The sequence below is a fragment of the Kineosporia mesophila genome, from assembly GCF_021129235.1.
Lineage (GTDB): Bacteria > Actinomycetota > Actinomycetes > Actinomycetales > Kineosporiaceae > Kineosporia > Kineosporia mesophila.
The window spans coordinates 1-50,216 of the sequence record NZ_JAJOMA010000037.1 but is presented as its reverse complement, the minus strand read 5'-3'; the positions used below and the strand labels follow the sequence as shown (position 1 = coordinate 50,216).

Here is a 50,216-nt window from a genome sequence, read left to right as displayed (position 1 = left end):
CTGCGGGAGGACGACGCGCGCACCCTGCGCAATCAGTTGCTCGCCTCGGCCGCGGGGTTGCGGTTCGAGGGGCCGGACGCGCCGGAGGCGCCCGAGCGCGGCAACCTGGAGGTGCCGGTCGGCCGGCTGATCGTGTCGCTGCTGGTCAGTGGCCCGGCCATCAGCTTCGTGCTGGGGGTCGTGGTGCTGGGCACCGTCAGTGTCGTGATCGGGCACCCGGGGCCGCTGTTCGGCGCGTTCGCCCCGTTGCTCGGCGCCGCCGGGGTGCTCTGGACGCGCTTCACCAAGGGTTTCGGCTTCCGCGTGGCCGACTCGCCCGACGGTCTGCGCCTGCGCTACGGCCTGCTCGAGCAGCGCACCCAGACCGTGCCGCCCGGCCGGGTGCAGGCGGTCCGGATCAGTCAGGGCCTGCTCTGGCGCCGCCTGGACTGGTGGACCGTGCACGTGAACATCGCCGGGTACGGCGGTGAGGACAAGGACTCCACCTCCGGCAGCACCCTGCTGCCGGTCGGTCCCAAGGTCGAGGCGGTCGGCGTCCTGGCCCTGGTGCTGCCCGATCTCGGCGTCGGGCCGGGCGAGAATCCGTGGGACGTGGTGGACGCCGGCCTGCGCGGCACCGGCCCGGCGGCGGGGTTCATGACCGCGCCGCGCCGTTCGCGCTGGGTCGACCCGATCTCCTGGGGCCGGTCGGGTGTTCGCGTCACCGACCAGGCCCTGCTGATCCGCAGTGGCCGGATCCACCGCCACCTCGACATCGTGCCCCACGCCCGCACCCAGAGCCTGGGCCTGAGTCAGGGCCCGCTGCAACGCAAACTGCGGGTGGCCTCGTTCACCGTGCACTCCACCGCCGGCCCGGTCGAGGCGGTCGCCTCGCACCTGGACGAGACCGAGGCGTCCGGGTTGATCGCGGTGCAGTCGCTGCGGGCCCAGCAGGCGCGCAGGGACTCGGGCCCGGAGCGCTGGATGGAGACGGGTCCGTCAGAATTCGTGCAGGAGCCAGGCGAACCCGCCTAGCCCACCGGGATCCAGCAGCTCGTCGTTCTTCACCCCGAGCTCTTTCAGAGCCTGGGCCTGGCTGGTCAGTGTGCAAGAACCCCCAGTTGCCGACAGCACCGAGTCGATCGCGACATGGGCGGTGAGATCCATGGTGCCGTCCGGGCGGGGCGGCACGGCCCGTCCCCGGTAGAACCCGGTCAGGCTGCCGCCGGCCGGTCGGTCGGCCCTCCGATGGGCGTAGTCCACGCACAGGGCGGCCACCGCCCCGGCTCGTCGTGCCCGGTCGATCAGCCTGTGCCAGAACAGGTCACGGGCCCGTCCGACTTCGACCCGGTCGCCCTCGCCCAGGTGGTCGAGCGGCCACCAGTACCTGGCCCAGTCCAGATCGGCGGACGACGCCCGCCCGCCCAGGCGCTCACGCCCGGTTCGCGGGTCGACGAGAACCAGTCTCGGCCTGCCGTTCTCGTCCATCTCCAGCACCGTCACGGGGATGACGTCGAGCAGTTCCCAGGCGATCACCAGGGCGCCTTCGAAAACGTCGTCGGGCAGGGCGTCCACCCCGGGTGACCAGCCGATCGACGGCGACAGGCCCGCGGGCCTGACCACCACGTCCGTACCCCAGAGCTCGTGGGGTGAGCCGACGAGCGAGGTGAGCAACTCACCCCGGCCGGCACCGACGTCCACAATCCGGCGGGCCCCGAGCGTCGAGGCGAGCCGGGAGACCGCGCCGGCCAGCTCGTCCGGTGCCGCGTGCGACGCCGTGCGGAAGTGACCCGCCGGGCCCTCCGGACGCCGGTAGAAGCCCTCGGGTCCGTAAAGTGCCTCGGCCCAGGCACTCTGCCAGGGAAGCATCACTCCGGGCGGCGTAGCACCACGGCGACGTCGGTGACCGCGAACATGAACTTGCCCTCGGCCGCGAGCCGCGACAGCTCCTCGACCCAGGACACGGCGCGGGCGGCCAGCTCCGGGTCGTCCTTGGTCGCGGCCAGCACGCCCATCGCGATCTTCCAGCTGACCGAGCCCTGGTCGAACCGGCGGTGGGCATCGGCCCAGGTCTCCGCGCTGACCATCTCGAAGTCCGACTTCGAGGCCAGGGCGAGCAGCTTGCGGCCCATGAAACCGTCGGCGCGTTCGGCGAAGCGCGGCACGGTGGAGACGAAACGGTTGACCAGCAGCCGCGTCAGCGCGTCGTCGGTGCTGGCGAACAGGGCCGTGTCCCAGTCGCTGTGGGCCAGCACGAGCCGGCCGCCGGGCCGCAGCACCCGGTAGCACTCGGCCAGGTGCGCGAGCGGATCGGCCAGGTGCTCGGCCACGTTCAGCGAGATCACCCGGTCGAGCGAGGCGTCGGCGAAGGGCAGTGGCTCGTTCAGGTCGGAGAGCACCGAGCGCACCCGGGCGTCGTTGAGCACGTCGTCGTCGAGGCTGGAGGCCGAGTCGACCGCGTGCACGCGCCGGGGTTCCACGTCGTTCGCGGCGGCGGCCTTCAGCAGTGCCCGCACGATGCGACCCGGGCCGGTGCCCAGGTCGGCCACCTCCAGACCGGCGCGGTCGAGGTGGATCAGCTCGGCGATGCGTTCGTGACGTCCCACCCTGCAACCCTACGGCGCTCTCTTCGTGATCACGCAAAACCTCCCCGGCGATGACCGGATCACCAACGGCGACGTCCTACGCTGCCGGTGTGTCTGAAACTCAGCGACCTGCCGACCGTCCGGGCCGTCTCGGGGTCGGGGTGATCGGTGCCGGCCGGGTCGGCGCCGTGCTCGGCTCGGCCCTGCGGGCGGCCGGGCACGCGGTGGTCGGCGTCAGCGCGGTGTCCGAGGCCAGCGTCGAGCGGGCCTCGGTGCTGCTGCCGGGGGTGCCGGTGCTGGAGGTACCCGACGTGGTCGAGCGCGCCGAGCTGGTGCTGGTGGCGATCCCCGACGACGCCCTGCCCGGCCTGGTCTCCGGCCTCACCGAGACCGGTGCCTGGCAGCCGGGGCAGCTGATCGTGCACACCAGCGGGCGGTTCGGCTGGAAGGTGCTGGAGCCCGCGGTCAGCCGGGGCGCGATCCCGCTGGCCCTGCACCCGGCGATGACCTTCACCGGTACCAGCCTCGACCTGAGCCGCCTGGTCGACTGCTGCTTCGGGGTCACCGCGCCCGGCCCGGTGCTGCCGATCGCCCAGGCCCTGGTGGTGGAGATGGGCGCCGAGCCGGTGGTGATCGACGAGAAGATGCGGGGGCTCTATCACGCAGCCCTCGCCCACGGCTCGAACCACCTGGTCACGCTGGTGGCCCAGGCTCTCGACCTGCTGCGGGCCGCCGGGGTGGAAGACGCCTCCCGGCTGCTCGCCCCGCTGCTCTCGGCCTCGCTGGACAACTCGCTGCGGGGCGGCGACAACGCCCTGACCGGCCCGGTCGCCCGCGGTGACGCGGGCACGCTGGCCGACCACCTCCGGGCGATCCGCGCGACCGGCGAGCGCGGCGAGGGCACCCTGGAGACCTACCGGGCGATGGCCCGGGCCACGGCCGACCGGGCGCTCGCCTCGGGGCGTCTGCAGGTCGCGAGCGCGGAGGCACTTCTCGCGGCGCTCAACACGGAACCCCCCGAGTAGTAGTTGTTCGTCACGCCAGGGGCCGGTGGGCCTGGTGAAGATGACGAGTAGGTTAAGAACCATGTCCACAGTTGTGGCCCGAACCCGGGACGAGCTGGCCGTGGCTCGCGAGAAGCTGCACGGCACGGTCGCCGTCGTGATGACGATGGGCGCTCTGCACGAGGGGCACGCCGAGCTGGTGCGGCGGGCCCGCGAGCGGGCCGACAGCGTGATTGTCACGATCTTCCTCAATCCGCTGCAGTTCGGCCCGAACGAGGACCTGGCCAAGTACCCGCGCACCTTCGAGGCCGATCTGGAGCTGTGCGAGCGCGAGGAGGCCGACCTGATCTTCGCGCCCTCGCCCGACGTGGTGTACCCGAACGGCGACCCGGGCATTCGGATGTCGGCGGGAGTGCTCGGGGCCAAGCTCGAGGGAGCCTCGCGGGCCGGTCATTTCGACGGCGTGCTGACGGTCGTGGCGAAGATGTTCCACCTCACCCGGCCGCAGCTGGCGTTCTTCGGGCAGAAAGACGCCCAGCAGCTGCTGCTGATCCGCCGGATGGCCCGTGACCTGGACTTCGACTGCGAGATCGTCGCGGTGCCCACCGTGCGGGAGGGCGACGGCCTGGCCCTGAGCAGCCGCAACCGGTACCTGAGCGCGCTGGACCGGGAGTCGGCGCTGGCCCTGTCGAAGGCCCTGCACGCCGGGCGCGACGCCCGCACGCGGGGTTCGGCGGCGGTGCGCCGGGCCGCCCGCGACGTGCTGGTGGCCGAGCCGCTCGTGCTGGTCGACTACCTGGTGCTGGTCGATCCGCAGACCCTCGACGACGTGCCCGAGTGGTACCAGGGCGAGGCGGTGCTGCTGGTCGCGGCCCGGGTCGGTACGACCCGGCTGATCGACAACCTGCCGCTCGACATCGGGGGATCGCTGTGAGCATCCAGCTGGCGACCTCGCTGGCCACGCCGGAGATCGGCTGGACCACCCAGGCCGACGTGATCGTGGTCGGCTCGGGCATCGCCGGGCTGACCGCGGCGCTGCGCCTGCGCCGCCGGGTGCCGCGGGTGCTGCTGGTGACCAAGACGGTGCTGGACTCCGGTTCCACCCGCTGGGCCCAGGGCGGCATCGCGGCGGCGCTGGCCCCGGAGGACTCGCCCGCCGAGCATCTCGACGACACGCTGGTGGCCGGGGTCGGGCTGTGCGACACCTCGGCCGTGCGGGCACTGGTCACCGAGGGCCCGGCCCGGGTGCGTGAGCTGGTGGCCCTGGGCGCGAATTTCGACCGCACGCCCGACGGTGAGATCGCCCTGACCCGCGAGGGCGGGCACCATCGCGACCGCATCGCGCACGCCGGCGGTGACGCCACCGGCGCCGAGATCTCCCGGGCGCTGATCGCTGCGCTGGAGGCTGTGCGCGACGACCCGGGCATCGAGGTGCTGGAGCACGCGCTCGTTCTCGACGTCTTGACCTCTGGTGGAAAGGCCTGCGGGGTAACCCTTCACGTCATCGGCGAGGGTAGCCGCGACGGTGTGGGAGCCGCCCTGGGCCGGGCCGTGGTGCTGGCCACCGGCGGTATCGGCCAGGTTTTCCAGTCGTCGACCAACCCGCGCGAGGCGACCGGTGACGGCATCGCGGCCGCGCTGCGGGCCGGTGCCGAGGTGGCCGACCTGGAGTTCGTGCAGTTCCACCCCACGGTGCTCTGGCTCGGCCAGAACGCGCGCGGTCAGCAGCCCCTGATCTCCGAGGCGGTGCGCGGCGAGGGCGCTCTGCTCGTCGACACCAACGGCGTGCGGTTCATGCCTGGAGTGCACGAGATGGCCGAGCTGGCGCCGCGTGACGTGGTGGCCAAGGCGATCGTGCGGCAGATGGCGGCGACCGGGGCCTCGCACGTCTACCTCGACGCCCGGCACCTGGGCCGCGACTTCTTCCGCCGGCGCTTCCCGACCATCGTGAACGCCCTGGCCGGGCACCGTTTCGACCCGGCCGAAGACCTCATCCCGGTGGCGCCCGCCCAGCACTACCACTCCGGCGGCATCCGGGTCGACGCCGTCGGCCGCTCCAGCCTGCCCGGGCTCTACGCGGCGGGGGAGTGCTCCTGCACGGGGGTGCACGGGGCCAACCGCCTGGCCAGCAACTCGTTGCTGGAGGGGCTGGTGTTCGCCCATCGAATTGCGGACGACGTGAGCACCCGGGTTGCCTCAGGGGAGCTCACGCAGGTGGAACCTGCGGTGAGGCCGGGCCCGGTCGGCCTGCTGCCGGCCACCGCCCGCACGAGGATCCAGCGGGCCGCGTCCTGGGGCCCCGGCGTGATCCGGACCGCCGCCGGTCTGGAGAAGGCCACACAGGATCTCGCCCGATTGTCTTCCGGTGCGCCCGTGGATATTCCGGAGGGTGCGCACAAGCTCGACGTCACCCACGGCACGGCCGAGTGGGAGACCATGAACCTGCACACGGTCGCCACCGCCCTGACCCGGTCGGCCTCGCTGCGCGAGGAGACCCGGGGCGGGCACTACCGGGAGGACTTCCCCTCGGCGTCGGAGAACTGGCTCGGGCGGCTGGTCTCCCGGGTGAATCCCGACGGTGAGCTGGAGACCCGGTTCGAACCTTTGGGGAGCACGTCGTGAGTGACTGGGAATCGATCTGGCCCGCAGGGGTTTCGCAGAAGCTCGCAGCGGCCGGGCTGGACCCGGAGCGGGTCCGCTCGGTGGTGCGCGACGCCCTGGCGGAAGACCTGGGAATCGGCGGCGCGGTGGTCTCCGTGCCCGGCGCGGCCCCCGGTCACGACGTGACCAGTGAGTCGACGATCGGCGCGGACGTGGTCGGGCAGGCCCACGTGGTTGCCCGCACCGGTGGGGTGATCAGCGGAATGCCGCTGATCCCGGTGGTTCTCGCCGAGGTGGCGGGCTGGACCGGACTGGGTGGGGTTTCCGCCGAGGTGCTGCGCGCCGACGGTGACGTGGTCGTGCGCGACGACGTGCTGGCCGTGCTGCGGGGCCCGGTTCAGGTGCTGCTGATCGCCGAGCGCACGCTGCTCAACCTGGTCTGCCGCACCAGCGGTATCTCGACGCACACACGTCTGTGGGCCCAGGAGCTGTCCGGCACCGGCGCCCAGGTACTCGACACCCGCAAGACCACGCCCGGCCTGCGGATGCTCGAGAAGTACGCGGTGCGCTGCGGCGGCGGCACGAACAAGCGCATGGGCCTGTACGACGTGGCGATGGTAAAGGACAACCACAAGATCGCGGCCGGCTCGGTGGCCGGGGCCTACCGGTCCGTGCGGGAGCGCTTTCCCGCGGTGGCCGTGCAGGTCGAGGTCACCACCCCGGGCGAGGCCGTCGAGGCGGTCGTCGCCGGGGCCCGGTTCCTGCTGTGCGACAACATGTCTCCCGCCGTGTTGGCCGAGAGCGTGAAGGTGGCCCGGGCCGCGACCGACGAGACGGTCGAGATCGAGGCCACCGGTGGCCTGACGCTCGAGGTGGCGAACGAGTACGCGCGCACCGGGGTGGACTACTTGTCCGTCGGTGGGCTGACGCACTCGTCGCCGATCCTCGATCTGGCGATCGACCTGATCGGTGAGAAGGACTAGGCCTTTTCGTCGAGTAGGCGCTCGTAGGTGTTGCGCAGCCACTCGGCGATCGCGACCCGCTCGTTGAACCGGGCGGTCGGGTCGGCGTGCTCGACCTGCGGCGCGCGCACGGCCTCGGCGAAAGCCTTGGCCAGCGACGCCACGTCGGGGATGCCGTTGCGGTCACAGGTGTAGGTCAGCGCCGGGCGCTGCGACGAGGAGTGGCTGTTCGCCGGCATGATCGCCTGCGTGCCCAGGTCGTAGCAGGCTTCCGGCCACAGCGAGTGCGAGCCGAAAAAGGGCGGTACGAGTGCGGCGTCGAGGCCGAAGATGTTGTCCCAGAGCTGGGAGTCGGTCATCGGCCGGTGGGCCCGCAGCGTGCCGCCGGCATCGGTGACGATCCGGTCGATCTCCCGGATCGTGGCCGGGTCGTACCGGGTGGAGTCGGCGTCCAGCAGGTGGTCGTGGACGTACAGCACGAGTCGCACGTCGGGCGTGCGCTTCGCCGCCTCGGCCAGCGCCGACACCACCTTGACCGGGTCGCTGGGCAGCCGCAGGCTGCCCAGGTGCACACCGACGAGGTAGGGGCCGTTCTGACCGCGGGCGGGGCGCTCGCGGCGCATCGTGACGAAGTCCACGGCGTGCGGGTGCGGCTGCACCTGCGCCGTGACCTTCCAGCGCTTGGCGATCTCCTTGGCGGCGGACTCGGTGAGCGTGACGACCTGGTCGGCCGCGGGGATCAGCGCGTCGAGCTGCGCGGCGTAACCGGCCTCGTCCAGGCCGGTCGGGTCGCTCAGGTGGTAGGCGGTGACGATGAGCGGGCGTCCGGCGTCGCGGGTGGCCTGCACCGCCGCCTTCACCTGCTCGGCGCTCATCCGGGGGGCCAGGGCGTGCACGTGCACGATCTGCATCTCGCCGAGATGGGTCTGGATCCAGGCCGGGTCGAACGCCGCGGGGGGTTTGGGGGCGGAGCCGGGCATCTGAACGGTGGGACGGTGAACACCGTCGACGCCCTCGGGGTGACCGAGGTGCCGGACGTAGACGCCACGCCCGGGGAGCGCCGCGATCTTGATGATCGTGCGGCCCTCCCACTCGGGGGATGCACGACGTCGCTTACGGGATGGGGACACGGGCGCCTCTCGCGGGTTATCGCTGGTAGCGGTGGCTGTGCGACTCGCGCCGGGGCTGGACGAGATGGTCACCATAACCTGATCAACTCCCACTCAACGACCTGATGATCTGAAGACTGCGAGCGGAGGCGACTCCGCACATTTTCGCCGACTCGAGCCTGGCATCTGTGATCGCTTTCCGCGCGCTGAACCCCGATGCTGGGGGCTCGACGGCCTCGCGCCGCTTTTCGGAAAGGACCTCACTTGACCATCCGCGAGTTCGGGAACGACCTGCTGACAAGCCTTCTCGAGTTCACCCGGCACTCCGTACCGGGCGCCGTAGGTGTCGGGCTCAGCGTGGCGATGGACAGCAAGGAAAACGAGGGCACCCCCCAGACGATCGCCGCCATCGGGGTCGCCGGGGAACTCGACGTTGCTCAGTGGAAGCACGCCCAGGGCCCGATCTGGGACGCGTTCCGTCGCGACACCGTGATCATCCGGCCGACGGAGAACGACGACACCGGCCTGAACAGCCTGCCCGGGGTCGGCTCGGACGTGACCGACGCCGTCCGCGGCGCGATCTTCGTGCCCGGCGAGTTCGGCTCGGATCTGCCCACCGTGTTCTCGGTGTATCTCGACCGGGTCCCGGACGACCGGGTGCTGCGCGACATCGACCGCTACGAGCCGCTGGTGACCCAGGCCCTGGCCGTGGTCGAGTACTGCGCCGGTGAGGAGCAGGTGGCCCAGCAGATGCTCCAGATGACCCAGTACCGCCGGGTGATCGAGCAGGCGAAGGGTCTGGTCATGGGCGCGATCGGGGCCGACGCGCCCTCCGCCTTCGCCGCCCTGGCCCGGGCCAGCCAGCACTTCAACATCCGGCTGCGCACCCTGGCCGTGGCGCTGGTCGAGCACGTCGGCCGGCAGGACGCCGAGCACCCGGCCGACCCGGAACTGGTGGTCCGCCCGACCCCGGCCGAGCGGGAGACCGCGGCCCGGATCTGGGCCGCGCTGACGACCAGCGCGATCCTGGAACAGAAGTGACCCGGCCTCTCGTGATCATGCCCGGACGCCGTCGCATGATCACGAGAGGGGCGGTCCGAGGGTTGACGGCGGGGCGGTAAAGGTTTAGACGGGGCCGACTAGGATTGCTCGTCGTGACCGACCAGCAGGCTGATGCCACCCGCGAACTGCCCGACCCGAACGGCGAGGACCTTCCCGAGCAGATGCGTATCCGCTCGGAGAAGCGGGCGCGCATCCTGGCCGAGGGAAAGGCCCCCTATCCGATCGAGGTCGAGCGTACGCACACGCTCGCCCAGGTCCGGGCCGATCACGCCGAGCTGGAGACCGGCGCCTCCAGCGGCGAGATCATCTCGGTGGCCGGCCGCGTGGTGCGCTTCCGCGACGCCGGCAAGCTCTGCTTCGCCGTGCTGCAGGACGGCGACGGCACCCAGCTCCAGGTGATGGTGTCCAAGAACGGGGTCGGCGACGAGGCATTGGCGGCCTTCAAGGCCGATGTTGACCTCGGCGACTTCGTCTCGGCTCATGGCGAGGTCATCTCGTCACGGCGCGGGGAGCTTTCGGTGATGGCCGACAGCTGGGCGATGGCCTCCAAGGCCCTGCGCCCGCTGCCGGTGCTGCACAAGGAGATGTCCGAGGAGGCGCGGGTGCGCCAGCGGTACGTCGACCTGATCGTGCGCCCGGCCGCCCGCGAGGTGGTCAAGACCCGGGCCTCGGTGGTGCGCTCGCTGCGCGACACCTTCCACTCGCACGACTTCACCGAGGTCGAGACCCCGATGCTGCAGTCGCTGCACGGAGGTGCGGCGGCCCGCCCGTTCCAGACCCACATGAACGCGTTCGACATCGACCTGTTCCTGCGGATCGCCCCCGAGCTGTTCCTCAAGCGCGCGGTGGTCGGCGGTATCGACCGGGTCTTCGAGATCAACCGTAATTTCCGGAACGAGGGCGCGGACTCCACGCACTCCCCGGAATTCGCGATGATCGAGGCTTATCAGGCCTACGGGAACTACAACACGATCGGCGACCTGACCCGGGAACTGGTCCAGAACGCGGCCCTGGCCGTGGCCGGCAGCACCACCGTGGTCCTGGCCGACGGCACCGAGTACGACCTCGGCGGCGAATGGCGTCAGATCACCATGTTCGGCTCCCTGTCGGAGGCCGCCGGGCGTGAGGTCACCGCACTGACCGAGCGCGCCGAGCTGGTCGAGCTGGCCGCCGAGCACCATGTGCCGGTGCAGGACTGGTACAGCCCGGGCAAGCTCGCCGAGGAGCTGTTCGAGGAGCTCGTGGTGCCGGACCTGTACGCGCCGACCTTCGTGCGCGACTACCCGGAAGACACCTCGCCGCTGGTGTCGGCGCACCGCACCACGCCCGGCGTGACCGAGAAGTGGGACCTCTACGTGCGGTCCTTCGAGCTCGGCACCGGCTACTCCGAGCTGGTCGACCCGGTGGTGCAGCGCGAGCGCTTCGTGGCCCAGGCCCGGGTGGCTGCAGCGGGTGACGACGAGGCCATGCGGCTGGACGAGGATTTCCTGCGGGCCATGGAGTACGGCATGCCGCCGACCGGGGGCATGGGAATGGGCCTGGACCGGTTGCTGATGGCAATCACCGGCCTGGGCATCCGGGAGACGATTCTCTTCCCCTTGGTCAAGCCCGAATAAGCCCGTAGCACCAGGACAGTTGTAGGACAGGAGTCGACATGGACTACGTGGCAGCGATCTTTCCCTCGATCGGTGTTCTCGCCATCTTCGTGGTCGCCATCCGCGCCATCTTTCAAGCGGACCGGCGTGAGCGTCTGGCCCAGGCCGCGGAGGACCGCAGGCTGACTGCGGACGAGAAAACCCGGGCCGGGAACCCTGGGCAAACGCATACCTCGCAATCTGTGAAGCCTGCGGATTCGTAGAGACGTGCCGGGCGGCCGGTCGTTCTTTAGCGTCACCCGTTCGGCCGAACGGGTGACGCCGATCATCGCAGATGCCGGTGAAAGTTTGAATGTCACCGGTCGTGGAGACACCACGAATCCGCTCGCTATTGTGAGCCGTCAGTGGTGTTGGCTTGACATGTTTGAATGTCGACTCCATGATTCCGATGAATGGGTTCATCTGCCCGGGGTGGACTCCGGTGGCGTTTCTAGGAGTAATTGATGGCGCAGAAGGTGCAGGTCATTCTTGTTGACGACCTGGACGGCGGCGAGGCCGAGGAGTCGGTCTCGTTCTCGCTGGACGGGGTCAGCTATGAAATTGACCTCTCCGCAGCGAATGCGGAGGCATTGCGGGAAGCGATCGCACCGTGGGTGGAGCACGCCCGCCGGATCAGCGGCCGTTCCGGTGGCCGTGGCCGGGGTGCCGCCCGTGGCCGTTCCGCCGCCAAGGCGGATCTCGGCGACGTGCGCTCATGGGCGCGTGACAACGGTTACCAGGTGAGTGATCGGGGCCGGGTCTCGGCCGAGGTCATGGCCGCCTACGAAGGCGCGCACTAGTCCCTACGCACAACCCACCTTTGCCCCGGTGAAGTTCCGCCCCGGCGGGTGGTGTAAACGAACGCCGCGCCACCGCCGTGAATCACGGTGAAATCTGTGTGCCGGGCACCGGACCACTCCTGGTCCGGTGCCCGGCACAGTTTTGTCCAGGGTCTTTGCATTTCCCCGGGCCGGCCGGGAATCGAAAGTGCAGTATCCGGATTTCGGCTTAATCCCGAACCGGCAGGTCGGCCTGAATGAAACCGCAGAAAGTCGCTCTCCCGGCTTCCTGGGTTGTACCACTTCCGGGTATCGGTGATGGCGTCGGGGTGGATTCCGGGTGACCCGGGGACGTCCTCCCGGGGTCTCTCGGAGCCTCCCGGGGTCTCGCCGGGTCTCGCTGGGGAGGTGCAATCTCCGGGCAATGTCCGGTGTTCGTGTGCGGCCCGGCCGGCCGAATTCTCCGGGTGAATATCCCAACCGGTGGCGGCCCGGAACCGGGGGCGGGCCGGCGGGCGCCCACCCATGGGCTCCGGGGGGCGGGCCGAAAGGGTGACCCGCCGTCACTATTGCCGGGAAGGGATGCGACCCTGGAGACCGGGTTCGGCGGTTCCGCCCCGTCCGGCCGGTGCGAACCGGGACTTCGGTCCCGAGGTGGGGCCAAGCGCGCAAACCTCGCGAAAAGCGCTGGATCTGTCCGCCAACAGCGAACATCGAACAGCTGTGCCCGGGCCCTGGAACACGTAAGGTTCCAGCTCCGTTGGCCGATGCACGGGTGTCGGAACAGTCTCACCGTCAGATTGCCGGGTGTTTCTTTCCGTAGCCCCAGATAGCATCGATAAGGTCAGCGAGACCGGGGTCTCACCGAGTCTCACCCCCACTGACCGCACGAGGAGCGCAGATGTTCGAGAGGTTCACCGACCGCGCCCGCCGTGTTGTTGTCCTGGCCCAGGAGGAGGCCAGGATGCTCAACCACAACTACATCGGTACCGAGCACATCCTGCTGGGGCTGATTCATGAGGGCGAGGGAGTCGCAGCCAAGGCGCTGGAGTCCCTCGGCATCTCGCTCGACGCTGTCCGCGAGCAGGTGCAAGAGATCATCGGTCAAGGACAGCAGGCCCCCTCCGGCCACATCCCGTTCACGCCCCGCGCCAAGAAGGTGCTGGAACTGTCGTTGCGGGAAGCGCTCCAACTGGGGCACAACTACATCGGCACCGAGCACATCCTGCTCGGCCTCATCCGCGAGGGTGAGGGCGTCGCCGCCCAGGTGCTGGTCAAGCTGGGCGCCGACCTCAACCGCGTGCGCCAGCAGGTCATCCAGCTGCTGTCCGGCTACCAGGGCAAGGAGCCGGCCGCGGCCGGCGGTCCGGCCGAGGGCACGCCGTCCGGTTCGCTGGTCCTCGACCAGTTCGGCCGCAACCTCACGCAGGCCGCCCGCGAGGGCAAGCTCGACCCGGTCATCGGCCGGGAGAAGGAAATCGAGCGGGTCATGCAGGTGCTGTCGCGACGCACCAAGAACAACCCCGTTCTGATCGGTGAGCCCGGGGTCGGCAAGACGGCGGTCGTCGAGGGCCTGTCCCAGGCGATCATCAAGGGCGAGGTGCCCGAGACGCTGAAGGACAAGCAGCTCTACACGCTTGACCTCGGCGCCCTGGTCGCCGGTTCTCGCTACCGCGGTGACTTCGAGGAGCGCCTGAAGAAGGTCCTCAAGGAGATCCGCACCCGCGGCGACATCATCCTGTTCATCGACGAGATCCACACCCTCGTCGGGGCCGGTGCCGCCGAGGGCGCGATCGACGCCGCCAGCATCCTGAAGCCGATGCTGGCCCGCGGTGAGCTCCAGACCATCGGTGCCACCACGCTCGACGAGTACCGCAAGCACATCGAGAAGGACGCCGCCCTGGAGCGCCGGTTCCAGCCGGTCCAGGTCCAGGAGCCCTCGCTGGCCCACGCCATCGAGATCCTCAAGGGCCTGCGCGACCGGTACGAGGCGCACCACCGGGTCTCCATCACCGACGCGGCCCTGGTCGCGGCGGCGACGCTGGCCGACCGGTACGTCAACGACCGGTTCCTGCCGGACAAGGCGATCGACCTGATCGACGAGGCCGGGGCGAGACTGCGCATCCGTCGCATGACCGCTCCGCCGGACCTGCGCGAGTTCGACGAGAAGATCGCGCAGACCCGCCGCGACAAGGAGTCTGCGATCGACGCGCAGGACTTCGAGAAGGCGGCCTCGCTGCGAGACGGCGAGAAGAAGCTGCTGGCGGCCAAGGCCGAGCGCGAGAAGCAGTGGAAGGCCGGCGACATGGACGTGGTCGCCGAGGTCGACGAGGAACTGATCGCCGAGGTTCTGGCCACGGCGACCGGCATCCCGGTGTTCAAGCTCACCGAGGAGGAGACCACGCGTCTGCTCCGGATGGAAGACGAGCTGCACAAGCGGATCATCGGCCAGGTCGACGCGGTCAAGGCCATGTCGCAGGCGATCCGCCGTACCCGGGCCGGTCTGAAAGACCCGAAGCGTCCCGGTGGCTCGTTCATCTTCGCCGGTCCGACCGGTGTCGGTAAGACCGAGCTCGCCAAGGCGCTCGCCGAGTTCCTGTTCGGCGACGAGGACTCGCTGATCCAGCTCGACATGTCCGAGTTCTCGGAGAAGCACACGGTCTCGCGGCTGTTCGGTTCTCCTCCCGGCTACGTCGGCTACGAAGAGGGCGGCCAGCTCACCGAGAAGGTGCGCCGCAAGCCGTTCTCCGTGGTGCTGTTCGACGAGGTCGAGAAGGCCCACCCGGACATCTTCAACTCGCTGCTGCAGATTCTGGAAGACGGTCGCCTGACCGACTCCCAGGGCCGCATGGTGGACTTCAAGAACACCGTGATCATCATGACGACGAACCTGGGTACCCGGGACATCGCCAAGGGTGTGCAACTCGGTTTCCAGTCCGGCAGCGACACGAAGACCAGCTACGAGCGCATGAAGGCGAAGGTCGCGGAGGAGCTCAAGCAGCACTTCCGCCCGGAGTTCCTCAACCGGGTCGACGACACCATCGTGTTCCCGCAGCTGTCGCAGGACGAGATCATCGAGATCGTCGACCTGATGATCGCCAAGCTCGACGAGCGTCTGAAAGACCGGGACATGGGCATCGAGCTCACCCCGGCCGCGAAGATCGCCCTGGCGCACAAGGGTTACGACCCCGTGCTCGGTGCCCGGCCGCTGCGCCGTGCCATCCAGCGCGAGATCGAAGACACCCTGTCCGAGAAGATCCTCTACAACGAGCTCAAGCCCGGTCAGATCGTTCTGATCGACGCGGAGGGTGAGCCGGCGACGGCGCACTTCAGCTTCCGCGGAGCCTCGAAGGGCGGATCGATCCCGGAGCTGGCGCCCGCGGGCGAGAAGGGGGCACCGCCGGTCACCGGCGAGGCCACTCCCTCCGCCTGATCCACCAGCCGCACGACCGGAGGCCGGAATCCCCCAGGGGGTTCCGGCCTCCGGCCTTTTCGTGACGAGGCTGCGCTTTCGGGCACGGGCATGAGAACATCGATGGGTGGCTGACTTCCGTGTCCGGCGTGCCCGCACCACCGATGTCTCCACCATCGGCCGACTGGTGTCCGGATATGCCGACCAGCGCATCCTCCTGCACAAGGAGACGGTCACCTACTACGAAGACGTGCAGGAGTTCCGGGTCGCGGTCGACGCTGACGACACGGTGATCGGCTGCGGCGCCGTGCATGTGCTGTGGGAAGACCTGGCCGAGGTGCGCACGCTGGCCGTCTCGTCCGACTGGCGCGGTGCCGGCGTCGGGCACGCCCTCCTCGACACGCTGGTCGAGCAGGCCACCGAACTGGGTGTGAGCCGGTTGTTCTGCCTCACGTTCGAGGTGAAGTTCTTCGAGCGTCACGGTTTTCGCGAGATCGAGGGCACCCCGGTCGAGCCCGGCGTCTACACCGAGATGCTGCGCTCGCGGGACGAGGGGGTGGCCGAGTTCCTCGACCTGGCCCGGGTGAAGCCGAACACCCTGGGCAACAGCAGGATGATCCTCGATCTCTAAACGGCCAGTCTCCGCACCAGTTCCGTCACGTCGGGCTCTTCCAGCGTGAGGCTCCGCACCGGGGCCCGCGACACCACGTCGGCCAGCACCTTCGAGATCTTCACCTGGCCCGGGACCAGGCCGAGCCGCTGGCGCAGGCCACCCGCCTCGACCGCGATCAGGTCCGCTCCGGGCAGGTCGTCCAGCGGCGCCACCGGCCGGAGCAGATCGACGACGAGCACGCGTTCGGTGCCGAGGAGCTCGTTCAGGGCCGACACGTTGCCGTCGAACCCGATGCGTCCCTCCACGCCCACCAGCAGCCGGGGGCACAGCGACTCGATGTCGGCCAGGTCGCTCGTGACCAGCAGCAGAGCCCGCCCGTGCATCCGGTTCTCCTGGCGCAGCACCGATCTCAGCCGTTCCTTGCTGGGTGCGTCCATCCCGCGCATCGGCTCGTCGAGGATCAGCACCTCCGGCTCGGGCAGCAGGGCGGCGACGAGCTCGGCCCGCCGGCGCTGCGCCGGGGTGAGGTCTTCCACGGGTGTCTTGAGGACGCGGCTCAGCTCCAGCCGCTCGGAGAGTTCCCTCGCGCGGTGGTCGGGTACGTCGTAGAACCGGCACAGTCGGGTGAGGGAATCGCCGAGCAGGTCGTCCAGCCACAGCTGTGAGTGCTCGTTGACGATGGTGCCGACCCGGCCGGTGAGTTCACGCTGCGCGGTGCCGGGGTTCAGGCCCAGGACGGAGATCGAGCCGAAGGACGGCGCGCAGTGGCCGGTGGCCAGCCTGGCCAGGCTGGTCTTGCCCGCGCCGGGCGGCAGCAGCACGCCGACCGCCTCACCGGCCGCGACCGTGAACGACACGCCGTCGAAGAGCCGGTGGCGGCGGCGGAGCGGGCCCCGGCGCGGCTCTAGTCCCACGTGCCCGAAGGCGATCGCGGGACGCGTCGATGCCGGCTGGGTGGGCGGCTGACCCCCGTCACTGTGCGCCACGCGTTGAGATTATCGAAGATTTAAGGCATTCAGACGACACCCGTAACGTATGGGTTCTGTACTCCCGTACGGGTCTTATGCCGGGAGCTGGTAGTGATCACCGGGCAGCGGCTCGACCAGGCCGTCCTCGATCAGCCCGGACAGGCAGCGGGACCGCTGGCCGGGCTCGCGCAGGGCACTGTCGGGCACCTGGATCACCAGCTGCGGGTGCGAGAGCGGTTCCCGGCTGCCGCGCAGGGCCGCCATCAGGGCGCCGCGGATCTGCCGGTCGGTGCCGGCCCAGGCCTGGCCCTTACGGGCGGGGCCGGAGTGCGGCGGGGAACCGGCCAGGCGCCAGGCGCACTGGGCGGACACCGGGCAGTCCACGCACTTGGGCGACCGGGCGGTGCAGATCAGGGCGCCCAGTTCCATCACGGCCACGGCCCAGCGAGCGGCCCGGGCGTCTTCCTCCGGCAGCAGCTCGGTGGCCAGCCGGGTCTCGGCGGCGGTGACGGCCGGCGGCGGGTACTCGGTCCCGGTGACGGTACGGGCGAACACCCGGCGCACGTTGGTGTCGAGCACGGCGTGGCGCTGGCCGAACGCGAAACTGGCCACGGCGGCGGCTGTGTACGACCCGATGCCCGGCAGCGCGAGCAGCTCGGCGTGGTCGCCGGGCACCTCACCGCCGTGCTGGTCGACGATCGCCTGGGCGCACGCGTGCAGGCGCAGGGCGCGGCGCGGGTACCCGAGCCGGCCCCAGGCGCGAATCACTTCGCCGGGTGGCTCTTTCGCCATGTCGGCCGGTGTGGGCCAGCGTTCGACCCACTCCTTCCAGATCGGCAGCACCCGGCTCACCGGGGTCTGCTGCAGCATGATCTCGCTGATCAGGATGTGCCAGGCCGGGCAGCCGGGCTCGCGCCAGGGGAGATCCCGGTTGTGCATGTCGTACCAGGCCAGGATCGGGCGGTGCAGCGGGTGGACGGCGGCCGGGGACGTCTTCGCGGGGGTCATGGTCTCCGTCTCATGGTTTCTGCGGGGGTTTCATCCCAGCCCCTTCGCCGGCCGAAGGACACTCGTGCCGGTTCGGTGACCACACGCGTCCATCATTCTTCGCCGGCCCTTGAGGCCAGGGGGACGCGTGTCTCTCAGATGTACCGCTCCAGGATGCTGGACTCGGCCAGGCGGGACAGGCCCTCACGCACGGCCCGGGCCCGCTGGTCGCCGACGCCCTCCACGAGCATCAGGTCGTCCAGGTTGGCGGCGAGAAGTTTCTGCAGGTCGCCGAAGTGGTCGACCAGGCGCTCGACGATCGCGCCGGGCAGGCGCGGGACCTTCGTGAGCAGGCGGTAACCCTTCGGGCTGATCGAGGCGTCGAGCGCGTCGCCGCCCTGGACGAAGCCCAGCACCCGGGCCACCAGGCCGAGGTCGACCAGGTCGTTCGAGGCGATCTCGGCCAGGGCCGCCACCACCTCGGGCATCGAGCGCTCGCGGCGCGTGGCGTCGAGGTAGTCGCGGATCACCAGGTCGCGGTCGGGGCCCACGCCACCGATCAGCTCGTCGAGCTGCAACGAGAGCAGCCGGCCGTCGGTGCCGAGTTCGACCACGTAATGCTGGATCTCGTCGGAGATGCGGCGAACCATCTCGAGGCGCTGGATGACGATCGACACGTCGCGGACCGTGACCAGGTCTTCGATCTCGAGCGCGGACAGCGTGCTGGTGACCTCGTCGAGCCGGGCCTTGTAGCGCTCCAGCGTGGCCAGGGCCTGGTTGGCCTTGCCGAGGATCGCGTCGGAGCCCTCCAGCACGTAGCGCCGGCCGGCCACGTAGAGCGCGATGATGCGCATCGACTGGCTGACCGAGACCACCGGATAGCCGGTCTGTTTGGCCACCCGCTCGGCGGTGCGGTGGCGGGTGCCGGACTCGTCGGTCTGGATCGTCGGGTCGGGCACGAGCTGCACGGCGGCCCGGAGGATGTGCGAGCCGTCCTGATCGGTGACGATCGCCCCGTCCATCTTGGCCAGCTCGCGCAGCCGGGTGGCGGAGAACTCGACGGCGAGATTGAAACCACCGGTGCAGATGCTCTCGACCAGGGGATCGTGACCGAGCACGATCAGCGCCCCGGTGCGGCCCCGCAGAATTCGCTCTAGGCCGTCACGCAGTGTCGTGCCCGGCGCCACGGCGGCAAGGGTGTACCGCAGCAGCTCTTCGGGAGTGCGCTCCACAACCACGGGGGGAAGTCTATCCGCCCCCGGAACCGGCTCGGGTACAAAGGCCCTGGCCCCCCGCTCCGGAGGCTCTCCGGCGGCCCGGGGACGCTCCCGCCCGAGACTGTCGGTGGGGCCGCGTAGGTTCTGTGGGGTGAGCACATCTGACGCCCGGCGGGGTTCGGCAGCGCGTACCAAGAAGTCCGGGCGGGACAACCCGGGATACCGGTGCGCCGAGTGCGGGTGGACGACGGCGAAGTGGGTCGGCCGGTGCGGTGAGTGCCAGGCCTGGGGCACCGTCATGGAGGCCACGCCCGCGGCGGCAGCCCCGGTGACCAAGGCCCGCACGGTGTCCGAGAGGGCCCGGCCGATCGGCGAGATCACCACCGAGAACGCGAAGACCTGGTCCACCGGGGTCGAGGAGCTCGACCGGGTGCTGGGCGGCGGCATCGTCAGCGGGGCCGTGGTGCTGCTGGCCGGTGAGCCCGGCGTCGGCAAGTCCACGCTGCTGCTCGACGTGGCCAGCCGCGCCGCCCAGAACACCCGCACGGTGCTCTACGTCACCGGTGAGGAGTCGGCGAGCCAGGTGCGGCTGCGGGCCGAGCGCATCGGCGCGCTGCGCCCCCGCCTGCTGCTCGCCGCCGAGACCGACCTGAGCACCGTGCTCGGCCACGTCGAAGACGTGCAGCCCGACCTGCTGGTGGTCGACTCGGTGCAGACCATCGCCAGCGACGCGATCGACAGCTCGGCCGGCAGCGTCTCCCAGGTGCGCGAGGTGGCCGCCTCGCTGATCCGGGTGGCCAAGGAGCGCGGCATGGCCGTCGTCCTGGTCGGCCATGTCACGAAAGACGGCTCGATCGCCGGCCCCCGCGTGCTCGAGCACCTGGTCGACGTGGTCTGCCAGTTCGAGGGCGACCGCCACTCCCGTCTGCGCCTGGTGCGGGCCGTGAAAAATCGCTACGGCCCGACCGACGAGGTGGGCTGCTTCGACCTGTCCGAGGTGGGCATCGTCGGGCTCACCGACCCCAGCGGCCTGTTCCTGTCCCAGCACGCGCACCCGGTACCGGGCACCTGCGTCTCGGTCACGCTGGAAGGCCGGCGCCCGCTGGTCAGTGAGGTACAGGCGCTGGTGGCCCCGACCAACGCGAACAATCCGCGCCGGGCCACCTCCGGTCTCGACAACAGCCGGGTCTCGATGATTCTGGCGGTGCTGGAGCGCCGGGCCGGGGCGCGGCTCTCGGGCAACGACGTCTACGTCTCCACGGTCGGTGGTGTGCGCCTGGCCGAGCCCGCCTGCGACCTGGCGGTGGCGCTCGCGGTCGCCGGTGCCGCCATCGACCGCCCCCTGGCCGCCGGCACGATCGCGATCGGCGAGGTGGGCCTGGCCGGTGAGGTGCGCCCGGTCGCCGGGGTCGGCCGCCGCCTGGCCGAGGCCGCCCGCCTGGGCTTCACCTCGGCCTTCGTCCCGGCCGGCACACGAGACGCGGCCCCTGCCCCCGAGGGCATGGAGGTCCACGAGGTCCCCGACGTCCTGACCGCCCTCAGCCGAGCCGCCTTCCCGATCGTCGGAAGCCGGGGAGAGCGAGGCGAACGAGGTTGAAGACCAGGGGAGCCGAGCCGAGCCGCGCCGAGCCGCGCCGAGCCGAGCCGCGCCGAGCCGCGCCGAGCCGCGCCGAGCCGCGCCGAGCCGCTGAAGGGGCCACGGTTCGGGCACCGAAGCGGGATCGTGTGCAGTTCTTGCGCTATAGCCGCAACGGCTGCACACGATCCTCAGCCTTCGGCCGGGAGGCGCCTCTGCTTGCTCCCCGGCGAAACGGGGACGCCTGCCCAGCCGGTGAGGATGGTGGCCAAGGCCTGGGAGACCAAGGCCTGGAAGACCGGGGCCTGGGAAGCAGGGGGCGGGGAGATCGCTTGGTTGCACGAACGGGGGCCCTTGCCCCTTCAGCCCCTCAGCGCCGGCGCCAGAGGCCTTCCGGGGCCTGGTACGAGAACAGGTTGACGGCGTAGTCGACCGAGGTACCGGGGTGTGAGGCCAGGATGCGGTCGGCGTGCTCGGCGCTGAATTCGATGCGGACCACGGCCTCGAAGTCGGCGCGGGTGGGCATGTCCCAGCGGATGTCGAGGGCATGACGGGTCCAGCCCTGCCGGGCCCAGAAGGCCTCGACGGCGGCCGGGTCGTAGTCGGGCAGCCAGTTCTGGAACCAGCGTCCGAAGGTGGAGCGGGTGGCGTCGTTGTCGATGACGAACGCGGTGCCGCCCCGGCGCAGCACCCGGCGGACCTCGGCCAGGCCGGGTTCGCAGCCCGGGCCGAAGAAGTAGGCCCAGCGGGCGTGCACCACGTCGATCGTCCCGCTGGGCACGGGCAGGGTCTGGGCGGTGCCCGCGCGCACGTCGATCCGGGCGCGCAGGGCCTCGTCGTCGAGGGCGGCCACCCGGCGCCGGGCCAGCTGCACCAGGGGCGGGTGCGGCTCGACGCCGATCACGCAGGCGGCGGCAGCGGCGAAACGGGGTAGGTGAAAGCCGCTGCCGCAGCCGATGTCCAGAACGGTGGCGCCGTCCCAGGACCGGATCGAGCGCATGGACGTCTCGAGCACACCGTCCGGATCGACGCTGCGGTTCTCCATCTCGTAGACGCCCGGATGCCGCCAGATGTTCGGGCTGGGGATGACGCCGGACACGTCAGCGGGCGCGCGTGGTGGCCGGGTGCACGGTGAGGGGGATCAGCTTGCGGGCTCCGGTGACCTGGTCGCAGTGCTGGGCCAGCACGTCGTAGGCGGCTTGGCCCATCAGCTCGACCAGCTCCGGGCGCAGGCTGCGGTAGACCGGCTCCCGGCCGACGTGAGCCTGCGGGTTGCCGGTGCAGTACCAGTCCAGATCGTGCCCGCCGGCCCCCCAGCCGCGCCGGTCGTACTCGCTGATCGTCACCTCGAGGTAGCTGGTGCCGTCCGGGCGCTCGATCGTGCGGTACGAGCGGCGGATCGGAAGCTGCCAGCAGACGTCCGGTTTCAGCTCCAGCGGTTCCCGCTCCTGCGCCCAGGCGAGCTTGTGCAGGGAGCAGCCGTCACCGGCGGCGAAGCCCGGCCGGTTCAGGAAGATGCAGGCGCCGTCGACGACCCGGGTCTTGCGCTGGCCGTCGGGGTCGACCTCGATCCAGCCGTCACGCTCGCCCTCGTCGGCGTACTGCCAGATGGTGGGGTCGAGCATCTTCACCGACTCGGTGACCCGCTGCTCGTCCTCCTCGTCGGCGAAGTGCGCGCCGAGGGTGCAGCATCCGTCGTCGGGGCGGTCGGCGTAGATACCGCCGCAGCCGCTGCCGTAGATGCAGGTCCAGTTGGACGTCAGCCAGGTCAGATCGCAACGGAAGACCTGCGCGGGCTGGTCGTCGTCCTCGATCTCCTCGTCGTCCTCAAGATCGTCCGGGTCGTCGGAGTTCCCGGAGCCCTCGTGATCGGCAGTGAAGCCGACCACGACGTCCTCGAGTTCGTCCTCAATCTCGTCGATGTTCGAGGTGTCTTCGATCGCGTCGGCGGGCTCGGGGTCGGGGAACTCGAGCCAGAGCCGGGCCGGGTCGAGTCCGATCTCCGGCGCGGGGGGATGGGGCATGGCCGACAATGTAAGCCCTGCGATGTGCGTCTTCCACGCAAGGGCACTGAATCCTTCCCGGTGGCGGCGCCGGGGTGGGGTACTTTCGCGGAATGCGGCTGGGAGTTCTCGACGTGGGTTCCAACACGGTGCATTTGCTGGTGGTCGACGCCCACCCCGGAGCCCGGCCGCTGCCGGCGTCGTCGCACAAGGCCGAGCTGCGGCTGGCCGAGCAGCTGGACGGGGACGGGCGCATCTCCCCGGCCGCCGAGAAGTCACTGCTGGCCTTCGTCGAATCGAGCCTGACGGTGGGCGAGGACCTGGGGGTCGAGGAGGTCATCGGCTTCGCCACCTCGGCCATCCGCGACGCCCCCAACGGTGAGGCCCTGCTGACCCGGGTGCGCCAGGAGACCGGCGTCGACCTGCGGGTGCTGGCCGGCGGTGACGAGGCCCGCCTGACCTTCCTGGCCGTGCGCCGCTGGTTCGGCTGGTCGGCGGGGCGCCTGCTGGTGCTGGACATCGGCGGGGGATCGCTCGAGATCGCCTCGGGTCTGGACGAACTGCCCGACGTGGCCATCTCCGTGCCGCTGGGGGCCGGGCGCCTGACCCGCGACCGGCTGGCCGGTGACCCGCCGGACGCCGATCAGGTGCGGGCGGCCCGCCGGTACGTGCGGGCCGAGATCGGCCGGGTGGTGCGCGACGTGGTGCGCGGCGGGACGCCCGACCAGACGGTGGGCAGCAGCAAGACCTTCCGGACGCTGGCGCGCATCTGCGGCCCGGCCGACGCTCAGACCCCGGTGCGCACCCTGCGTCGTGCCGACCTCACCGAGTGGGTTCCCCGCCTGGCCGCGATGACCGAGATCCAGCGGGCCGAACTGCCGGGTGTCTCGGCCGGCCGAGCCCGCCAGATCCTGGCCGGGGCACTGGTCGCCGAGGCCGCGATGGAACTGCTCGGCGTGGAGAGTATGCAGATCAGCCCGTGGGCGCTGCGCGAGGGCGTGATCCTGCGCCGGCTCGACGACGTGATGAGCGCGGCCGGGCCCGGCATCTAGGGCCAGTACGCCGCGCGGGTGAGCCCCGCACGGGCCGGGGAGGGTGTGCACAAGCGCCCACAGCGGGAGTGACTACGCTGAACGGCATGGGCCGATCGAGCAGTGGCCAGCCGGACGACCGCAACACCAGGTCGTCCAGGCTGCCGACAGCGAAGGTGGCGCTGTCGACCAGCTCCGTTTACCCGGAGTCCTGCGCCGACGCGTTCGAGATCGCAGCACGTCTGGGGTACGACGGCGTCGAGGTGATGGTGTGGACCGATCCGGTCAGCCAGGACACCGGCGCCCTCAAGAGACTCTCGCAGCACTACGGCGTGCCGGTTCTCTCGGTGCACGCCCCGACACTGCTGGTGACCCAGCGGGTCTGGGGCAAGGAGCCGTGGGCGAAGCTGGAGCGCTCGCTGCAGATGGCCGAGGACCTGGGGTCCGGGGCCGTGGTGGCGCACCCGCCGTTCCGCTGGCAGAAGGAGTACGGCGCGGCCTTCGTCGACGGCGTCGCCGCGCTCAACGATCACTTCTCGGTGCCGCTCGCGGTGGAGAACATGTACCCGTGGCGGGCCCGCAGCCGTGAGGTGATGGCCTACTCCCCGGGCTGGAACCCGCTGGAGCAGCCGTACCGCCACGTCACGCTGGACTTCTCGCACGCCGCGACCGCCGGGGGAGACTCCCTGGAGATGGCCCGCGCGCTGGGCGACCGGCTCACCCACATCCATCTGGCCGACGGGGCCGGCTCGGCCAAGGACGAGCACCTGCTGCCCGGCCGCGGCACCCAGCCCTGCGGCGAGGTGCTCGACCTGCTCTCCGAACGGAACTGGGCGGGTGTGGTCGCGGTCGAGGTGAACACCCGAAAGTGCCGCACCCGGGCCGAGCGTGAGGCCGAGCTGACCGAGTGCCTGACGTTCGCTCGCGAGCACCTGGCCTCGGCCGACCTCACGCCCACCCGATAGCGAAACCGTGGGCCCCGGTGGAGGGATTTCCGGAGCCCACGGTCGTTCTCGTCACCCCATGTGCGGGTAGCGCCAGTCCACGGCGGGCTCGAACGTCTCCTTGATCGACCGGGTCGAGGTCCACCGCTGAAGGTTCTGCGGGGCCCCGGCCTTGTCGTTCGTGCCGGAGGCGCGGGCACCGCCGAACGGCTGCTGCCCGACCACGGCGCCGGTCGGCTTGTCGTTGATGTAGAAGTTGCCCGCGGCGAACCGCAGCGTCTCCATCACCGAGGCCACGGCCTGCCGGTCCTGCGCGATGATCGCGCCGGTCAGGGCGTACTTCGAATCGGTCGCGATGCTCTGCGCGATCTTCTCGAAGTCGGCGTCCTCGAACACGTGCACGGCCAGGATCGGGCCGAAGTACTCGGTGGTGAGCGCCTCGTCGGTGGGGTCGTCCACCACGAGCACGGTCGGGTCGACGAAGTAGCCCACGCTGTCGTCGGTCGTGCCGCCGGCCAGGATCTCGACACCCGGAGCGGTGCGGGCCCGCTCCAGAGCCTGGGAATGCTTCGCGAACGCCCGCTCGTCGATGACGGCCGAGGTGAAGTTGCCGAAGTCGGTCACCGGGCCGACGGGCAGGCTCTTTGTGGTCTCGGCGAGGCCGTCGCGAAGCCGGGCCCAGACGCTGCGCGGCACGTAGGCCCTCGACGCGGCCGAGCACTTCTGCCCGGAGTACTCGAAAGCGCCTCGCACCATGGCGGTCCGCAGCACGTCGACGTCGGCGCTGGGGTGGGCCAGGATGAAGTCCTTGCCCCCGGTCTCGCCGACGATGCGCGGGTAGGAGCGGTACTGCGTGATCCGCGAGCCGACCTCCTGCCACAGGTGCTGGAAGGTCGCGGTGGATCCGGTGAAGTGGATACCCGCCAGGTCGGGGTCTTCCAGCACCACGGACGACACCTCCGGACCGGCGCCGTGCACCAGGTTGATCACACCGGCGGGCAGGCCCGCGGCGGTCAGCAGGCGCATCGTGTACTCGGCCGAGAGAGCCTGCGTGGGGCTGGGCTTCCAGACCACCGTGTTACCCATCAGGGCCGGGGCGGTGGCCAGGTTGGCCGCGATCGAGGTGAAGTTGAACGGCGTGATCGCGTAGACGAACCCCTCGAGCGGCCGGTGGTCGAGGCGGTTCCAGATGCCGGGGGAGTTGGCGGCGGGCTGCTCGGCGTAGATCTGCCGGGCGAAATGCGCGTTGAAGCGCCAGAAGTCGGCCAGCTCGCAGACCGCGTCGATCTCGGCCTGGTAGATGGTCTTGGCCTGGCTGAGCATGGTGGCGGCGTTGGTGACCGCGCGCCAGCTACCGGTGAGCAGGTCGGCGGCCTTGAGCAGCACCGCGGCCCGGTCGTCGATGGAGAGGGCGGCCCAGGCCGGGGCGGCCTTCTTCGCGGCGGCGATCGCGGCCGCCGTGTCGTCAGCCGTGGCGGCCTTGAAAGTGCCCAGCACGTGCGACTTGTCGAACGGTGCGACGACGTCGAAGGGGTCCCCACCGCCGGCGACGGGCCGGCCGTCGATCCAGTTGGTGATCTCCAGCCGGGTGCCCCAGATCTCCTTGAGGGCGGGTTCCAGGGCGGCGCGCTCGGCGCTGCCGTCCGCGTAGGAGCGCGGCGGCTCGTTGACCGGAGCGGGGACCTGCGTGATCGCGTCCATTATTCTGCCTTTCGTTCTAAGGGTTTTCAGGAGTTGAGGTGACGAAGAAGGAAGAGCACGTTCGCCGGGCGCTCGGCCAGGCGGCGGATGTAGTAGCCGTACCAGTCGGTGCCGAAGGGCAGGTACACGCGCACGTCGATGCCGGCCGCCGCGAGCAGGCGCTGCTCGTCGGTGCGGATGCCGTAGAGCATCTGGAGTTCCCAGTCGCCCCGGTCGCGGCCCCGGACGCAGGCCTCCGTCACCAGGGACATGTCGTGCGTGGCGATCATCGGGTGCCCGGCGCCGGCGAACAGGATCTCCAGACAACGGCGGTAGGCGGCGTCGACGTCGGCCTTGGCCGGGTGAGCCACCGAAGCCGGTTCCGCGTAGGCGCCTTTCACCAGGCGCACGCGAGATCCGGCGGTGGCCAGGTCGCGGCAGTCGCCCTCGGTGCGGTAAAGCGCGGCCTGCAGCACGGCACCCACCCAGGGGTACTGGGCGCGCAGTTCGGCGAGGGTGCCCAGCGTGGAGTCGACCGTGGTGTGGTCTTCCATGTCCAGGGTCATCGTGGTGCCCGCGGCCTGGGCCGCCTCGGCCACGGTGAACGCGTTCTCCAGGGCGATCTTGTCGCCGTCGGCGCCCAGGGCCTGACCGAAGGCGGAGAGCTTCACCGACACCTCGGCCCGGTCGGCCAGCCCGGCCTCGGACAGCGCGGTCAGCAGCGAACGGTAGGAGGCCGCCGTCTGCGCGGCCTGGGCCTTGTCGGTGATGTCCTCACCGAGCACGTCGAGCGTCACGGCCAGTCCCTGCTCACGCAGTGACCGGGTGACCTGCAGGGCGGACGTGGAGTCCGGCCCGGCGATGAACCGGCGAACCATCTTGCGGCTGATGGGCAGCGCGCTCACGGAGGCCCGGACCGGCCGGGTCTGTGCGGCCGCCAGCAGGAGTTTCGGCATACGGCCCAGGCTAGGAGCGAGGCGGGGGTGCCACCATGTGCAGATGTCACGAGCCGTTCCGACGATTGTCGAAGCCCCCTGGTGAGCGGCGCGACCGAGTCGGACCCCCGGGCGCTGCAGGAACTGGTCGACGACGTGTCGGACCTGCTCCAGGCCCCGGCCACACTCGAGGACACCGGATTCGCCCTGGTGGCCTACGGGTCGCACGCCGCGGACGGGGTGGATCAGGTGCGGGCGGCGTCGATCCTGCGCAAGACCGCGACCGCGCAGGTACGCGGTTACTTCCTCAACCACGGCATCGCCTCGGCGACGCAGCCGGTGCGCATCCCGGCCGATGAATCGCAGCAGATCGCGGCGCGGGTCTGTATCCCGGTCCGGTCCGGCGGCCGTACCCACGGCTATCTCTGGGTGGTCGAGCCCGCGACCGGGGTGGCCGCGGAGGCCCTGGCCCAGGTGGCGCCGCTCGCGGATCGCGCCGGGGCGCTGCTCGCGCGGCGGGCGGGGGTGGCTGACGAGCGGGCGGCTCTCGTCGGTGAGTTGCTGATGGGGGACGCATCGCCCGCGGCCGGCGCCTGGCGGCGCCTGATGGCGCTGGGTGAGTTGGTGGCTGGTGAAGCTCTGGTGGTGGCCGTGATCCGGGCCGCCGACGGAACGATAACCCGCACGGTGACGTCGGTTCCGGCCGCCTCGGAGCCGGAGGTGGCTGCTCGGCGGGTGGCCCGGCGGCTCCCGGCCGGGGCCGTGGCCGGGGTGAGCGAGGCGTGCCGGGTGCGGTTCGGTGAGGGGACGCCGGCCGGCTCCGGACCGGGTTCGCCTTCTGATTCCGGTTCGGGCAGGGCTGATGGCCCGGGCCCGGAGGGCCCGGGGGCTGCGGACCAGGCCTCGGCGGCCGCGCTCGTGGCCGCCGCCCGCCAGGCCGAGGCCGCCGCGGTCACGGCCGGTGCCCGGCCCCACCTCGGACCGGTGCTGAGCTGGGCCGATCTCGGGTTCTACCGGGTACTCGCGCAGGGTCCGGCCGCGGTCGAGGCCCTGATCGCGGGCACCCCGGCCGCGCGACTGCGGGAGAAGGCCGATGCCGACCTGATCCGCACGGCGCTGGTCTGGCTGGACTCCGGGGGCAACGCGGCCCGCACGGCGGCCATGCTCTCCGTGCACCGCCAGACCCTCTACTACCGGCTGGAACGCATCGAGCAGTTCGCCGGGGTGGACCTGGACGAGGGGGAGGCGAGGCTGGGGCTGCACATCGGCCTGGCGCTGGGCGAGGTGCTGGCGAAGTACCAGGGCTGAGGAGCTCCGGAGACATCGTGTGCATTCCTTGCGCCCCGCCCGCAAGGAATGCACACGATGAAGGCCCGCCCCGGGCGGCCAGGCGGGCGGGCATCATGGGCGGCATGGTTGAGCAGGGTGAACAGGTTGGGCCGGAGGACGCCATCGGCCGGGTCGCGATCCTCGGTGCCGGGAACATGGGCGGCACGATCCTCGCGGGTCTGCTGCGGGCCGGACGGGGGCCGGGCGACGTGGTGGTCTCGGCCCGGCGTCCCGAGCGCGCGCAGGAGCTGAAGCTGCAGCACGGCGTCGAGGTGATGAACAACGTCGAGGCCGCGGCCTGGGGCGACACGGTGATCGTCGCGGTCAAGCCGCGCGACGTGGGCGGCCTCCTGACCGAGATCAGCCCGGCGCTGCGCCCCGGCACCCTGGTGATCTCGCTGGCCGCCGGGCAGACCATCGCCTCGCTGGAGGGCAACGTGCCCGAGGGCACCCCGGTGATCCGGGTCATGCCGAACACCCCGTCGCTGGTCGACCAGGGCATGTCGGTGCTCAGCCCGGGCACCCACTGCCGCCCCGAGCACACCGAGCGCGCGCAGGAACTGCTCAGCGCCACCGGCAAGGTGCTCCAGGTGCCCGAGTCGTACCAGGACGCCGTCACCGCGGTCAGCGGTTCCGGCCCGGCCTACGTGTTCTACGTGGCCGAGGCGATGATCGAGGCCGGCGTGCTGCTGGGACTGCCCCGCCCGACGTCCACCGAGCTGGTGGTGCAGACCCTCTTCGGCGCGGCCACGATGCTGCGGCAGACCGGCACCCACCCGAGCATCCTGCGCGAGCAGGTCACCAGCCCGGGCGGCACCACCGCGGCGGCCCTGCGGCTGCTCGACGACCAGCGGGTCCGGGGCGCGTTCGTCTCCGCGATCGAGGCGGCCTGCCAGCGCTCGGAGCAGTTGTCGAAGAGCTGAGAGGCCGTTTCACCACGTGACGTAACGGCGGAGCCTGCCAGGATCTCGTACCAGCGATTACCGTGGGGGCTGTGGAGGCACTGCGGCTGGTCTGGGACGAGGCGTTCACCGCCTACGACTTCGGGGTCGAGCATCCGATGGCCCCGATCCGGCTGGAGCTCACCGCCCGGCTGGCCGACGCGCTGGGCCTGCTCGACGCGGCCGGGGTGCACGTGGTCAGTGCCGAACCGGCCTCCGACGAGCTGCTGCTCACCGTGCACGAGCAGGCCTACGTCGAGGCGGTGCGCCGGGCCTCGACCCGCCCGACGCTGGAAGACCTGAGGTTCGGCCTGGGCAGCAGTGACGTGCCGACCTTCCCGGGCATGCACGAGGCGAGCGCCCGGATCTGCGCCGCCAGCCGCGACGTCGCGCTCGCGGTCTGGTCGGGGCAGGCCGAGCACGGGGTGAACTTCACCGGCGGTCTGCACCACGCCATGCCCGGGGCGGCCAGCGGTTTCTGCGTCTACAACGACGTCGGGGTGGCCATTCAGGCACTGCTCGAGGCCGGTGCGAAGCGGGTGGCCTACGTGGACGTCGACGTCCACCACGGTGACGGTGTGGAGAAGATCTTCTGGGACGACCCCCGGGTGCTCACGATCTCCCTGCACGAGAACGGCCGGGTGCTCTTCCCCGGCACCGGTTTCCCCGAGGAGATCGGTGGGGCGCAGGCCCAGGGCGAGGCCGTCAACGTGGCGCTGCCGCCCGGCACCTCGGACGCCGGCTGGCTGCGGGCCTTCCACGCGGTGGTACCGCCCCTGCTGGCCGCCTTCGAGCCCGACGTGCTGGTCACCCAGCAGGGCTGCGACTCGCACGTGCTCGATCCGCTGGCCCACCTGGCCCTGTCGCTCGACGCGCAGCGGGCCTCCTACGAGGCTCTGCACGACTTCTCCCACCGTTACGCCCACGGCCGCTGGGTGGCCTTCGGCGGAGGCGGGTACGAGGTGGTCGACGTGGTGCCCCGGGCCTGGGCCCATCTCATCGCGATCGCGGCGCACCGTCCGGTGCCGCCGGGTACGGACGTTCCCGCGAGCTGGCGGGACTACGTCGCCGCCCGCTGCGGCCGCAGCGCCCCGCAGCGGATGACCGACGGCGCGAACATCGACTACCGCTCGTGGGCCACCGGCTACGACCCCGCCGACGCGATCGACCGGGTCGTCCTGGCGACCCGCAAGGCGATCTTCCCGCTGCACGGTCTCGACCCCTATTTCGACTGACCCGCGGGTAAGGATCTGTCCCCCGAACGGGGCTCCGACCCGGACGTTGAGGCACACCTGGGCCGTACCGGTGGGTTGAGGACGAAAAAGGGGCAGTTCGGTGGAGAAGCCAGCCCGGTAATTCGGACTAGTCGGCAACTCGATTCACACATCAGGCTCACTTACACCTATGGTTGGTTACGGGGCGTTGCCGAACGTATCCGGAGCGAAGTCGACATCCGGTGCGGGAGGGTCAGAACGGCCCATGTTCCGCACTCCGCAGCCCTACCGAGGGGAGACCTGAGATGACCGCCGTGCGTGCCCTGCCCAGGGGAGATTTCGAAGTCCGTTTCCTCACCGTGGCCGAGGTGGCCGGGATCATGAGGGTGTCGAAAATGACCGTTTACCGCCTCGTCCACGCCGGTGAGCTGGCTGCGATGCGGGTCGGCCGCTCGTACCGGGTTCCGGAGCGGGCGGTGCAGGAGTATCTGCGTCACTCCTACATGAACGGCAACAGCGAAACCGCCTGACGGCCGTCCGACGGCACCCGATCCGTCGGGGAACCGGAGGGCGAGACCGGGGGCACCACGTCCGAGGCGCTACCCTGGGGACCAGGTACGGCTGGTGTGGGTCTTCCCGCGCCGCGAGCAACCTTGATCCCGCGCAGGTGTCGCGGGCGACCCGATCTACGAACTGCGAGGACCCGTGGGCTCCGTCATCAAGAAGCGCCGCAAGCGGATGGCTAAGAAGAAGCACCGCAAGCTGTTGCGCAAGACGCGTCACCAGCGTCGCAACAAGAAGTAGAAACACCTGACCCGAACGTAGTACCGCACACCGGCGGCCAGTACTCACTGGCCGCCGCGCGTGCTTTGTGCGTTTCGTGCGTCAGAATGGGAAAGGTTCGGTGGCGGTATGAGCAGGTCGGTGCTGGTGACCGGGGTCGCCCGCTATCTCGGTGCCCGCTTTGCCCGGCTGCTCGCGCAGGAACCCGGGGTGGACCGGGTGGTGGGGGTCGATGTCATCGCCCCGCCCTACGACATCGGCGCCGCGGAGTTCGTGCGGGCCGACATCCGGAACTCGATGATCGGCCGGATCATCGAGCAGACCGGCGTGGACACCGTCGTGCACATGAGCGTGATCGCCACCCCGGTCTCGGCCGGGGGCCGCACGGCGCAGAAAGAAATCAACGTGATCGGCACGATGCAGCTGCTCGCCGCCTGCCAGCGGGCGACCCGGCTGCGACGGCTGGTGGTGAAGTCCACCTCGGCGGTCTACGGCAGTAGCCCGCGCGATCCGGCCATGTTCACCGAGACCCTGGTGGGAAAGCATCCGCCGCGCACCGGCTGGGGCAAGGACTCGGCCGAGGTCGAGGAGTACGTGCGCGGGTTCAGCCGCCGCCGGCCCGAGGTCGAGGTGGTGACCCTGCGGCCGGCGAACATCGTCGGCCCGGGCATCCGCACCTCGATGACCGACTACTTCAGCCTGCCGGTGATCCCGGGGGTGCTCGGCTTCGACCCGCGCCTGCAGTTCCTGCACGAGGACGACGCGCTGGAGGCGATCCGCCGGGCCACGCTCGGCGACGCGCAGGGCGTGATCAACGTGGCGGGGGACGGCGTGATCGGCCTGGGGCAGGCGGCCGGGTTCGCGGGCCGTCCGACCGTCGGGTTGCCACCGCGCCTGGCCGGGCTGATGGGTAGCGTCTACCACCGCGGCGGTCTCGCCGACTTCAGCCCCGACCAGGTGCGTTACCTGCGCTTCGGCCGCTGCCTCGACACCACCCGCATGCGTGAGCAACTCGGCCTCGAGCCGGCGTACACCACCCGTGAGGCGTTCCTGGATTTCGTGCGCACCCGCGGACTGCGCGGTCCGCTCTCGCCCGAGGTGGTGAACGCGGTCGAGCGCAAGGTCGTGAACTGGCTCCGCCCGCCGGGGTCCGCGAGGGCCACCCGGACCGCGGAAGCTCAGCCTCGTCCTCCATTCCCGGACACCCCGTGAGCGCGACCGACCCCGACGGCATCGCCGCCGGCCAGGTACGCGCGGGTGCCGCGCGGGCCGCGGCCGAACGCAACCGGCGTCACCTGAACCCCCTGCTCTCGGTGCCGGACGAGCCGCCCCCGGCGGTTCCCGACGCGGCGATCGCGCGGCCCACGGTGGTGCCCGCCTCGTCCACCGCCTCGATGGTGCTCTCGATCGCCGGGCAGATCGGTCAGTCGATGCTCACCGCGATCACCGAGGTGCCCGACGAGCAGAGCGAGAACAAAATGGAGGACGAGGCACCTCACCCCGACGACGCCCCGGACCGGCTGCTCGATCTCCTCGAGTTCCTCCGGACCCGTCTGGCCGGCGACTACGAGATGGACGAGTTCGGTTTCGATCCGGCGTTCGCCGACGCGGTACCCCTCAGCCTGCTGCGCCCGCTGTACAAGAACTGGTTCCGGGTGGAGGTGAGAGGTGCGGAGAACATCCCGGCCACCGGCGGGGCGCTGATCGTGGCCAACCACTCCGGGGCGATCCCGGTGGACGCCCTGATGACGGCCGTGGCGGTGCGCGAGGAACGCGAGCGCCACCTGCGCATCCTCGGCGGCGACCTGGTCTTCCAGACGCCGGTGCTCTCGACGCTGGCGCGGAGGGCGGGCGCCACCCTGGCGGCCAACCCGGATGCCGAACGGCTGCTGTCGTCGGGGGAACTCGTCGGGGTCTGGCCGGAGGGCTACAAGGGCATCGGGAAACCCTTCTCCGAGCGCTACAAACTGCAGCGGTTCGGTCGCGGCGGGTTCGTGTCGGCGGCGCTGCGCACCGGGGTGCCGATCGTGCCGTGCTCGATCGTGGGGGCCGAGGAGATCTACCCGATCATCGCCAACGTTCCGGCGCTGGCCCGGCTCCTGGGTCTGCCCTACCTACCGGTGACGCCGTTCTTCCCGCTGCTGGGACCGCTCGGCGCGGTGCCGCTGCCGAGCAAGTGGCTGATCGAGTTCGGCCCGCCGATCCTGCCGGAGGCGGCCGGACCGCAGGCGGCGGACGACCCGATCCTGGTGTTCGACCTGACCGACCGGGTCCGCCAGACGATCCAGCAGACCCTCTACTCGCTGCTGGTTCAGCGCCGGTCGGTCTTCTTCTGACGGTGGGCCAGCGCGCCGGCGGCGAAACCGGCCACCACTCCGGCCCCGGCGGCGGGCAGCCCGATCTTCGCCGCGCGCCGGGTGGTGCGGTAGTCGTGCACCTGCCAGCCGTTGGCCCGGGCGTGGGCCCGCAGCCGGGAGTCGGGGTTGATCGCGACCGGGTGGCCGACCAGGGAGAGCAGCGGGATGTCGTTGGAGGAGTCGCTGTAGGCGGCGCACCGGCGCAGTGACAGACCTTCGCGCCGGGCCAGGGCGGAGACGGCGTCGGCCTTGGCCTCGCCGTGCATCGGGGCCCCGACCAGCTGGCCGGTGTACCGGCCGTCGACGTGCTCGGAGATCGTGCCCAGGGCGCCGGTCAGGGCCAGGCGCTGGGCGATCACCTCGGCGATCTCGATCGGGGTGGCGGTGACCAGCCAGACCCGCTGCCCGGCGTCTTCGTGCATGCGGGCCAGAGCCAGTGTGCCGGGCCAGATCTTGTTGGTCAGGATGTCTTCGAAGACCTCCTCACCGATGGTGCGCATCTCGGCGACCGACCGCCCGGCGATGAACGCCAGGGCGCGGGTCTGCACCTCGGCCAGCGCGTGCGGGTGCTCGCCGACGGCCAGGAAGCGGGCCTGTTGCAGGGCGAACCGGCAGATGTCGCGCGGCGTGAGGAAACCGCGGTGATAAAGACCTCGGGCCAGATGGAAGATCGATGCCCCGCGGACGATGGTGTTGTCCACGTCGAAGAAGGCGGCCGCGGTCGGGTCGCCCGGGCGAGCCGGTGGGGAGTGGCTCTCCACCATCCGGATCTCGGCGTCCGACATGGCGGGGAGTCTACGCGTGCGCCCACCCGGGTACAGGCCGGGCAACGCCGACAGGAAGTGACGCCGGCCTGAACAACCATGAATTGCCGGAGGTCACGAGTGGGTTACGGGGAAGGGTGGGGACGTAATGTTGGGTGCGTGCCAGACGTTACCGACGATCAGCCGCGAATCACTCTGATCGGCAAACCCGGTTGCCATTTGTGCGACGACGCCCGGATCGTTGTGGAAAAAGTCTCAATCGAAACCGGGGCAGGCTGGAAGGAAATTTCCATTTCGGACCACCCCGATCTGGCCGCCCGCTATGCCGAGCAGATCCCGGTGGTGCTGGTCGACGGCGCGCAGCACGACTACTGGCGGGTCGACGAGCAGCGGCTGCGAACGGCCCTCACCCGGCGTAAAGGCTTCTTCTCCCGCCGTGACCGATGAGTTGGCAACTTTGTGCATACGTTCACAAGCGCTTAGGCTGGGTAACGAAACTCCGGCATGACTGCGCCGGTCACAAGGCGCCAGTCGTCCCTCATCAGGGGTACCAAAGGCATCGAAGGAGCCGGCCGACTGTGACCCGACCACGCCCCGCGCGGCTCGTCCGTTCAGAGCGAGCCACCCGCGACGGAATACCCGAGGCAACGGTCTCCCGGCTTCCGTTCTACCTCCAGGCGCTCACCGCCCTCGCCGAGCGTGGTGTGGCGACCGTCTCGTCCGAGGAGCTCGCCACGGCTGCCGGAGTCGGTTCCGCAAAACTTCGTAAAGACCTTTCCCACCTCGGTTCGTACGGAACACGTGGTGTGGGTTACGAGGTCCAGTACTTGATTTACCAAATTTCGCGTGAACTCGGTCTGACGCAGGACTGGAAGGTCGTGATCGTCGGAATCGGAAATCTTGGCCACGCGCTCGCGAACTACGGCGGATTCACCTCCCGGGGATTCACCGTCGCGGCTCTGGTCGACGCCGATGCCCGGGTCGTCGGGGAAACTGTGGCCGGTCTCACCGTCACCGGCCTGGATTCGCTCGACCAGACGGTGTCGTCGCTCGGCATCCAGATCGGCGTGGTCGCCACGCCCGGGCCCGCGGCCCAGGAGATCTGTGACCGGCTCGTCGCCGCCGGGGTCACCGGGGTGCTCAACTTCGCCCCGTGCGTGCTCACCGTGCCCGACGGCGTGATGGTGCGCCGCGTCGACCTGGCCACCGAGCTCCAGATCCTGGCTTTCCACGAGCAGCGCCGCGCCGCCGGCCGCCTGGCCGGCGAGATGCCGGCAGAACCGCAGGACCTGTCCGAGGCGCTGGGCGCCATCGGGGAACCCCGCACCACCCTGACGAAGTCGAGAGCCGAGGCAGCCGGATGAGCATCATGATCGTCGGGCTGTCGCACCGCACCGCCCCGATCGGGCTGCTGGAACGCACCACGCTGAACACGCAGGCTGCGTCCGACCTGGTGGCCAGGCTCTGCCGGGGTGACCACGTCGCCGAGGCGATCGCCCTGGTCACCTGCAACCGGCTCGAGGTGTACGCGGAGGTCAGCAAGTTCCACGGCGGCATCGGCGAGATCGGGGCCGGGCTGGCCGAGGCCACCGGCGTGCCGCTGGACGAGCTCACCGAGCACCTCTATGTGCACTACGAGAACGCCGCGGTCGCCCACCTCTTCCAGGTCACCTGCGGGCTGGACTCGATGGCCGTGGGGGAGCAGCAGATCCTCGGGCAGGTCCGGGTGGCGCTGCGCTCCGCCCAGGCCACCGGCTCGGCCGGGCGCACCATCGGCCATCTGGTGCAGAACGCCCTGCGGGTGGGCAAGCGCGTGCACTCCGAGACCCTGCTCGACAAGGCTGCGCCGAGTCTGGTCGAGGCCGGTCTGCGCACGGCCGGCGAGGTGCTCGGCCCGCTGTCCGGCCTGAACGTGCTGGTGCTCGGCGCGGGAGCGATGAGTGGCCTGTCCGTAGCCTCCGCGTACCGCGCCCAGGCCGGCTCGATCTCCGTCTGCAGCCGCACCCTGCCGCGCGCCCAGCGCCTGGCCGAGTCGGCCGACGGGACGCCGGTGCCGCTGGAGCAGCTGCAGTCCGCTCTGGCCGCGGCCGACCTGGTGATCGCCTGCGCCGGGGCCACCGGCTACCTGGTGCGGCGCGAGGCGGCGGAACTCGCCGCTGCGGCCCGGAACGGCCGCCCGCAGGTCTACATCGACCTGGCACTGCCCCGCGACGTGGAACCGGAGATCGCCGACCTGCCCAGCACCCAGGTGTTCGACCTGGAACACCTCGGCCAGATCCTGACCGCGCAGGGCCTGGCCGAAGACCTGGCCGAGGCCCGCGCGATGGTCGAGCTCGAGGTCGCGACCTATCTCGCGGATCAGCGAGCCAAGGAGGTCGCGCCGACCGTCGTCGCTCTGCGCGCCATGGCCCGCTCGGTGATGGAGGCGGAGCTCGGGCGGCTGTCCGGCCGCCTGGACGGGCTCGACCCCGGCGTCTTCGCCGAGCTGGAACAGACCGTGCACCGGGTGGTGGAGAAACTCCTGCACCAGCCCACCGTGCGGGTGAAGGAACTCGCGGCCGCGCCGGGTGGCGACACCTACGCCGAGGCGCTGCGCCTGTTGTTCAATCTCGGCCCCGCGCCGGAGGCCAAGGCCGGGGAACTGCCCGGGGTGGAGCTCGCCGTCACCCTGGAGCAGGACTCGATGACCGACCTCTCCGCGCTGCTCGGCCACAGCGGAGGAGCTTCGTGACCACGCTCGACAACCTCTTCTCGTCGACGTCCGGCCGCTCCGGCCTGGTGCCGGAGCTCGACGACCTGCCCAGCGTGCTGCGGCTGGGGACCCGCCGCAGCCAACTCGCCCGCACCCAGTCGCAGTGGTTCGCCGACCGCCTGGTCACCGCGCTGTCGCTGGTCGCCCCGGAGCGCGAGTTCCGGGTCGAGCTGGTCGAGGTGGTCACCTCGGGCGACGTCTCGGCCGCCTCGAACACCCCGCTGACCAGTCTCGGCGGCACCGGCGTGTTCGTCTCCGCGCTGCGTGAGGCCGTGCTGCGCGACGAGTGCGACTTCGCCGTGCACTCGCTCAAGGACCTGCCCAACGCCCAGCCCGAGGGCCTGACACTGGCCAGCGTGCCGCGCCGGGAGTGCCCGGCCGACGTGCTGATCGGCCGCGACGACCTGGGCTTCGACGAGCTCCCGGCCGGCTCGGTGATCGGCACCGGCTCACCCCGCCGCGCGGCCCAGATGCTCGCGCTGCGCGACGACATCACGATCATCGGCATCCGCGGCAACATCGACACCCGCATCGGCAAGGTGACGACCGGCGAGGTCGACGCCGTGGTGCTGGCCCTGGCCGGCCTGCGCCGCATCGGCCGGCACGCCGAGGCCACCCACGTCTTCACCTCCGAGCAGATGCTGCCCGCCCCCGGGCAGGGCGCACTCGCCGTGGAGTGCCGCCCGGAGGCGGTCGCGCTCCTGGCTGCCCTGCGGCTGATCGACGATGCCGTCACCCGCGTCTGTGTGCTGGCCGAGAGGGCGCTGCTGGCGCGGCTCGAGGCCGGCTGCGCCGCCCCGGTGGGCGCCCTGGCCACCTACCAGAACTCAGGCGAGGACCAGACGCTGACGCTGACCGCGTTCGCCGGTTCCACCGACGGCGCGACGAGCATCCGCCACACCGCGACCGCTCCTGTGTGCGACCCCCGCGCGGACGAGCCGGTCGCCACCACCCTGGGCCGTGCGCTCGCCGAGCAGATGCTCGACGCCGGCGCCGCCCTCCTGATCCCTGTACCAGACCCCGTGCCGGCGGCCGACGAGGCTCTGGCAAGAGAAGGTGACTCGTGACCTCGACCACCACCAGCAAGAAGGCTGCTCCCGGCGGATACGTGGCCTTCGTCGGTGCCGGCCCCGGCGATGACGGCCTGCTCACCCTCCGGGCCGTGGAACGGCTCGGCGAGGCGGACGTCGTCGTCGTCGACCAGATCCCGCGGGAGACGATGATCAGCCGGTACTGCCGGCCCGGCGTCGAGATCGTGGACGCCGGTTTCGGCGAGGACGGCCAGCCGATGACGCGGGCCGGCCGGGCCAAGGTCGTGGTGACCGCGGCGAGGACCGGGGCCCGGGTGGTACGCCTGATGGACGGCGACCCGGCCACGTTCACCGGTCTGGCCGAGGAGATCACGGCCTGCCGCAAGCAGTCGCTGCCCTTCGAGGTGGTGCCCGGTGTCTCGGCCGCGTCGGCCGTTCCCGCTTACGCCGGTGTGCCTCTCACCCCGCCCGGGGTGAGCAGCGTGCACGTGCTCTACCCGCACGGCGAGACCGTGAACTGGAAGCTGCACGCCTCCACCGGCACCACCCTGGTCGTGCTGGGCGCCGAGGAAGACATCTCCAACGCCGCCGACGGTCTGCTCTCGGCCGGCCGCAAGGCCACCACCCCGGTCGTCGTCACCTCGCACGGCACCACCACCCGGCAGCGTTCCATCGCCTGCGCCCTCGGTGAGCTGATCCCGCTGCTGGCCTCGGCCAAGATGGACAAGCCGATGACCGCGGTGATCGGCGAGGCCGCCGCCCTGCGGGAGAAGGCCTCCTGGTTCGAGACCAAGCCGCTGTTCGGCTGGCGGGTGCTCGTGCCGCGTACCAAGCAGCAGGCCGGGGGCATCGTCTCCGCGCTCGCCGACCACGGCGCCACCGCCCAGGTGGTGCCCACCATCTCGGTCGAGCCGCCGCGCACGCCGCACCAGATGGAGAAGGCGGTCAAGGGCCTGGTCACCGGCCGCTACGAGTGGATCGGTTTCACCAGCGTCAACGCCGTGCGCGCGGTGCGGGAGAAGTTCGAGGAGTTCGGCCTGGACGCCCGCGCGTTCGCCGGGCTCAAGGTCGCGGCCGTGGGCGGGGTCACCGCCTCAGCACTGCGCGACTGGGGTATCGAGCCCGACCTGATGCCGGCCGAGAACCAGTCCGCGCTCGGCCTGCTGGAGTGCTGGCCGCCCTACGACGAGGTGCTCGACCCGATCAACCGGGTCTTCCTGCCCCGCGCCGACATCGCCACCGACACCCTGGTGGCCGGCCTGGAGCAGAACGGCTGGGAGGTGGACGACGTCACGGCCTACCGCACCGTCCGGGCCGCGCCGCCGCCCGCCGAGACCCGGGAGGCGATCAAGAGCGGTCACTTCGACGCGGTCGTCTTCACCTCGTCCTCGACCGTGCGCAACCTGGTCGGCATCGCGGGCAAGCCGCACTCCACCACGGTGGTCGCCTGTATCGGCCCGCAGACCGCGAAGACCGCGGAGGAGCACGGTCTGAGGGTCGACGTGCTGGCCGCCGAGCCGAGCGCCGACGACCTGGTCGCGGCCCTGGCCGAGTACGGCGCCGGGCTGCGGCTCAGCGCCGACGAGGCCGGTGAGCCGGTGCTGCGCCCGAGTCAGCGCAAGGGCGCCGCCCGCCGGACCGCGAAGTGAGCGGGTTCCCGGCCGTCCGGCCGCGCCGCCTGCGGGTGAACCCCGCGGTGCGCCGCCTGGTCGGCGAGACCCGGCTGCATCCGGCCGAACTGGTGCTGCCGGTCTTCGTCCGGGAAGGCCTGTCCGAGCCGCATCCGATCAGCTCGATGCCGGGGGTGTACCAGCACACCCGCGAATCGCTGCGCAAGGCGGCGGCCGAGGCCGCCGGCCTCGGGCTGGGCGGGATCATGCTGTTCGGTGTCCCGGCGGGGAAAGACGCCGTCGGGTCCGGCGCCACCGATCCGCAGGGCATCCTCAACCAGGCCGTGGCCGACGTGCGCGCCGAGGTCGGTGACGACCTGGTGGTGATGGCCGACCTGTGCCTGGACGAGTTCACCGACCACGGTCACTGCGGCGTGCTGACGCCCGACGGCCGGGTCGACAACGACGCCACTCTGGTGCGTTACGCCGACATGGGGGTGGCGCTGGCCGAGGCCGGCGTCCACATGGTCGGGCCCAGCGGGATGATGGACGGCCAGGTGGCCGTCGTGCGTCAGGCCCTGGACGGGAAGGGGTTCCAGGACGTCTCGGTGCTGGCCTACAGCGCCAAGTACGCCTCGGCGTTCTACGGCCCGTTCCGCGAGGCGGTGGACTCCAGCCTGGAGGGCGACCGCCGCACCTATCAGCAGGACCCGGCGAACGGTGAGGAAGGCCTGCGCGAGATCGAGCAGGACCTCGCCGAGGGCGCCGACATCGTGATGGTGAAGCCGGCTATGAGCTACCTCGACGTGGTCGCCCGGGCGGTCGACCGGTTCGGTGTACCCGTTGCGGCCTACCAGATCTCGGGTGAGTACGCGATGATCGAGGCGGCCGCCGCGAACGGCTGGATCGACCGCGAGCGGGCGATCCACGAGTCGCTCCTGAGTATCCGTCGCGCCGGAGCGTCGATCATCCTCACGTATTGGGCCACGGAAGTAGCAACTTCGCTGCGTTCTCACTGAACCACGCACGCACGGCTACGGATTCGTCCTCCAAGAATCACCCGACCGGCTCCTTGGGTCACGGGTGACCCGGCCGATCGGGAGGGTGTGGGCCGGATCGGGGCCCGCGGTCCCCGGACCGGGGGCCCCAACTCGTTCGGCCCAGGAGGACGGCCATGAGCGTAGGAACAGTGAGCAACCAGTACGGGTACGTGGGTACCGGAGGCGCTGACCTGTTGTCGTCGATGGCGGCCATGGCCCAGCGTCAGGTGTCCCGGCAACTGGCCCAGCGGGCGGCGGACGCGGCCCTGGTGGCCGCCCAGGCCGCCCAGCTGGCAGCGATCCAGGCCGTGGGCGGCGGCCGGGTCGACATGTACCTCTGACCAGCGCCAAGATCAACGGGCCCCCGGACCCCCGATAGCGGGTCCCGGGGCCGGAGCTGGGACACTGCCGGGGTGACAGACGTCAGTGGGGACTACCCGGCCGACGCTCCCACCTCGCAGGCGCTTTTCGAACGCGCCTCTGCCGTGACACCCGGTGGTGTCAATTCTCCGGTGCGCGCCTTCCGCGCCGTCGGGGGCACACCGCGGTTCATGGTCCGGGGCGAGGGAGCGTATCTCTTCGACGCCGACGGGCGACGTTACGTCGACCTGGTCTGCTCCTGGGGCCCGATGATCCTCGGGCACCGGCACCCGGCAGTGGTCGACGCGGTGTCCGCGGCTGCCGCGAACGGGTTCTCGTTCGGCACACCGACGCCGGGCGAGGTCGCCCTGGCCGAGGAGATCGTCTCCCGGGTCGAGCCGGTCGAGCAGGTACGCCTGGTCTCCAGCGGCACCGAGGCGACGATGAGTGCCATCCGCCTGGCCCGGGGGTTCACCGGCCGTAGCAAGATCGTCAAGTTCGCGGGCTGCTACCACGGCCACGTCGACAGCCTGCTGGCCGCGGCCGGGTCGGGCCTGGCCACCTTCGCGCTGCCGGACACCCCCGGTGTCACCGGCGCCGCGGCCGCCGACACGATCGTCCTGCCGTACAACGACGTCGAGGCCCTCACCCAGATCTTCGAGGTGGACGGCGCGCAGATCGCCGCCGTCATCACCGAGGCCGCCGCCGGCAACATGGGCGTGGTCCCGCCCACCGCCGAGTTCGAGACCGCCCTGCGCGACCTCACCCGGCTTCACGGCGCGCTGCTGGTCTCCGACGAGGTGATGACCGGCTTCCGGGTCTCGAAGGCGGGCTGGCACGGGCTCTCCGGGGGCACGACCCCCGACCTGCTCACCTTCGGCAAGGTGATGGGCGGTGGCTTCCCGGCCGCGGCCTTCGGCGGCCGCGCCGACGTGATGGCGCACCTGGCTCCGTCCGGCCCGGTCTACCAGGCCGGCACCCTCTCCGGTAACCCGGTCGCCACCGCGGCCGGGCTCGCCACCCTGCGCAACTGCACGGACGACGTCTACGCCCATCTGCTGTCCGCGTCCGCCCGGCTGGCCGGCGAGGTGCGCGACGCCCTGAACACCGCGGGCGTGCCGCACGCGATCCAGTTCGCCGGCTCGATGTTCAGCGTGTTCTTCACCGATCTGGACGCGGTGAGCAACTATGACCAGGCGCGTCAGCAGAACCTGCCGGCGTTCGCCGCGTTCTTCCACTCGATGCTGAGCCAGGGCGTGTACCTGCCGCCGAGCGCGTTCGAGGCCTGGTTCCTCTCCGCCGCGCACGACGACGCCGTGCTCGACGCCGTCGTGGCCGCTCTTCCCCGGGCCGCGAGGGCCGCCGCCGAAGCTGGGAGTATGGAACGGTGACCGAGAACCCGCCCAGCGGTGAGAGCACCACCACGCCCACCAATGCCGAGCTGATCCATCCCGACGTGCCGTCGGCGCCGGACCACCTGCCCGACGTGGATCCGGAGGTGAACGCCGGGGTCGTGCACCAGCCGGCCGGCGACGAGGCGAACCACCGCACGGTGGTGCACCTCCTGCGCCACGGTGAGGTCTACAACCCGCAGGGCATCTTCTACGGGCGCCTGCCCGGCTTCCGGCTCTCCGAGCTGGGCGAGCGGATGGCCGAGCGGGCCGCGGGCTTCTTCAGCACCCGCGACGTGGTGCTGGTGATCGGCTCGCCGATGGAGCGCGCGCAGCAGACCGCCGCGCCGGTCGCCGCCACGCACCACCTCGAGGTCGGTCTCGACCCGCGGATCACCGAGGGCACCAGCGTTTTCCAGGGTCTGACGTTCGGCGTGGGCGACGGGTCGCTGCGGCACCCGCAGCACTGGTGGCATCTGCGCAACCCGTTCCGGCCGAGCTGGGGCGAGCCGTACGAGCAGGTCGCCACCCGGATGCTGGCCGGCGCGGCCGACGCCCGCGACAAGGCGGTCGGCCACGAGGCGGTGCTGGTGAGTCACCAGCTGCCGATCTGGATGGCCCGTCTGAAGGCGGAGAACCGGCGTCTGTGGCACGACCCCCGCAAGCGGGAGTGCTCGCTGGCCTCGGTCACGTCGATCACCTACCACGACGACAAGATCGTCTCGGTGGCCTACACCGAGCCTTCCCGGGACCTGCTTCCCGGCGCACAGAAAATTGCGGGAGCCTGACTGTCATGTCTTCTCCAGGGCGGCGCTGGGCCGTCACCGCTGCCGCCGGCGCGCTCGTGCTGGCGGTGGCGGGTTGCTCCGGTTCCTCGAACAGCAGTGACACCGTCCAGATCATCCCCGTCGCCGACCGCAAGTCACCGATCGAGATGTCCGGCACCACGGTGGACGGCGACAAGCTGAACATCGCCACGCTGCGCGGCAAGCCGCTCGTGATGAACGTGTGGGGCTCGTGGTGCGGGCCCTGCCGGACCGAGGCCCCGGCGCTCGAAGACTCCTACCAGGCGCTGGAAGACAGCACCAGCTTCGTCGGGATCGCCTTCCGTGACACCCGTACCGGGGCGAAGACGCACGAGAAGGAATTCGGCATCACCTACCCGAGCCTGTTCGACGAGGGTGATCTGCTGCTGAACCTGAACGGGGCGGTCACCTCGCAGACCATCCCGGTCACCCTGATCCTCGACGCCAAGGGCCGGATCGCCGGCCGCTACGTCGGTGTGGTCAGCAAGGTGACCCTGACGGACGTCGTGAACGACATCGCCAAGGACACGCCCGCGTGACCGGCACCGTGCTGAGCGGGCCGCTGCTGCTGGCCATCCCGATCGCCGTCCTGGCCGGGTTCATCTCGTTCGCCTCCCCGTGCGTCCTCCCGCTCGTGCCCGGATACCTCGGCTACGTCACCGGTCTCACCGGGGAAGACCTGGAGCAGCAGCGCCGGGGCCGGATGGTGCTCGGCGTGAGCCTGTTCATCGCCGGGTTCACCGCGGTCTTCGTCACCATGGGCTGGATCGCGGGGGCGCTGGGGCGCTCGCTGATGGAGTACAACGACGTCATCACCCGCGTGCTCGGCGGGGTGACGATCGTGCTCGGCCTGGTCTTCGCCGGTTTCGTGCCGAAGCTCGCCGGGGAGAAGCGGATGAACGTCCGCCCGGCCGCCGGCCTGATCGGCGCGCCTTTGCTCGGAGTGGTCTTCGGGCTCGGCTGGACCCCCTGTATCGGCCCCACCCTCACCGCGATCGTCTCGCTGTCCAGCGGTTTCGGCGACGCGCAGCGCGGCGGGCTGCTGGCCTTCGCCTACTGCATGGGCCTGGGCCTGCCGTTCCTGCTGGCCGCCCTCGCCTACCGGCGGGCCATGACGGCGTTCGGCGTGCTGCGCCGGCACCGCGTCGCGATCACCCGCTTCGGCGGCGCCATGCTCGTGCTGATCGGCGTGATGCTCGTGTCCGGTCTGTGGGCGCACCTGATCGCCAGCAGCCAGGGCTTCATCGCCGGCTTCGAATTGGCGGTCTGAGATGAGCGTCGACGACGAGATCGAGCTGAGGCCGGGGCAGAAGGGCAAGATGCCCCGGCTCGACGCCCAGCGGGACGTGGCCCAGCCGAAGCTGAGCCCCCTGGGCTGGCTGCGCTGGATGTGGCGCCAGCTGACCAGCATGCGCACGGCGCTGATCCTGCTGATGCTGCTGGCTTTCGCCGCGGTGCCGGGCTCGCTGATCCCGCAGACCCGGATCGACCCGTCCAAGGTCAGCACGTTCCTCGAGGACCACCCCGACCTGGGGCCCTGGGTACGGCGGCTCGACGGCTTCGACGTCTACGGCTCGCCCTGGTTCTCCGCGATCTATCTGCTGCTGTTCATCTCGCTGATCGGCTGCGTGGTGCCGCGCACCCGGCAGCAGTACCGGGCCCTGCGGGCGAAGCCGCCCCGCGCCCCGCGCCGGCTGGAACGCATGCCGGTGCACGCGACCACCCACACCGCGGCGTCGTCCGCCGAGGTGCTCGCGGCTGCCCGTAAGGCGCTGCGCCGCAAGCGCTACCGGGTGCACGCGCACGACGGTGACACGCTCTCGGCCGACCGCGGCCTGCTCAGCGAGACCGGCAACCTGGTCTTCCACCTGTCGCTGCTCGGCCTGCTCGCCACGATGGCGATCGGCTCGTTCATCAGCTACTCCGGCCAGAGCGTGGTGGTGGTCGGCGACAAATGGTCGAACACCCTGCCGCAGTACGACTCCTTCACCGGGGGCCGCGCGGTGGGCTCCGACGACCTGGCGCCCTACTCGTTCACGCTGAAGAGTTTCGACGCCGACTTCGACAAGGTCTCGACCGGCAATCAGTTCGGCGCGGCCCGCGACTTCGAGGGCAAGCTCGAGGTGATCGAGAAGCCCGGCGCCACACCGGTGGAACGCACGATCAAGGTCAATGACCCGCTCGACGTGAACGGCTCCCGGGTGTTCCTGGTCGGTAACGGCTACGCCCCGAAGATCACCGTGCGCGACGGCGAGGGCAATGTGGTCGCCTCCGGAGCGGTGCCGTTCCTGTCGACCGACTCGAACTACACCTCCACCGGGGTGGTGAAGGCGGCCGACGCCAAGCCGAAGCAGCTCGGCCTGATGGCCGTGTTCCTGCCGACGGCGAGCACCGACCCCGACACCGGCGCCGAGATCTCGGTGTTCCCGGACGACGACAACCCCAAGCTCCAGCTCTACGCCTTCACGGGTGACCTGGGTCTGGACGACGGCGTCGGACGCTCGGTCTACGTGCTCGACACCAGCCGGCTGACCGCGATCAAGGGCTCCGACGGCAAGCAGTTCACCAAGACCATCGGCGTCGGCGAGAGCGTGAAACTGCCCGGGGGCAACGGCACCGTCACCTTCGACGGTGTCACCCGGTACGTCGCCCTCGACGTGCGGTACGACCCGACGAAGATCTACGTGCTGGTCTTCGCCCTCGCGGCCCTGTGCGGCGTGACGGCCTCGCTGTTCGTCCGTCGCCGCCGGGTCTGGTTCCGGGTCACCCCGTCGGCGGGTGGCATCACCGCCGTCGGGATCGGCGGCCTGTCGCGGACCGAGGACACGCAACTCGCCGAAGAGGTGCGTAGCCTGCTGATGGCCGCGGTGCCAGACCGGGTCGACCCGGCTGACCCGGTGGACTCGGTGGAAGAGAAAGCGCCCGAAACCGCGGGCGGGACGAACGATGAGCCGGCGAGGCGCCACGAGCCGCCGGGCGAAGGAGTCTGAGTGGGCGTCAACGAGAATCTGGCGCATCTGAGCAACAACCTGATCTATTCGGCGATGGCGGCCTACGCGGTCGCGCTGATCGCCTTCGCCATCGACCTCTCCGGCCGCGGCCGGGTGGCCAGTCCCGGTGTGCGGCAGCAGGAGTTCGGCGAGGGCAGCGTGCTGACCCTCAACGGCCCGGGTGCCGGCGGCACCGAACTGCCCCGCACCTCGCTGGCGGCCGGTGACACCTCGAGCGAGAAGCGCCAGACCGTGGCCATCGCCGTGATGGTGACCTGGGTGGCCCTGGCCCTGCACATCGGTGCCGTGGTCTGCCGCGGTCTCTCGGTGGACCGGGTGCCGTGGGGCAACATGTACGAGTTCTCGATCAGTGGCTCGGTCGTCGTGACCGCCGTCTACCTGATCGCGCTCTGGCGCGCCGACCTGCGGTTCCTCGGCACGTTCGTGATCGGCCCGGTACTGCTCACGCTGGGCCTGGCCATCGCCGTGTTCTACACCGACGCCGCCCAGCTGGTGCCGGCGCTGCAGAGCACCTGGCTGGTCGTGCACGTGTCGGTCGCCTTCGTGGCCTCCGCGCTCTTCGTGCTCGGCTTCTCCCTGACCGTGCTGCAGCTCGTGCAGGACCGCCGGGAGGCGCTGGCCGCGGCCGGGAAGCCGCCGTTGCGGGGCGCGTTCATGGAGAAGCTGCCCAGCGCCGGGGTGCTGGACCGCACCTCCTACCGGCTCTACGCCGTGGCCTTCCCGCTCTGGACGTTCACTCTGATCGCCGGGGCGATCTGGGCGGAGAAGTCGTGGGGCCGCTACTGGAACTGGGACCCGAAGGAGATCTGGAGCTTCGTCATCTGGGTCGCCTACGCCTCCTACCTGCACGCCCGCGCGACCCGCGGCTGGGACGGCCGCCGGGCCGCCTACCTGGCCTGCGTGGCGTTCTTCTGCCTGATGTTCAACTGGTTCGGGGTGAACATCTTCTTCTCCGGTCTGCACTCCTACGCCGGCGTCGGATAGATCTTCGAAAACCACGACGGAGGACGCCGACCCGCGCGGGTCGGCGTCCTCCGTCGTTTTCTGGTCCGGCGCGACGCGGACCGAACACCTACCATTGGTCAATGGCCAGAGTTCTCTTCGTGCTCGCGGTGATCGGGGTCACCATCTACGCCGCCATCGACTGCCTGCGGAGCGCCGACGACGAGATACGTACCCTTCCGAAACCGCTGTGGTTGCTGTTCATCGTGCTGATCCCGCTGCTCGGGGGAGTGACCTGGATCCTCTTCGGGCGCCAGTCGTCGCCGGGCAATCAGCCGCCGCGCCGGTTGCGCACCGTGGGGCCGGACGACGACCCCGAGTTCCTGCGCAATCTCGATGTGCGCAGGCCCAAGCCCGACGACGGCGAGAAGAAGTAACGCTTACTGCTTCTCCGAGCGCAGCCGCAGTTCGCGCGGCATGCGCAGGGTGAGCAGGTTGGTCACGTCCTGGGCCGACATCGGCCGCGCGATCGCACTGCCCTGCACGGCGTCGGCCCCGATCTGCCGCGCACCCTCCAGCTGCTGCGCGGTCTGCACCGACTCACAGATCACCTGGAGCCCGAGCGAGTGGCACAGCCGGGCCGCGGCCCGGGGCACGTCGTCGCCCTCACCGAACTCGTTCAGGTCCGGGGCCAGCCGGCCGTCCAGCTTCACCGCGCTGATCGGCAGCCGCCGCAGCATGGTCAGCGAGGTACCGCCGCAGCCGAAATCGCCCAGTGCCACGAAGATCCGCAGCGAGCGCAGCAGGCCCAGGGTCCGCAGAGCCGCTTCCGACTCCACCAGTTCGCCCGCGCTCACCTGGAGCACCAGTGACGACGCGGCCAGGCCGCGGATGGCCAGCTGGGCCGCGACCTCGTGGGCGAAGTCGGGATCCTCGAGCTGGGCGGGGGAGAGGTTCACCCAGATCTGATCGACGCCGACGCCCTCGTGCCGCCAGATCACCAGGGCGGCCAGGGCGCGGTTGATGGTCTGCAGGCCGAGGGTGACGCCCAGGCCGAGATCGTCGGCCAGCGGCACGAAGGTGGACGCGGTCACGGTGACGCCGTCCTGCCGCCGCCAGCGCGGCAGGGCCTGGGCCCCGGCGATCCGGTCGTCGTCGTCCACCCCGCTGCCGAGGGCGAGCATGGGCTGGAAGTCGATCTCGATCAGGCCCATCCGCACCGCGTGCCGCAGTTCCTGTTCCAGGCCGGCCCGCACCTGGCTCTGGGCCCGCAGCGCGGTGTCGAACATGGCCCAGCGGCCCCGGCCCCGGCCCCGGGCCGTGCGCACGGCCTCGTCGGCGGCCTGCAGCAGGTCGTCGGCGGTGGTCAGGCCGGGGGTGGTGGTCAGGCCGCCGGCGGCGATCGGGCCGGGCGAGGTGATCGGGTCGGGCCCGGAGACGGCCCCGCCGAGCGAGCAGGTCAGGCTGAACTCGCGGGCCCCGGCGAGGACCGGCTCGTCCAGCCGGCGGCTGATCACACGGGCCACGTCGGCGCAGGTGTCGGCGTTCGGCGGGAGCAGGTTCTCGGTGAGCACCACGGCGAACTGCGCCCGGGACACCCGGGCCACCAGGTAGCCCGGGAAGTGCCCGGCGATCCGGGCCCCCACCTGCTCGGCCAGCTCGTCGGCCGTGCTCGCGCCCAGGCTGTCGGCCAGGTCGTCGAACCGGTCCACCTCGGCGAGCACCAGGCCGACGGGCCGGCGGTCCGGCGGGGCGAGGGAGAGTTCCAGCGCCCGCAGCAGGCCGTCCCGGTTCGGCAGGCCGGTGGCCGGGTCGAGCGACGACGACGCGGCGAGTGCGGCGGTCCGGGCCCAGGCCTGGCGTTCACCGGCCCGGGCGGCACTGGCGGCGCGGGTCAGGCGGCGGCGGGCCGCGGTGGAGGTGATCCCGACCAGCGCGGCGACGAGTACGCCCGAGCCGAGCGCGATCTGGATGCCGACGACGGGATGGTCCTGCGGGTTCGCCAGCAGGCGCGCGATCCGGGCCGGGCCGTCGATCAGGGTGCGCCCGGTCAGGGCGCCGCTCAGGGCGGTCACGCCGAGCGCGGTGACGGTCCAGCCCGCGACCGGGCCGACCAGCAGCGGGTAGGAGGCCACGGTGGTCAGGGCGATCACCAGCGACACCGGGGTCAGGGCGGGCTGGAGCACGGGCAGGGCGGCCGCGGCGCCGAGCAGGGCGGTGGCGCGCAGCAGCCGGGCGGCGGTGAAACCCGGCAGCAGCAGGGCCATCAGGCCGGCGAGGGGCAGGACGGACAGGGTCAGCCAGACCGGGGGTGGTGCGGCGACGGCCCAGGCGGTGGCCGTGGCGATCAGCGACAGCACCAGGGTGAGAAGGGCTTCCGGCATCCGGCGGGGTTCGGTGGGGAGTACCGCGGCCGGGGGGACGACCGGCTCGGGGGCCGGGTCGAACGTGGTGCGGGTGAGCACCCGCAGGTCTTCCGCCGGTTCCTTCGAGGGCTCCTTCGAGGGTTCCGGCGGCTGGGGGTGGCGGATCAGCTTCGGCCCGTCGGACAGGTCGATCGCCATCGGTGCGGGCAGTTCCCACTCGGCGGTGTCGCTGTCCTCGTCGTCGGCTCTGCGGTCCTCCGGCCCGGCGGGGTGGGCCGCCGACCGGGGCCACGGGATGCCGCTTCCGGCGCGCGGGTCGGGGTGCCGGCCGGCCCCGAACGCCAGGGTGTCGAAACCGCACTCCTGGGCGTGGGAGACCGGGTCGCGCAGCGGGTTGGCGACGGCCATCGGCGGGGTCAGCAGCTTGGGCTGCTCGAC

General features: G+C 70.9%; 47 protein-coding genes. 35 read left to right on the top strand and 12 right to left on the bottom strand.

Annotated features, from left to right (window positions below; all coding sequences use genetic code 11):
• Nucleotides 1–1,014 (top strand): PH domain-containing protein (locus LR393_RS32815; RefSeq protein WP_231489105.1); only part of this gene is annotated, 1,014 nt, incomplete at its 5' end.
• Here the strand turns inward: LR393_RS32815 and LR393_RS32810 are convergent.
• Together LR393_RS32810 and LR393_RS32805 are read right to left on the bottom strand one after the other, a co-directional pair.
• Entirely contained in the window at nt 979–1,848 is an 870-nt protein-coding gene (locus LR393_RS32810; RefSeq protein WP_231489106.1) for an SAM-dependent methyltransferase, read from the bottom strand. The two genes, LR393_RS32815 and LR393_RS32810, sit on opposite strands and share 36 nt — an antisense overlap.
• Entirely contained in the window at nt 1,848–2,585 is a 738-nt protein-coding gene (locus LR393_RS32805; protein ID WP_231489104.1) for a methyltransferase domain-containing protein, read from the bottom strand. The genes LR393_RS32810 and LR393_RS32805 overlap by 1 nt, the downstream gene beginning before the upstream one ends.
• A 50-nt stretch (nt 2,586–2,635) precedes the next feature.
• Between LR393_RS32805 and LR393_RS32800 the strand changes: the two genes are divergently transcribed.
• From LR393_RS32800 to nadC, 4 genes are all read left to right on the top strand, one after another.
• The gene (locus LR393_RS32800) at nt 2,636–3,589 is read left to right on the top strand and encodes a Rossmann-like and DUF2520 domain-containing protein (RefSeq protein ID WP_269328264.1); all 954 of its coding nucleotides are present in this window, start codon (nt 2,636–2,638) and stop codon (nt 3,587–3,589) included.
• 61 nt (nt 3,590–3,650) lie between these two features.
• Entirely contained in the window at nt 3,651–4,502 is an 852-nt protein-coding gene (gene panC / locus LR393_RS32795) for a pantoate--beta-alanine ligase (RefSeq protein ID WP_231489102.1), read from the top strand.
• A complete protein-coding gene (locus LR393_RS32790) occupies nt 4,499–6,190 on the top strand; it encodes an L-aspartate oxidase (protein WP_231489101.1) in 1,692 nt (563 codons plus the stop codon). The genes panC and LR393_RS32790 overlap by 4 nt, the downstream gene beginning before the upstream one ends.
• Nucleotides 6,187–7,152 (top strand): carboxylating nicotinate-nucleotide diphosphorylase, encoded by a 966-nt coding sequence (gene nadC / locus LR393_RS32785; RefSeq protein ID WP_231489100.1) that lies wholly within the window; start codon nt 6,187–6,189, stop codon nt 7,150–7,152. The genes LR393_RS32790 and nadC overlap by 4 nt, the downstream gene beginning before the upstream one ends.
• Here nadC and LR393_RS32780 read toward each other — a convergent pair.
• Complete coding sequence (locus tag LR393_RS32780) at nt 7,149–8,261, bottom strand: glycosyltransferase family protein (RefSeq protein WP_231489099.1); 1,113 nt, start codon at nt 8,259–8,261, stop codon at nt 7,149–7,151. The two genes, nadC and LR393_RS32780, sit on opposite strands and share 4 nt — an antisense overlap.
• Before the next feature lie 243 nt (nt 8,262–8,504).
• Here LR393_RS32780 and LR393_RS32775 point away from each other — a divergent pair, with 243 nt between their 5' ends.
• The 6 genes from LR393_RS32775 to LR393_RS32750 all read left to right on the top strand — a co-directional run bounded on the left by LR393_RS32775 (nt 8,505) and on the right by LR393_RS32750 (nt 15,758).
• On the top strand, nt 8,505–9,281 hold the full coding sequence (locus LR393_RS32775) for an ANTAR domain-containing protein (protein WP_231489098.1): 777 nt from the start codon (nt 8,505–8,507) through the stop codon (nt 9,279–9,281).
• Nucleotides 9,282–9,394: 113 nt separating this feature from the next.
• The gene (gene lysS, locus LR393_RS32770; RefSeq protein WP_231489097.1) at nt 9,395–10,918 is read left to right on the top strand and encodes a lysine--tRNA ligase; all 1,524 of its coding nucleotides are present in this window, start codon (nt 9,395–9,397) and stop codon (nt 10,916–10,918) included.
• 38 nt (nt 10,919–10,956) lie between these two features.
• On the top strand, nt 10,957–11,160 hold the full coding sequence (locus LR393_RS32765; RefSeq protein WP_231489096.1) for a hypothetical protein: 204 nt from the start codon (nt 10,957–10,959) through the stop codon (nt 11,158–11,160).
• Nucleotides 11,161–11,400: 240 nt separating this feature from the next.
• The gene (locus LR393_RS32760) at nt 11,401–11,736 is read left to right on the top strand and encodes a histone-like nucleoid-structuring protein Lsr2 (RefSeq protein ID WP_231489095.1); all 336 of its coding nucleotides are present in this window, start codon (nt 11,401–11,403) and stop codon (nt 11,734–11,736) included.
• A gap of 880 nt (nt 11,737–12,616) precedes the next feature.
• Entirely contained in the window at nt 12,617–15,148 is a 2,532-nt protein-coding gene (locus tag LR393_RS32755; RefSeq protein WP_231489094.1) for an ATP-dependent Clp protease ATP-binding subunit, read from the top strand.
• A 106-nt stretch (nt 15,149–15,254) separates the two neighbouring features.
• The gene (locus tag LR393_RS32750; protein WP_231489093.1) at nt 15,255–15,758 is read left to right on the top strand and encodes an amino-acid N-acetyltransferase; all 504 of its coding nucleotides are present in this window, start codon (nt 15,255–15,257) and stop codon (nt 15,756–15,758) included.
• Here the strand turns inward: LR393_RS32750 and LR393_RS32745 are convergent.
• The 3 genes from LR393_RS32745 to disA form a co-directional block, all read right to left on the bottom strand.
• Nucleotides 15,755–16,726 (bottom strand): ATP-binding cassette domain-containing protein, encoded by a 972-nt coding sequence (locus tag LR393_RS32745; RefSeq protein ID WP_231489092.1) that lies wholly within the window; start codon nt 16,724–16,726, stop codon nt 15,755–15,757. The two genes, LR393_RS32750 and LR393_RS32745, sit on opposite strands and share 4 nt — an antisense overlap.
• Before the next feature lie 75 nt (nt 16,727–16,801).
• Nucleotides 16,802–17,716 (bottom strand): HhH-GPD family protein, encoded by a 915-nt coding sequence (locus LR393_RS32740; RefSeq protein WP_231489091.1) that lies wholly within the window; start codon nt 17,714–17,716, stop codon nt 16,802–16,804.
• A 134-nt stretch (nt 17,717–17,850) separates the two neighbouring features.
• A complete protein-coding gene (gene disA, locus LR393_RS32735) occupies nt 17,851–18,933 on the bottom strand; it encodes a DNA integrity scanning diadenylate cyclase DisA (RefSeq protein WP_231489090.1) in 1,083 nt (360 codons plus the stop codon).
• 130 nt (nt 18,934–19,063) lie between these two features.
• On the opposite strand from disA, the gene radA reads away from it, so the two are divergent.
• Entirely contained in the window at nt 19,064–20,509 is a 1,446-nt protein-coding gene (gene radA, locus LR393_RS32730) for a DNA repair protein RadA (RefSeq protein WP_231489089.1), read from the top strand.
• 349 nt (nt 20,510–20,858) lie between these two features.
• Here the strand turns inward: radA and LR393_RS32725 are convergent, their stop codons facing one another.
• The gene (locus tag LR393_RS32725) at nt 20,859–21,587 is read right to left on the bottom strand and encodes a class I SAM-dependent methyltransferase (protein WP_231489088.1); all 729 of its coding nucleotides are present in this window, start codon (nt 21,585–21,587) and stop codon (nt 20,859–20,861) included.
• A 1-nt stretch (nt 21,588) separates the two neighbouring features.
• Nucleotides 21,589–22,512 (bottom strand): hypothetical protein, encoded by a 924-nt coding sequence (locus LR393_RS32720; protein ID WP_231489087.1) that lies wholly within the window; start codon nt 22,510–22,512, stop codon nt 21,589–21,591.
• Nucleotides 22,513–22,604: 92 nt separating this feature from the next.
• Here LR393_RS32720 and LR393_RS32715 point away from each other — a divergent pair, with 92 nt between their 5' ends.
• Nucleotides 22,605–23,543 carry a Ppx/GppA phosphatase family protein gene (locus LR393_RS32715; RefSeq protein ID WP_231489086.1) on the top strand — a complete coding sequence of 313 codons (939 nt, stop codon included), beginning with the start codon at nt 22,605–22,607 and terminating at the stop codon, nt 23,541–23,543.
• 86 nt (nt 23,544–23,629) lie between these two features.
• Nucleotides 23,630–24,487: a sugar phosphate isomerase/epimerase family protein gene (locus LR393_RS32710; RefSeq protein ID WP_231489085.1), complete on the top strand. Its 858-nt coding sequence runs from the start codon at nt 23,630–23,632 to the stop codon at nt 24,485–24,487.
• A 51-nt stretch (nt 24,488–24,538) separates the two neighbouring features.
• Here LR393_RS32710 and pruA read toward each other — a convergent pair whose 3' ends face one another.
• Nucleotides 24,539–26,167 (bottom strand): L-glutamate gamma-semialdehyde dehydrogenase, encoded by a 1,629-nt coding sequence (gene pruA, locus LR393_RS32705; protein ID WP_231489084.1) that lies wholly within the window; start codon nt 26,165–26,167, stop codon nt 24,539–24,541.
• Nucleotides 26,168–26,193: 26 nt separating this feature from the next.
• Nucleotides 26,194–27,102: a proline dehydrogenase family protein gene (locus LR393_RS32700; protein ID WP_231489083.1), complete on the bottom strand. Its 909-nt coding sequence runs from the start codon at nt 27,100–27,102 to the stop codon at nt 26,194–26,196.
• 81 nt (nt 27,103–27,183) lie between these two features.
• Between LR393_RS32700 and LR393_RS36800 the strand changes: the two genes are divergently transcribed.
• The 7 genes from LR393_RS36800 to LR393_RS32665 all read left to right on the top strand — a co-directional run bounded on the left by LR393_RS36800 (nt 27,184) and on the right by LR393_RS32665 (nt 33,684).
• A complete protein-coding gene (locus tag LR393_RS36800; RefSeq protein ID WP_231489082.1) occupies nt 27,184–28,389 on the top strand; it encodes a PucR family transcriptional regulator in 1,206 nt (401 codons plus the stop codon).
• Between the two features lie 104 nt (nt 28,390–28,493).
• Nucleotides 28,494–29,333 (top strand): pyrroline-5-carboxylate reductase, encoded by an 840-nt coding sequence (gene proC, locus LR393_RS32690; protein WP_231489081.1) that lies wholly within the window; start codon nt 28,494–28,496, stop codon nt 29,331–29,333.
• A 137-nt stretch (nt 29,334–29,470) separates the two neighbouring features.
• Nucleotides 29,471–30,586, top strand: a complete 1,116-nt coding sequence (locus LR393_RS32685; RefSeq protein WP_345718753.1) for an acetoin utilization protein AcuC — start codon at nt 29,471–29,473, stop codon at nt 30,584–30,586.
• 284 nt (nt 30,587–30,870) lie between these two features.
• Nucleotides 30,871–31,095, top strand: a complete 225-nt coding sequence (locus LR393_RS32680) for a helix-turn-helix domain-containing protein (protein WP_231489079.1) — start codon at nt 30,871–30,873, stop codon at nt 31,093–31,095.
• Nucleotides 31,096–31,270: 175 nt separating this feature from the next.
• Nucleotides 31,271–31,369, top strand: coding sequence for a 30S ribosomal protein bS22 (locus LR393_RS32675; protein WP_003792170.1), 99 nt, complete (start codon nt 31,271–31,273; stop codon nt 31,367–31,369).
• 108 nt (nt 31,370–31,477) lie between these two features.
• Complete coding sequence (locus tag LR393_RS32670) at nt 31,478–32,560, top strand: NAD-dependent epimerase/dehydratase family protein (RefSeq protein WP_231489078.1); 1,083 nt, start codon at nt 31,478–31,480, stop codon at nt 32,558–32,560.
• Nucleotides 32,557–33,684 carry a lysophospholipid acyltransferase family protein gene (locus LR393_RS32665; protein ID WP_231489077.1) on the top strand — a complete coding sequence of 376 codons (1,128 nt, stop codon included), beginning with the start codon at nt 32,557–32,559 and terminating at the stop codon, nt 33,682–33,684. The genes LR393_RS32670 and LR393_RS32665 overlap by 4 nt, the downstream gene beginning before the upstream one ends.
• On the opposite strand, the gene LR393_RS32660 is transcribed toward LR393_RS32665, so the two are convergent.
• On the bottom strand, nt 33,660–34,490 hold the full coding sequence (locus tag LR393_RS32660; RefSeq protein WP_231489076.1) for an HAD family hydrolase: 831 nt from the start codon (nt 34,488–34,490) through the stop codon (nt 33,660–33,662). The two genes, LR393_RS32665 and LR393_RS32660, sit on opposite strands and share 25 nt — an antisense overlap.
• Before the next feature lie 138 nt (nt 34,491–34,628).
• On the opposite strand from LR393_RS32660, the gene LR393_RS32655 reads away from it, so the two are divergent.
• The 14 genes from LR393_RS32655 to LR393_RS32590 all read left to right on the top strand — a co-directional run bounded on the left by LR393_RS32655 (nt 34,629) and on the right by LR393_RS32590 (nt 47,849).
• Nucleotides 34,629–34,916: a glutaredoxin family protein gene (locus tag LR393_RS32655; protein ID WP_231489075.1), complete on the top strand. Its 288-nt coding sequence runs from the start codon at nt 34,629–34,631 to the stop codon at nt 34,914–34,916.
• A 131-nt stretch (nt 34,917–35,047) separates the two neighbouring features.
• The gene (locus tag LR393_RS32650; RefSeq protein WP_231489074.1) at nt 35,048–35,833 is read left to right on the top strand and encodes a redox-sensing transcriptional repressor Rex; all 786 of its coding nucleotides are present in this window, start codon (nt 35,048–35,050) and stop codon (nt 35,831–35,833) included.
• The gene (locus LR393_RS32645) at nt 35,830–37,200 is read left to right on the top strand and encodes a glutamyl-tRNA reductase (RefSeq protein WP_231489073.1); all 1,371 of its coding nucleotides are present in this window, start codon (nt 35,830–35,832) and stop codon (nt 37,198–37,200) included. Before LR393_RS32650 ends, LR393_RS32645 begins: the two co-directional genes overlap by 4 nt.
• A gap of 65 nt (nt 37,201–37,265) precedes the next feature.
• On the top strand, nt 37,266–38,288 hold the full coding sequence (gene hemC, locus LR393_RS32640; RefSeq protein WP_345718754.1) for a hydroxymethylbilane synthase: 1,023 nt from the start codon (nt 37,266–37,268) through the stop codon (nt 38,286–38,288).
• Nucleotides 38,285–39,901 carry a bifunctional uroporphyrinogen-III C-methyltransferase/uroporphyrinogen-III synthase gene (locus LR393_RS32635; protein WP_231489071.1) on the top strand — a complete coding sequence of 539 codons (1,617 nt, stop codon included), beginning with the start codon at nt 38,285–38,287 and terminating at the stop codon, nt 39,899–39,901. The genes hemC and LR393_RS32635 overlap by 4 nt, the downstream gene beginning before the upstream one ends.
• The gene (gene hemB / locus LR393_RS32630) at nt 39,898–40,881 is read left to right on the top strand and encodes a porphobilinogen synthase (protein WP_231489070.1); all 984 of its coding nucleotides are present in this window, start codon (nt 39,898–39,900) and stop codon (nt 40,879–40,881) included. The genes LR393_RS32635 and hemB overlap by 4 nt, the downstream gene beginning before the upstream one ends.
• Before the next feature lie 155 nt (nt 40,882–41,036).
• A complete protein-coding gene (locus LR393_RS32625) occupies nt 41,037–41,243 on the top strand; it encodes a hypothetical protein (protein ID WP_231489069.1) in 207 nt (68 codons plus the stop codon).
• 72 nt (nt 41,244–41,315) lie between these two features.
• Nucleotides 41,316–42,653 carry a glutamate-1-semialdehyde 2,1-aminomutase gene (gene hemL, locus LR393_RS32620; protein WP_231489068.1) on the top strand — a complete coding sequence of 446 codons (1,338 nt, stop codon included), beginning with the start codon at nt 41,316–41,318 and terminating at the stop codon, nt 42,651–42,653.
• A gap of 122 nt (nt 42,654–42,775) precedes the next feature.
• Entirely contained in the window at nt 42,776–43,441 is a 666-nt protein-coding gene (locus tag LR393_RS32615; RefSeq protein WP_345718755.1) for a histidine phosphatase family protein, read from the top strand.
• A gap of 5 nt (nt 43,442–43,446) precedes the next feature.
• The gene (locus LR393_RS32610; protein WP_231489066.1) at nt 43,447–43,998 is read left to right on the top strand and encodes a TlpA family protein disulfide reductase; all 552 of its coding nucleotides are present in this window, start codon (nt 43,447–43,449) and stop codon (nt 43,996–43,998) included.
• On the top strand, nt 43,995–44,729 hold the full coding sequence (locus LR393_RS32605) for a cytochrome c biogenesis CcdA family protein (protein ID WP_231489065.1): 735 nt from the start codon (nt 43,995–43,997) through the stop codon (nt 44,727–44,729). The genes LR393_RS32610 and LR393_RS32605 overlap by 4 nt, the downstream gene beginning before the upstream one ends.
• A gap of 1 nt (nt 44,730) precedes the next feature.
• Nucleotides 44,731–46,449: a cytochrome c biogenesis protein ResB gene (gene resB, locus LR393_RS32600; protein WP_231489064.1), complete on the top strand. Its 1,719-nt coding sequence runs from the start codon at nt 44,731–44,733 to the stop codon at nt 46,447–46,449.
• A gap of 54 nt (nt 46,450–46,503) precedes the next feature.
• Nucleotides 46,504–47,454, top strand: a complete 951-nt coding sequence (gene ccsB, locus LR393_RS32595; RefSeq protein ID WP_269328265.1) for a c-type cytochrome biogenesis protein CcsB — start codon at nt 46,504–46,506, stop codon at nt 47,452–47,454.
• Nucleotides 47,455–47,555: 101 nt separating this feature from the next.
• Nucleotides 47,556–47,849 (top strand): PLD nuclease N-terminal domain-containing protein, encoded by a 294-nt coding sequence (locus LR393_RS32590; RefSeq protein WP_231489062.1) that lies wholly within the window; start codon nt 47,556–47,558, stop codon nt 47,847–47,849.
• Between the two features lie 3 nt (nt 47,850–47,852).
• Here the strand turns inward: LR393_RS32590 and LR393_RS32585 are convergent.
• Nucleotides 47,853–50,216 (bottom strand): GGDEF and EAL domain-containing protein (locus LR393_RS32585; protein WP_231489061.1); only part of this gene is annotated, 2,364 nt, incomplete at its 5' end.

Excerpts from the sequence above, each read along its gene's own strand:
- LR393_RS32810 (WP_231489106.1), bottom strand. The coding sequence starts at position 1,848 with ATGCTTCCCTGGCAGAGTGCCTGGGCCGAGGCACTTTACGGACCCGAG.
- LR393_RS32800 (WP_269328264.1), top strand. The coding sequence starts at position 2,636 with ATGACCGGATCACCAACGGCGACGTCCTACGCTGCCGGTGTGTCTGAA.
- panC (WP_231489102.1), top strand. The coding sequence starts at position 3,651 with ATGTCCACAGTTGTGGCCCGAACCCGGGACGAGCTGGCCGTGGCTCGC.
- LR393_RS32765 (WP_231489096.1), top strand. The coding sequence starts at position 10,957 with ATGGACTACGTGGCAGCGATCTTTCCCTCGATCGGTGTTCTCGCCATC.
- LR393_RS32760 (WP_231489095.1), top strand. The coding sequence starts at position 11,401 with ATGGCGCAGAAGGTGCAGGTCATTCTTGTTGACGACCTGGACGGCGGC.
- LR393_RS32755 (WP_231489094.1), top strand. The coding sequence starts at position 12,617 with ATGTTCGAGAGGTTCACCGACCGCGCCCGCCGTGTTGTTGTCCTGGCC.
- LR393_RS32740 (WP_231489091.1), bottom strand. The coding sequence starts at position 17,716 with ATGACCCCCGCGAAGACGTCCCCGGCCGCCGTCCACCCGCTGCACCGC.
- LR393_RS32720 (WP_231489087.1), bottom strand. The coding sequence starts at position 22,512 with ATGCCCCATCCCCCCGCGCCGGAGATCGGACTCGACCCGGCCCGGCTC.
- LR393_RS32715 (WP_231489086.1), top strand. The coding sequence starts at position 22,605 with ATGCGGCTGGGAGTTCTCGACGTGGGTTCCAACACGGTGCATTTGCTG.
- LR393_RS32710 (WP_231489085.1), top strand. The coding sequence starts at position 23,630 with ATGGGCCGATCGAGCAGTGGCCAGCCGGACGACCGCAACACCAGGTCG.
- pruA (WP_231489084.1), bottom strand. The coding sequence starts at position 26,167 with ATGGACGCGATCACGCAGGTCCCCGCTCCGGTCAACGAGCCGCCGCGC.
- LR393_RS32700 (WP_231489083.1), bottom strand. The coding sequence starts at position 27,102 with ATGCCGAAACTCCTGCTGGCGGCCGCACAGACCCGGCCGGTCCGGGCC.
- proC (WP_231489081.1), top strand. The coding sequence starts at position 28,494 with ATGGTTGAGCAGGGTGAACAGGTTGGGCCGGAGGACGCCATCGGCCGG.
- LR393_RS32685 (WP_345718753.1), top strand. The coding sequence starts at position 29,471 with ATGGCCCCGATCCGGCTGGAGCTCACCGCCCGGCTGGCCGACGCGCTG.
- LR393_RS32680 (WP_231489079.1), top strand. The coding sequence starts at position 30,871 with ATGACCGCCGTGCGTGCCCTGCCCAGGGGAGATTTCGAAGTCCGTTTC.
- LR393_RS32670 (WP_231489078.1), top strand. The coding sequence starts at position 31,478 with ATGAGCAGGTCGGTGCTGGTGACCGGGGTCGCCCGCTATCTCGGTGCC.
- LR393_RS32660 (WP_231489076.1), bottom strand. The coding sequence starts at position 34,490 with ATGTCGGACGCCGAGATCCGGATGGTGGAGAGCCACTCCCCACCGGCT.
- LR393_RS32645 (WP_231489073.1), top strand. The coding sequence starts at position 35,830 with ATGAGCATCATGATCGTCGGGCTGTCGCACCGCACCGCCCCGATCGGG.
- LR393_RS32625 (WP_231489069.1), top strand. The coding sequence starts at position 41,037 with ATGAGCGTAGGAACAGTGAGCAACCAGTACGGGTACGTGGGTACCGGA.
- LR393_RS32610 (WP_231489066.1), top strand. The coding sequence starts at position 43,447 with ATGTCTTCTCCAGGGCGGCGCTGGGCCGTCACCGCTGCCGCCGGCGCG.
- resB (WP_231489064.1), top strand. The coding sequence starts at position 44,731 with ATGAGCGTCGACGACGAGATCGAGCTGAGGCCGGGGCAGAAGGGCAAG.
- ccsB (WP_269328265.1), top strand. The coding sequence starts at position 46,504 with ATGGCGGCCTACGCGGTCGCGCTGATCGCCTTCGCCATCGACCTCTCC.
- LR393_RS32590 (WP_231489062.1), top strand. The coding sequence starts at position 47,556 with ATGGCCAGAGTTCTCTTCGTGCTCGCGGTGATCGGGGTCACCATCTAC.